Genomic DNA, 54386 nt, shown 5'->3' on the forward strand with positions numbered 1-54386 from the left:
GCTATCCGTCGACACGACCATCACCAAGATGACCAAAGGAGCCAGAGCATGAGCCGCGAACCATGGGACCCGAAGATGACCTATACCGAAGGCGAGCGCGTCCGCTTTTGCGGCGAGGTCTACGAAGCGAAATTCGACCTAGTGCGCGGTACGAAGCCTTACGGCCCTTTGTCAGAGAAATTCTGGCGCCGCGTGCCGACCGTTCGCCCGTCGAAAGCGAATGATGGCTTCACTGGCCGAAAGCTGACCAACGGCTACCTCACGCGGTCGATGTCGCATGGCTAGGCTTCCAAAAGCTCCAGCCGTCATCGATCAGCGCACGGCCAACCTCGCCAAGGTCGATGCCGAGATCGCACGGCTCGGCAAGCAGAGGGCCGACAAGAAGGCCGCGCTCGACGCCGACATGCGTCTTCATGCGCTCGACCAGAACGCGGATCTGCAGAAGCGGCTCGGCACCGAGATCGGCACGATCGGCGGCCTGATCGATCAGCTACGCGACAAGCGGTTCAAGATCGAAATTGGCGAAGCCGAAGCGGTCGTCGCTCCTAAGCCATCGGCGGCAAAACAGCATCGGCAGTGGGATATTGACGAGAAGGTGCTTAAGGCCGGGATTCCTGAATATCCCGATGTGATCAGGGGGAGTGAAGCCGATACGGGCCAGGTATTCTCCGACGCTCTCGATGCGACGCTGGAGTTCTACAAGGCAGCCGCGTTTGAACATTTCCGCAAGCATGGCTGCCACCCTGACGAACCGGTCCAACTTGAGCACGCTGCTCTGCACGCTGCCGAGATCCACGCCATCATTCATTGGTTCTCCGGTCGCTGCAAAGCCCTCGAAACCCGCGTCGCCGATTTGGAAGAGCGGCCAACGGTTGAATATCGCGGCGTGTGGAAGTCGGACGAGAAGTACAAGCGAGGCCATCTCGTTACGCATTCCGGCTCGGTCTGGCACTGTGAATTGGCGGGATCGGGGATCGTGCCAGGCAATGGCGCAACAGGATGGCGGTTGGCCGTCAAGCGCGGCGAAAACGGGAAGGATGCAAGATGAGCACGACCAATGCGGCTAATGACAACGGCGGCCCGTCTATCGAAATGTTCCATCTCACCGGCAAAGGCCCGTTCTGGAATCAGAGCAACGACACGCTGAGAGCAACGGCACGGCAATGCGCGCTGAAGTTCTACGAATCAGAAGGCCGGCTTCTCGATGATCGGGAGATGCTGCTTCTCTGGGTAGCAGTGCAACGCTGGCATGGCGTGCCCGAGCATTCGTTGATGCCCGAGGAGATGCGTCGCCAATGATCAGCGGAAACCTGGCCGAAGCTGTTGAGTGGTTCGCGGCGCACGAGACCGATAGGCGCGGCATTGACGGCACAGCCTACGAGCAGATGAAGCGCGACTTCAATCTGAGCTTCGCCGAAGCCGTGCGGGTCTGCCGTGAGGTTCGCAAGCTGGTCGGACCATACCCAGCCACCGGGGGGGTATCGACATCCAAAAGAGCAATCGAGCCCAGACCGCTCGGATAGCTTTTTGCGCATGAAATTGAGTAATTCATTCACGAGGCAAAACCCTAGTGGCTAAAAACCTTCAACTCGTTGCCAACAACCCGCCCGTGACCGGCGCGCCACCCAGGCCCCTCGGCCCGCACGGGATGGCTTTGTGGCAGTCGGTCAACGGCCAATACCAAATCGAAGACGCTGCTGGGATCGAGTTCCTTGTGACTGCCTGCCAGGCGCTCGATCGAGCCGAGGCATTGAAGGCGCAGATCGATGCTGACGGCGCTGTGATCCGCACCAAGGCCGGTTTGAAGGACCATCCGGGCCTCAAGCATGAAACTGCGGCGCGCTCGCTCTGCATCCGCACACTAGCAAGGCTCGGACTCGACCTTGAGCCGCTTCATGGCGGCCCTGGGCGGCCTGCCGGCGCCGGCTATAGGAGCTGAGGCATGCCGACCAAACGCACGCCACGGAATCGCAACGCAAAGCGCAGGATCACCTCGGCAGCAGTCGAAGCCTTCAGGGCGAACGACTTCAAGGCGCTGCATCGTGCCTTGGGTCTGAAGCCCTGGGAGATGTCGCCGCTGCCGCGCGATATCGAGCCGCTAGGCTGCGATCCTGAACGTCCACCGAATTCCAGGACAACCCTTTTCGACCAATCGTTCGAACAGGCGGTAGAGCTACAGCGCGCTCTTTTGGAGGCGGCACAATAATGGCACGAAGTTTCTCTGGCGGTACGGATCAGTGCTACTGGTCAATGCCAACAACATCGCCGGCCGTTGGCTCTTTCGCCTTTCGCATGAAAACCACACAAACCACCGTCAACGCGGCTGCGGTCGTTTATTGGGATACAAGCAGCCGATGGGGGTTTGGTTTCATTCTGAACAACACGGCCAACAAGCTTCTGGTGCAGGGTTATTCATCAAGCGGTACGCCAGCAATACAATTGAGCTCCACGACGACGGTAAACGACGGCAATTGGCATTCCATCGTATTTAATTACAACCGAGCCAACGGTGGCGCGAATGCTCTGTTTATTGATGGCACCCAAGAGGCGAGCGGCAATTCTAGCGCTCTGTGGAATAAGTTAGGAAATAATCTGCCGATCGTGTTGGGCGACAGTCTCGACAGCTTCTGGGCTTCCTATGTAGGGGAGATCGCGGAAATAGGGCATTGGGCCGACGCGTCGAATTCGCAACTCGGCGCCGACGAAATAGCGGCCCTAGCAAAGGATTTTTCCCCCTTGCTCATTCGTCCTGCATCACTTTTCTTCTACGCTCCCATTGTCAGGGAGACGCGGGAATTGAAGGCCGGACTAACGGCGACAGTGACGGGCGGCTCAGTGTCCGACCATCCGCGCAAGCTTGGTCCTGGCTGTTGATCAGCCCCAGCCGATAAACGCAAAAAAGAGACATAGAAAAATGCTTTGCTCAACCGGCTCATTCTTCGGCAACTCGGCGCCCCCGTCGCCGCCACCCACACCGATGACGTACAGCTATGAAGGGGCGACGGTCGACAACGCGAACGGCTCTTCATATACCTTCACTGGGAAGTCCGTTGGTGCTGTCGGCGCGGGTCGCGTGCTGGCAGTAGGTGTAAACATCAGCGTCAGCAACATCGGAACACCCAGAAGCGTAAGCGGCGTCACCTGCAACGGCGTGGCGATGAGTGCCGGTCCAGCGGCCAACGGCGGTGCGACCGGTCAGAGTTCGGCAGCTTGGTTCTATATCGTCGAACCAACCGGAACCACGGCAAACTTCGTCGTAACCACCTCGGGGAGCGTCACCAACTGCACGATCGCGGTTTATCGGCTGTTCCCCAGCAGCAGCACGCCCGTGGACAGCGTGTCGACCGCCGGCAGCGCGTCGGCCACACTGACCGATCTCGAAGTGAAGACTGCCGGTCTAGCCCTGATCCTGTCGACCTCATCGGGAAACGTCGGCTCGTACTCATGGAGCGGGGTCGACACTCCCGTCAACGACGAGGTCAACTTGACCAACGATCGGCCCTCCCCAACGAACGCCTGGTCGATACCCACAACCGAAAACGACACCACGCGAGACTTCACCATCAACGCGTCAGGGTCGACGATCCGGGCCGTGGGTTTCTCGTTCCAATAACGACCACGAGGCCTTCATCCTGTGCCTGACAGGTCGGCGGCGAGCTGGCTCTAAAGGCCCTTTTCTGCGGAACTGTCATCGGGCATGATCAGGGCATGGCAAGGGGACAGCCATGCTCAAACCGGGACGAAAGCCGCAGAAGATCTATCCGAATGCTGATCGGTACGGAGAGGATGGCCGGCGGCTCTACAGCGCCTACGACGGGGCAGCGGTTGCCCGACGACCTGGCCGCCAACTGTGGGTGAAGCGCTTCCGGCTCGTGGCGATCGTGCTGGCCTTCATCGCCGGAGCGCTGGCTGCCATCATCATCAGCGCGTTGCCGCATTAGTTATGTCGGGCGAGACGGCAAACCTCGAAGTCTGGCATCGCGACGCGAACCATGCGCTTTTTATGGTACTGATAGAGTGCTGTCAGATCATCATAGATACGGCCGATGAATCCGACGCCATGGTCGCAATCGTCGCTCGGAACATCAAGCAGTCGGGCAAGACCAAGATGGCCAACAAGGAAATAGCCGAGTGCGCATATCGGCTCGCCCTTGGTCTTAAGCAGTGGAAGCACCCGCAGGCCGAGGCTTTGGCGCGCCTGGTTGCGCAGATCATGCTCGCCGACAGGTGGGAAGCGAAATTGCGGTAGCTATCTAGCCCGCGATTGCCATTCCGATGGCGAAGCCGATGCCAATAGCGATGCCCAGGAAGAGCTTTCCGGCTAAGTCGAGGGCGATGACGCGGACTTTGCCCCAAACGTCTACGTGGGGCTCTCTGAGGGCGCTGGAAAGGGCGTCAAACGTTTCCATGCCGAAGATTCTAGATCGAAACGGATTCGCTGTGAATCCCCCATCCTCTGGTGCGAAGACACCAGTCTGTGACGCGCCTGCGGACTGTCGCGGTGATCGCGACGTATCGTCGCCAATGTGTATGCCCTTCGCCATGGTTAACGAGTCTGGAGCGGGCACGGGCTTCTACTTGCATATCAAGCGAGTCGGGACCGTTCCAAAACCTTGGCTCGAAACAAAAGCCACCTTCAGCGGTTCCTCTTCATTGGAGGAAACCCATGTGCCCGACCGCCGACAATGGGGATGATCGCAAAGCCCATCTAAAACTGTTGGCAGAGCGACTTACGAGGGAGACTGGCATCGGGGAGGAAGAGGCCAGGCGTCTGATCGATCTGATTGGAACAGATTGGGATTCGCTGTTTCGCGAGGCCCGATTCCTGAAAGGGCGGCATTGAGATGAGTACGCGCGGCATCAACTTCCTCCACAAATGGATTTCCAACAACATCTCGGAGACGGTCGGCGCCGACATCATCTCGGTGGCTGAATTGACCCAAAAGCTTTTTGCTGACGCCAAGGCAATCGGGGTCGACAGCACGGAGATCGAGGAAGAAATTGGAAGCGTCTACGAGGTGATCTTTGACGCGACCGTTCATCGCGAGGCCGGCGTGGCGGATTGAGCCATGGCATGCCTGCGGGGAGCCATCGCCATGCCTCGATTACGCGCCAGCAGGGCCTGATGGCGTTCCTGAGGATAGGTACGCCAGCACAGCCGGGGCGGCGGGCTTTTCATATCGGGATTCAAAAACTCTGCCACAATTCCGCCTTCAAAATGACGCGTGACGGCCGCATTTCGTGAGTACAATTCTCGGCATGTTGAGGCACGGGATAGCCGACCCTATAGAGGTCACCATTTTGGCAAGGACCGTGAACGACTACTGCTCAAAGCATAAGATCAAGCGTACCGATGATCGCGAGCGGATTGCGATCAAAGCGATGTGCCTTTTCGGGCGGGGCATTACCGATCCAGAGGCGCTCTCAATGGCGCTTGAACAGGTAGGCCAAGGGGAACCTGGCCCTGCCGGATAGCCCGGTTCAGGCAACCTCCTGTGTCAATATGGGGAAAACAACCGGGCTATTCGGCCTTCACTAGGCAGGCGGCCATGCCGACCACGTGGTCGCATCTCCTTTTGCCCAGAACGGTACCAGCCACCATTGGCCGGCGCCACGCACTTGCCCTTTGAATCATAAGTTCATTAGCGCTAAAATATGCCCATGCTATGGGATAGCGATCAGGAAATGATTGACTGCGCCCGCCGTGCCATTGCTCGAACGCATATCGATGTCAGAGACATCAAATGGGCGGTCGAGCAAACGCGGCTCGCTATTCTGCGGTCTCGCGAACATTTGAGGCGGTTGGAGTGCAACACGCCGAACGGAAGTGCCCCAGGCCAAACAACCGCAAAGGTCTAGGCTGCCTTTCTACGCTCTGCCTCTTCTAGCAGCCGCGACAAGTGCGATTCATGAAACGACTGTAGGCTTTCGAGCAATTGCAGAAAATCGAGAGCCTGCCCAGAGAGGGCGTGAAGGCGCTGAAGTGCCTCGACTCGCTCTCGCTGCTGGATGATATGCCGTTCGCCGCGTCGGACGTGCCGCCGCACTATTTCAATGTCATCTACAAGCGCCATGACCGGTAACGGTCATTCTGCGAGCTGGTTCCAACTCGCTGGACGGCATAGCTGTGGCGGCCAGCAGTGTCCCCGATACCAACGTGCTGCTGCACCTATTTCGGTTCATGCCAAAGCAGCGGAAGGAAGTGATTGCCGCGTTCGAGTCGTTCGGCAAGCGACTGTGGTTGCCGCATCAAGTGGCTAAGGAGTTCCAGGACGGCTGGAGATCCGCCGACAGTGAAAATCGCCGGCTCTACGCTAAGCTGAAAGAGGATCTCGCAGAGAAACGGAGGGAGATCGAAAATTTGATTAAAGGTTCCAGCCGGTTTGATCCGTGGCCGAAAGGGTCGCCGATGCTGCAGGTAGCGGGCTTCTTTGAAAGCTTGTCGGCGGAGGTAGATTCTGCGACGGCGAAGCTCCCCGACGCGAACGCAGTTTTTGATGCCGTTACCGGCCTATTTGATGGCAAGGTGAGCGAGCAGCCAAAGAAGACCGACCTTGAGGCACGCCGCAAGGAGGCTGACCGTCGAAAGCAGGACAAAGTTCCTCCAGGTTACCGGGACAAGAGACCCGGCGATTACCTGATCTGGGCTGAGTTGAAGGAGAAGGCTAAGACCGCGAAACTCCCGGTTCTCTTTATCACCGCCGACGTGAAGGAGGACTGGTGGCTCAGGCACGGTGGCAAGACAGTTGGGCCACGACCGGAACTTCGAGATGAGTTTTCGGCTGAAACCGGCCAGATGTTTTACGCATATGAAGCTGATCGGTTTCTCTCGCTGGTAGCCGAACGCAACAAGAATCTGGTCTCTGACGACACCGTTCTAGAGATGAAAAGAATACAGAACAGACGCTTGGTGGCAGCGTCATCGCTGAGGATTCGATCCAAGCTTAGAGAGTTACTTGAGGATATCGTCCTAAAGGAAGGCGCGAGCCAGGAAGGACTTCTCGCATACGCTGCTAATATCGCTGTAGTACTAGATCTGATTGAGCCTACTATTGTGGCGCGAGCTGCCGGAAAAGAAACTGGCGACGATCCTGAAGCTCTCAAGAAGCATGCGGACGATCTGAAATCTGACGCGCTAAATGACGTTATCTATTTTGATGACAGCGAGGTTGGGGCTCATAACGTTGCTATGTTTGACAAGCTCATCGACCTCTTGAGAGATACGGAGTATCGGAACGAGCTTGAACACATACTAAACCGCCTTGCGGCGACACGCGAACTCCGCGAGCGGATCGAAGAGACCCGCCAAACGCTGGACAAGCAGCAGCCGGGCGCACCTTGAGGCGGTCCAATCAGCGAGCCTAGTAGTTCTTAGGGCTTCTTCAGCCTCACGCCAGCGCCGCCGCCGTTCTCGGAGATGAACTCGACGCCGGCCGATTCCAATGCCGACCGCACAGCGCCAAGGTTGTTCGCCATCCCGGCGGCTTCACCTTGGCTGGCTTCCATGCGCTTGAGCGTGGGGACGGAAATATTCGCCTTCGCAGCCAAGTCGGCCTGGGTGACGCCTACGAGAGCGCGGGCAGCAGCAATCTGTCGGCCAGTAAGTTTGTCCATTAGTATCACAATTATCCCAAAGTATTGACTATTGGCTTGCGCTGAGCCATTGGTATCACGTTGATACGCTAATCTCAACGGAGAACACAATGCCGAACCCACACGTTCCGGCAGCCGGCGAAGCTATGCCCGCTGCCAAACTCATCACCGGGAGGTTTTCCCGCCGTGCCATGCTCGTCGGCGCAGTAGCCGCTGTCCCGGCCATAGCGGGCGCTGTATCGGCGCCGGCGGAGATGCATGGCCGACTTCCGGCAGAGCATCCCGATGCCAAACTCTTCCGGCTCGATCTGGAAATGGCGGAAGCCCAGGCCAGGAAGGAAGAGGCCTTGAAGGTCGAGAGCGAGACCTACAGCAAATGCCGTGAACTGCACCCGCCGGAAATGGGAGAGTGGCAGGATCTGGAAATGCCCGCAGACGTTCTGACCTATGTCACCGCCCAACCCTTCGCCAACCCGAAGAACGATCCTGAGGAGGTCCGCGCATATTGGCAGGCTCGCAAGGAGAGCAGGAAGGCCCACCAGGCCTTGCAGGAGGCGCGCCTTGAGCAAGTTGAGGCCATCAACCGCCAGGGCGGCTTGACCGCCGCAGAACTGGCCTACGAAGCCCGCTTCGAGGAAGCCTGGGAAATCGGTAAGCGCATCTTCGACACGCCGGCCAACACGCTTGACGGCATGATGATCAAGCTGCGCACGGCCGACAGGCTGGAACTGCCCATCGGCGCCGAGGATAACGAAGCCCTTGCATCCATCGCGGCCGACATCAAGCGGCTCGTCGGGGGCGCGTCATGAACGCCGACGAGATCAAGTTCCTTCGGCTCTTGCGCCAACTCTCGCCCGAGAAGCGGCGCTTGGTCGCTGATCTGCTTCGCGAGCTGGTGCCGGAGGTGAAGTCATGAACGCCGTCATCACAAGCCTGCAGCCCTTTGGCATCCCTGACGGGCTAGATCCTCGCGAATGGCGGATTGCCGTCCAGCGGCGGGTCGACGAGTTGCTGGACCAGTCGATGGCGCTGATCACCGCGCTCGACATCATGGAGGCTGACAGCGAAGACCTGGAGGACGGCGCGGACGCAGAGCCTTGGCTTGGGTGGACCGATCGCGGGCCGCAAACTGTCAGCCCCGTCTTCCTCGATGGTCGCGGCAGCGCCTACGATGACCGTGAGGAGGAGAACGAGCACGGCGGCGACATTAACGACGAGCCCCAGGCCGGCGGCAGCGGTGGGGCCGCCTGGGAAGGAGACGACGAGCATTCGCTCGGCTGGACAGAGGAAGCATCGCAAACGGGCAACCTGGGCTGCTATGGCAGCGAAGGGGACTTGGAGCCCGATCTCGGCTTCGTCGGGCATGGCACCGGCTGGCGCAAGGGCGAGGACGCTCTGGACTGGGGTGAGCATGACGACGAGCGGGAGCCGAACGGCGACGAAACCGATGGACCCTTTGACGGTGATGGCTCTGGCCGTGCCATGGCCGAAAAGATGCTCCGAGAGAAGGCGAGGCGCCTCCCGTCGGGCGACATCGCGCGGGAGATCACAGAGCGGTCAGTGACGGTCCCGCCGCTCGATCCCGATGCCATGGACCTTCGCGCGCACTATTGGGCGGCGAAGGGGTTCTGAAACTTTCGGATGGGCATCGCGAACCTGTGATGACCGCTCGACGGAGGATTGGGCTAGAGTCTTGCCTCAGACCATCTCCAGTTAGGCTCGGCGGCTTCGGCTACCGGGCCTTTTCTTTTGTTCTTGATGGCACTGTTGATAGATAGAGGTGCCGACATATGGGAGGGTGCAATGCCTGAAGAGGACTTCCAATGGTGGGAGAATCCGGAGGAGACCGCAGAGGCAGATGCTGAAGAGGTTCGGCTGATGATACGCGAGACGTTTGCTCGCTTGGAGCGGATGGAAAATACCATCAACGATCAGCTCCATGGCCTAACAATCAAGACCAATCTCATTTTGCTCGCGTGTGTAGCAATCGTAGTTCTAGGCCATTTCCTATGATCCGGATGGCCCGAGGGCCTAGCCCACTCTCCGGCTGGACCGCCAGCGCGCGGTCTCGATGTCATCACGGGAAATCCCCATGTCGCTTAGCATGTCGTCCGGTGAGTCGCTCAGATCGTCCGTTGCCTTCAATAGCGCCTTCTGATCGGCTCGGCGACCGAACCAATCGACAAGGGGACCAGCTACGACAAGAGGAAGATTCATCAGCACAGGAAGGTTCACAAGCATCGGGGTACTCCCTTCACCGCTGCACAAGCTAGGCCGATGCGCCCGGTGCTTCTGTGAAAAAACTCACAGACCCGTTAGTGCCTGCATCAAAGGCCCGACGGCTTTGGCTTCCGGGCCCTCCGGTGTCTAGTGGCAGAAAAGCCACATGGCCTGAATATGCGGGGCTTCAACTAGGGCGCGCTTATTATCCATCTTAGCGAGGCGTACCGTCTCATCTCCGAGGGGCCGCTGGAGCGCTCGCTGCGGCAACGTAGCGGGCGCTTCCCGTTCAACAAATCGGCTTCGGCTTCCGGGCCTTTTTTATTGGCCGGGCGGCGTAGCCTCTTCAGCGGCTTTTATGCCTCGATCGATCCTTGCTGTAAGGACGAAGAGGAAGTTTCCGAGCGCCTCCGCGAACTCGACCGATTGCTTCGCCTCCTCCGGCGAAACGTGCGGCCGCTTTTCGTCCGCATGTCGCGGCCGATTGGAGCCAAGCCGAACAGAATGGGCCCAATTTGCCATGCCTTCGGTTAGGAGGCCTTGTTTGAGCGCCTGATCGATGCGGGCATACAAGCTGCCATCTGTGAGCTTGTGAGCCTTGAGCATGGCGTCGACTGCGCTGCCAGCCATCACCGCTGCCGCATCGGGTGCACGAAGAGTCTCGAAGCCTTGCTGGAGAAATCTTCTCGCGGTTTGCGGGATATCTTCGTGAGCCACTTTGGCATCGGGAAAACTGGCCACGACTTCCATGCGGCCTTCCTTTTCATAGCGCATCCGCAGCGAAATGACGCCAGAGCAAGAATTGCAGCGGAATGCCGCCCAGCGTACTTCGCCGTGCGCGTGCCAATGATCATGCCAGAGGCGATTGATGTTAGGGCTCGCAATGTCGCAATGCGGGCAGCGCCCGAGATCTAAAAGCTTGTCGCCGGGGACTTTGCCGGCTCCAGCTGATGAAACGCTCGCATATGGCAAAAGAGCCTCCTCGAATCGGTATATTGGCCAGAAATTGGACAGATCGGGCAAGCGTATGACTAAGTGCTTGAAAAGACTGGTACGCCCAAGGGGAATCGAACCCCTGTTACCGCCGTGAAAGGGCGGTGTCCTAACCGCTAGACGATGGGCGCGCTCAGACGAAGCGGCTTATAATTGCGTTGTTCGCAACCGGCAACCCATCCGCAGCCACATGCGACAACTTTTTTCAACAGTGGCAAAAAGCGTTCTTTTCGGTGGCAGGTAACGGTTTGCGGCGCCCAGGTTGCTCGCGCATCCTTGGAGATTGGCTGGAACGCCACTCGAGGTCGTCATTCTATGGCGGAGCAAGGAGCGTAGCGACGCGGCGCAGACCATAGAATCCATTCCGTTACCTAGAAGCGTTGCAGCTGTGCAGAATTCTGGTCGGCTGCATTCTTCGGCCAAGGTCACGGAATGGATCCTCGGGTCTTCGCGTCCGCTTCGCTGCCGCTCCGCCCGTGGATGACGAAGTTCGGAGGCTTCGGCTAATCGCCAACGTTTGGTGCGGTGAACTTTGTCGAAACGGAGGCCGACGGCCGCCCTCTACCGGGGCTCAGCCGTCGCCACCGCCGCCGCGCCGGCGGCAGCGCCAGTTCCAGTCGCGCTCGGGGCCGACGTCGACGTGGATCGATTCGGTGTGGCAGTAGGTGCCGACGCCGCCGCGGCCGGGCATGGAGCGAACATAGTTCGCCAGTTCCCACTTCGAGACGCCGGGCACCTGGATGTCGGCGGCGGCGCAATACATGTGCAGGGAGTTCTTGGCGCCGTTGGCGCGGCGGTTGCGAGACGGATCGCGATAGCCGGAGGTGACGACCATCTTGCGGCCGAAATGGCCCTCGATCGTCTTCAGCACGCGCACCAGCGACGGCTTCAGGCAGGCGACGTCGACGCTTTCGTTCTGCTTCAAGAGGCCGTTGGGCGCGAGCCTCGCCATTCCGGCGGCTGACGCCACCTGGTAGGAGCCGCCGCCCTCGTCCTCGTTGAGGTCGACGTCGCTCTCGTCGTCGATGCCGGACTTGCGCTTGATCTCGAACAGCGCCGTCTGGCGCACGCCGGGCAAGGCATCGGCGCCGGTGATGTGGTTGCCGCTGTCGTCGCCAAGGGAAGCGAGTTGCACCGGCTTGTCGCCCGGCGTCGCGGAGGCGAGCGTCACGATCGGCTTTGCCGGCGGCGGCGTGGTCTTGGCCTGGGCGGCGGGCTGGTCGCCGGAGCGCGCGTTGTTGATCAGCGGCGCGGGCGCAGCGGAAGCCGGCGTGGTGCTGAACAGCGAGGCGAACAGGCTCTTCTTCGGCGCGGCGATCTGCTGCTGCGGCTCGCCGGCCGTCACGTAAACGCCGCCATTGTTCATGACCGGCGCGGCCTGGGCTTGCGATGCGACCGCGGCGGCGTCGTCGGCGGCGACCTTGTCGGCGACGGCTTTCGTCTCGTCGGCCGTCTGCGCAGGCTGTGCCAGCGGTTGCGGCGTGCTGCCGGCGATCGAACTGGCGCCTGCCGGCACGGCGACGGCCGGGAAGGCGGCTCCGGGCCGCGTCTCCGGCAGATAGGCGACCTTTTCCGGCAGCGGCTTGTCGTCCTCGCTCATCACGGTCGATGCCGCTTCCGGGGAGGGCGCTGCCGCCTGCACGGTCGAATCGGCCGACGCCACGGGGCTGGCAGTGGAAGCCGCGCTCATCTCGGTTGCAGTCGAATTGTAGCCGGGCGTGACGACCGACATCGTCGGGTCGCCGGTCGAGGTGCAGGAGGCCAGAAGCACGGAGAAAAGCGCTGCCGCAATGCTGCGGCTTTCCCCTCGCGCGAGACGCCAACCTACTGGTTTCAAAATAAAATTCCCCCTCGGCATCCGGTCCGTATATCATCGCCGCGGCGCTCCAGTGCCTTTGCGATGACCTCCTGTTCCCGAACCGGAAACGGGATATGCGTCAATCTGCAAGTCTCGGATTTATTGTGCGTCTGAAGGCGAACCGAGGCTGCGAAAACGATTAACCCCACCATTTCGCCCTGTTTTGGCGGCCCGTCAACTCACCAGACATTACAGTCCGTTACACACGCACCTTGACATAGGTGCCCGGCGCATCCCCCAAGGTTTTCATACGCTTGCCGGGTTTGCGGGCCGGGACATGCACATTGTCCTGGCTTTCAATCCAGTGCTGCCAGTGCGTCCACCACGAACCCGGATGCTCGTGCGCGCCAGCGAACCAGGTGTTGAAATCGCCAACCGGCTTGGCGCCGGTCCAGTACTGGTATTTGTGCGCCGCCGGCGGATTGACGACGCCGGCGATATGGCCTGAGCCGGCCATCACATATTCGACGTCGCCGCCGAAGAACTGCGAGCCGAGGAACACCGAGAGCGCCGGCGCGATGTGGTCCTCTTTCGTCGCCAGGTTGTAGACGGGGATCGTGATGTCGGCCAGCGAGACGGTGCGGCCGGCAAGCTCCATCGTGCCGCGAGAGAGATTGTTCTCGAGATAGCAGTTGCGCAGATAGAAGGAATGGTTGGCGGCCGCCATGCGCGTCGAATCGGCATTCCAGTAGAGCAGGTCGAAGGGCAGGGGATCCTTGCCGCGCATATAGTTGTTGATGACATAAGGCCAGATCAGATCGCCCGAGCGAAGCATGTTGAAGGCTGTCGCCATCTTGGTGCCTTCGAGATAGCCCTTCTCGCTCATCGAGCGCTCGACCGCGGCAACCTGGTCCTCGTCGACGAAAACCTTAAGGTCGCCGGCATAGGTGAAGTCGACCTGGGTGGTGAAGAAGGTCGCCGACTTGATGCGGTGGTCGCCTTCCTGCGCCAGAAGCGCGAGCGCCGCCGCCAGCAGCGTGCCGCCGACGCAATAGCCGATGGCGTTGACTTCGCTCTCGCCGGTCGCCTTCTCGACCATGTCGAGACCATATTGCAGGCCTTCGCGGATGTAGGCTTCCCAGCCCTTGGCGCCGTGGCGCTCGTCCGGGTTGATCCAGGAGATGACGAAGACCGTGTGGCCCTGCTCGATCGCCCAGCGGATGAAGGATTTCTGCGGGTTGAGGTCGAGGATGTAGTATTTGTTGATCCATGGCGGGCAGACGAGCAGCGGGCGCCTCAGCACCGTCTCCGTCGCCGGATCGTATTGGATGATCTCGGCGACGTCGCTGCGGCCGATCACCTTGCCGGGCGTCATGGCGATGTTCTTGCCGATCTCGAACGGCGCGTAGTCGGCCTGGCGCAACTTCAGGTCGCCCCTGCCGGCGGCAATGTCCTCGGCCAGCATCTTCATGCCGCGCACCAGGTTCTCGCCGTTGGAGGCGACGGTCTCGCGGAACAGTTCCGGATTGGTCAGGATGAAGTTCGAGGGTGCGATGGCGTTGGAGACCTGCTTGACGTAGAAGCTCGCCTTGTGGCGGGTGTGCTCATCCAGGCCCTCGGCATGCTCGACGAGGTCGGAGGCCCAGCGCGAGGTGACGAGATAGGCCTGTTTCAGGAAATCGAAGAAGGCGTTGCGGCCCCATTCCGGGTCCTGGAAACGCTTGTCGCCGCGCTCGGGCTTGACGGCGTCCTCAGGCGTTTCGGCATTCGGGCTGACCTTCTGGATGGCGTTGGCCCAGACCGTCATATAGCCGGCGAAAAGCCGCGTCTGCGCTTCCAGAGCGCGCTGCGGGTCGGCCAGCCAGTACTCAGAGAGCTTGGAGAAGGTCTTGACCATGTCGACCACGGGCTCGGCGACATGGTCGCGCACCTCACCCTTTTCGCGCGGCTCGGCCCAGGCGGAAGCCGCCTTGCCGGCCTGCTCGATCATGCGCGCCATGTTCAGCGCGAAACGCTCGGGATCTTTCACCAGATATTGCTCGACGGTCGAAGGTCCGCCATTTTCCGCTTTGTCCGAATCGGGCGCTTTGGACATGGTTCGCGGGGTTCCTCCCGGAGCGTTTTCTTGACATATTACCATGGGACATCTGACCGGGTCCAACACGCTCTAGCCCGGCTGCCAGGAAAACAATATGACGATTAATGTTGGCGGGACTTTTTTTCTCGGCGCCGGTTCGATTTGCCGCATCGCCATAGCGGCCGCGATGCTGGGCGCGCCGCTGCTGGCCGGCGGCTGCACCAGCACCAGCGCGAACAACGCGGCAACGACGGCGTTGACCGAAGGCCCTAAGGACACCGGCTCCTATCCGAACCTCAACATTCCGCCGCACGTTGCCGCCAAGCAACTGTCCAAGGAAGAGACCGCCGCCAAGCTCGGCGAGCTCAAGGCCGAGCAGCAGGCGCAGGTCGCCAAGGGCGGCGGCGCGAAGCCGGCTCCCAATACGGCCGCGCTCAACACGCTCGCCAGGACGCATGGCGACGAAGCGCTGAAGCAGATCGAAGGCAAATGCGATCCCGCCCTCGACCCTAACTGCAATTAGGTCTATATCGCGCGCCGAAAGCGCCCCCTTTGATCGTCTGGAACTGAAATGGAAGAATTTCACAAGGTCCGCCGGCTTCCGCCTTACGTGTTCGAGCAGGTCAACCGGCTGAAGGCGAGCGCCCGCTCGCGCGGCGCCGACATCATCGACCTTGGCATGGGCAATCCGGACCTGCCGACGCCGAAGGCCATTGTCGACAAATTGTGCGAAGTGGTGCGCGATCCGCGCACGCATCGCTATTCCTCCTCGCGCGGCATTCCGGGCCTGCGCCGCGCCCAGGCCGCCTACTATCAGCGCCGCTTCGGCGTGAAGCTGAACCCCGACACGCAAGTGGTGGCGACGCTTGGCTCGAAGGAAGGCTTCGCCAATATGGCGCAGGCGATCACTGCGCCCGGCGACGTCATCCTGTGCCCCAATCCGACCTATCCGATCCACGCCTTCGGCTTCATCATGTCGGGCGGCGTCATCCGCTCGCTGCAGGTCGAACCCGATGACGGCTTCATCCCAGCGGTCGAGCGCGGCATCCGCCACTCGATCCCGAAGCCGCTGGCGCTGATCCTCAACTATCCGTCGAACCCGACGGCGCTGGTCGCCTCGCTCGATTTCTACAAGGACGTGGTCGCCTTCGCCAAGAAGAACGACATCATCATCCTGTCGGACCTTGCCTATTCAGAGATCTATTTCGACGGCAATCCGCCGCCCTCGGTGCTGCAGGTTCCGGGCGCGATCGACGTCTGCGTCGAGTTCACCTCGATGTCGAAGACCTTTTCTATGCCCGGCTGGCGCATGGGTTTCGCGGTCGGCAACGAGCGGCTGATCGCAGCGCTGACCCGGGTCAAGTCCTATCTCGACTATGGCGCCTTCACGCCGATCCAGGTGGCGGCGGCGCATGCGCTGAACGGCGACGGCGCCGACATCGCCGAGGTGCGCGAGGTCTACCATAAGCGGCGCGACGTGATGGTCGATTCCTTCGGTCGCGCCGGCTGGACCATTCCGGCGCCCGCGGCCTCGATGTTCGCCTGGGCGCCGATCCCGGAGCAGTTCCGCCCGCTCGGCTCGCTCGAATTCTCCAAGCTGCTCATCGAGCATGCCGACGTGGCGGTGGCGCCGGGCATCGGCTTCGGTGAGCACGGCGACGATTTCGTGCGCCTGGCGCTGGTCGAGAACGAGCACCGGATCCGGCAGGCGGCGCGCAACATCAAGCGCTTCCTGGCCTCGACCGCCAAGCAGCCCAACAATGTTGTGCCGCTCACCGCGCGCCGCTAGGGCCGGATGATTTCAGGCCCGTTCGGCCTGAGATCTGAATCCGGCTCTCAATCAAAAGAGCTAGAGCATGATGTCGTCCGAAAACCGCTTCACACTTTTCGGCATCATGCTCTAGTTCACCGCACATCACACCGACCATTCTTTGAGGGGCGTCGCCGGACATGGCTGAAGCGTTGCGTGTTGGAATTGCCGGCCTCGGCACGGTGGGCGCCTCCGTGGCGCGCGTGCTCCACGAAAAGGCGGCCGAGCTCACCCGCCAGTGCGGCCGCGACATCGTCGTCACCGCGGTTTCGGCGCGCGATGCGAAGCGCGACCGCGGCGTCGATCTGAGTGGCGCCAAATGGTTCGACGATGCCGTGAAGCTGGCCGAGCAGGCCGATATCGATGTCTTTGTCGAGCTGATCGGCGGTGATGAAGGGCCGGCGCGGGCCTCGGTGAAGGCGGCGCTCGAGGCCGGCCGCCATGTCGTGACCGCCAACAAGGCGCTGTTGGCCAAGCACGGCGTGCAACTCGCCGAGATCGCCGAGAAGAAGGGCGCGCTGCTCAACTACGAGGCGGCGGTGGCCGGCGGCATCCCGGTCATCAAGACGATGCGCGAGGCAATGGCCGGCAACCAGGTCACCCGCGTCTTCGGCATCCTCAACGGCACCTGCAACTACATCCTGACCCGCATGGAGGCCGAAGGCATATCCTTCGACGCCTGCCTCAAGGATGCGCAGCGGCTGGGCTACGCCGAGGCCGACCCGACCTTCGACATCGAAGGCCACGACACGGCGCACAAGCTGTCGATCCTGACCAGCCTTGCCTTCGGCACCAGGATCGCCGCCAGCGACATCTATATGGAAGGCATTTCCAACATCAGCCAGGCCGACATCCGCGCGGCGGCCGATCTCGGCTACCGCATCAAGCTGCTCGGCGTCGCCCAGCGCACCGACAGCGGCATAGAGCAGCGCGTGCATCCGACCATGGTGCCGACGGCATCGGTCATCGCGCAGGTGCACGGCGTCACCAATGCGGTGGCGATCGAGACCGACATCCTGGGCGAGCTTTTGCTCTCCGGCCCCGGCGCCGGTGGCAACGCCACCGCCTCGGCGGTGGTCGGCGATATCGCCGACATCGCCAAGAGCCGGCCGGGCTTCCAGCACGGACCGGTCTTCGGCTGGCCGGCGAAGGAGTTGAAGCCCTATAAGAAGGCGCAGATGCGCAGCCATGCCGGCGGCTATTTCATCCGGCTTACCGTGCATGATCGCATCGGCGTCTTCGCCGCGATCGCCAAGCGCATGGCCGACAACGACATCTCGCTGGAATCGATCGTGCAGCAGGCGGCCGGGCCGGAAACCGAGGCGCAAAAGACGGTTATCCTCGTCACCCACGAGACGACGGAGGCCGCGGTGCGCAAGGCCGTCGAAGGCGTCACCAAGGACGGCCATCTGACCGACAAGCCGCAGGTGATCCGCATCGAGCGGGCGGAATAGCTCAAGTCATAATCTGCCTTCAATCGATTGATATTGCTGCAATTTCAAAAATTGCCGAGGCAAGTCTTGCCGTTGTCATGGAGCTTTGCCAGAAGAAGCGCGCCTCTGGCGGGAGGCGGGAGCAATTCGCGGAAAAGTGCCTGGCGGTTTTCCGTCCGGAATTGCTCGAAGCAACAATTGGAGCGGTTCCAACTGAACCGCTCCCCGTGTCAACGAGGAATGCCCATCCATGAACATGGCCCAGAACATCGCAGCCGGCCTCGACCGTATCCTCACTATGGAAGTGGTGCGCGTCACCGAGCGGGCCGCCGTCGCCGCCGCCAGGCTGCGCGGTCGTGGCGATGAGAAAGCCGCCGACCAGGTCGCCGTCGACGCCATGCGCCAGGAGCTCAACCGGCTCGCCATCAAGGGCACGGTGGTGATCGGCGAGGGCGAGCGCGACGAGGCGCCGATGCTCTATATCGGCGAGGAGGTCGGCACCGGCAAAGGGCCGGCGGTCGATATCGCGCTCGATCCACTCGAAGGCACGACGATCTGCGCCAAGAACCTGCCCAACGCGCTCGCCGTCATCGCGATTGCGGAAAAGGGCAGCCTGCTGTTCGCGCCCGACGTCTATATGGACAAGATCGCGATCGGGCCGGGCTATGCCGAGGGCATCATCGACATCGACGCGCCGCCGGCCGAGAACATCGCCAACCTCGCCAAGGCCAAAGGGGTCGCGGTGTCCGACATCACAGCCTGCATCCTCGACCGGCCGCGCCATGCCAAGCTGATCGACGCCGTGCGCGCCACAGGCGCCGCGATCCGGCTGATCGGTGACGGCGACGTCGCCGGCGTCATCCACACCACCGACCCGGACGAGACCGGCATCGACATCTATCTCGGCACCGGCGGCGCGCCGGAAGGAGTGCTGGCCGCTGCGGCGCTGCGCTGCACCGGCGGCCAGATGCTGGGCCGGCTGATCCTCGATACGCCGGAGAAGGTGGCGCGGGCCGAAAAGATGGGCATTTCGGATCCGAAGCGGGTTTATCGGGTACAGGACATGGCGCGCGGCGACGTGCTGTTTGCGGCAACCGGCGTCACCGACGGCAATCTGCTCGAGGGCGTGAAGTTCGGCCGCACCTTCATCACCACACACACCATCGTGCTGCGCTCGTCCTCGCGCACTGTGCGCGAGATCAAGGCGCGTCACCAGGATCTGGACAAGTTTTGATTTCTTCCCGTCTGGACGCTTTTGCAGCAGTTCGAGGAAGGCTATTCCACACCTTTCCTCGAATTGCCCACGTTCCCGGAATTGCCCCGGCCGCCGCCTGTTGATATCTGCGCAATGATGATGTGCAGACGGCGCGTCGCATGACGGGCGAGAGACGGTTCTTCCTCGATGTCAGGCAATCGGCGACCGGTGTTTCCTGGGAACACCGGCTGACCGAGCGGCAGGACATGGCCGCTTTGGCCATCGCGCAGGGCCATGGCGTGCCGGACATCGTGGCGCGCGTGCTCGCCGGGCGCGGCGTGACGGTCGAGCAGACCGAGCGCTTCCTCGATCCGACCATTCGCGAGCTTTTGCCGAACCCGGCCTCGCTGACCGACATGGAGAAGGCGGCGGCGCGGCTGGCGGACGCGATCGTGGCCGGCGAGAAGGTGGCGATCTTCGGCGACTACGACGTCGACGGCGCGGCCTCGTCTGCGCTGCTGAAGCGCTTCCTCACGCATTTCTCGATACCGTCCGAGATCTATATCCCCGATCGCATCTTCGAAGGCTACGGCCCCAATCCGGAGGCCATGCGCGAGCTCATCTCGCGCGGCGCGAAGCTGATCGTCACCGTCGACTGCGGCACCAACAGTGCCGCGTCGATCGAAGCAGCGAAGCAAGCCGGCGCCGACGTCGTGGTGCTCGACCATCATCAGGTCGGCGGCGCGCTGCCGGCGGCGGACGCTGTGGTCAATCCGAACCGGGAAGACGATCTTTCAGGGCAGGGGCATCTTTGCGCTGCCGGCGTCGTCTTCCTGTGCCTGGTCCAGACGGCGAGGGTGCTGCGCGACAGGCTGCCAAATGCCGCGCCGGTCGATCTTCTGTCGCTGCTCGACCTCGTCGCGCTGGCGACGGTTTGCGACGTCGTGCCGCTCACCGGCGTCAACCGCGCTTTCGTGGTCAAGGGCCTGCAGGTGGCGCGCCAGCAGAAGAATGAAGGGCTGGCGGCGCTGGCGCGGGTCTCGCGCGTCGGTGAGCCGATCAACACCTTTCATCTCGCCTATCTGATCGGTCCGCGCATCAACGCGGGCGGGCGCATCGGCGATGCCGCGCTCGGCAGCCGGCTTCTGGCCACCGACGATCCTGTCGAGGCCGCAGGCATCGCCGAGACGCTCGACCGACTGAACCAGGAACGGCAGCAGATGGAGATGGAGATGCTGGCGCAGGCGCGCGCCGAAGCCGATGCCGAGCTTGCCGGCGGCAGCGGCCCGGCCATCGTCGTCACCGCCAGCAACAGCTGGCATCCGGGCATCGTCGGGCTGCTGGCCTCGCGGCTCAAGGAGCATGCGCGCCGTCCGGCCTTCGCCATTGCCTTCAACGCCAATGGCATCGGCACCGGCTCTGGGCGGTCGGTCTCCGGCTTCGATCTCGGCCGGCTGGTGCGCGAGGCGGCCGAGGCCGAACTGATCGTCAAGGGCGGCGGCCACGGCATGGCGGCGGGCATCACCATCGAGCGCGCCAAGCTTGGCGCGCTGCGAGCCTTCTTCGAGGAGCGCGCGGCGGCGGACGTTTTCCGGCTGCAAAGCGAGGAAAGCCTGGCGATCGACGGCGCCTTGGCCGCCGAGGGCGCGACGCTCGCACTGCTCGACGCGCTGGAAAAGGCCGGCCCGTTCGGCGCCGGACACATCGCGCCGGTTTTCGTGCTGCCGCGCCACAGGCTCACCGATGCGCGGCCGATCGGCACCAACCACATCCGTGCCGACCTGCAGTCGCAAAGCGGCGGCAACCTGCAGGCGATCGCGTTCCGCGCCGTCGACACCGCGCTCGGCGAATTCCTGTTCAAGAACAGGGGCAAGACCGTACATGTCGCCGGCTCGCTGTCGGGCAATTACTGGAACGGCAACCGGACAGTGCAATTCCGCATCACGGATGCGGCGATTGCCTGAGTTGCACCGATGCTTCAGGTCAGGCGAGCACCGTCTGCAGCCGCGTCAATTCGCTGATCTGAGCCATTGTCGCCTGATAGCCGAGGCGGATCGCCTCGTCGGCGCGGTGGAATTCGGTGAGGCCGATATGGCTGAGCTTCGGCTGCAGCGACATATCGGGCGGATCGCCGGCTAGCCTGGCACGCGAAATCCGATCCTGGATGATGTTGAAGGCCTCGACCATGACGCCGGTGATACCGAGGCGGGTCTGGTGGGGCTGGTGCTGGGGGTTGACCTGGCCGGGACGCGGCGCGTCGGTCTCGATGACGAGCTCGCCCGCGCTGTGCTTGATGACCGCCGCCCGGCCGAACAGGTCGTAGTGCAGGTTGACGGCCACGACCAGCGGCTGCTCGTAGGCGCGGCAGACAGACACCGGCACCGGATTGACGAGCGCGCCGTCGACCAGAACGCGGCCGTTGCAGCTCACAGGCTCGAAGACGCCGGGCAACGCGTAGGACGCGCGCATGGCGGTGATCAGCGAACCGTTCGACAGCCAGATTTCGTGGCCGGTACGGATTTCGGAAGCGACGGCGACGAACGGTTTCGACAGATCCTCGAAACGGATACCGTCCACGTGCTCGCGCAACCGAGCGTCGAGCTTCATACCGCCGAACAGGCCGCTGCCACGCAGATTGAGATCGAGAAGCCCGAAGAGGCGGCGCTTGGTCAGGCTCCTGGCGAATTCCTCGAGCTCGTCCAGTTTGCCGGCGAGATAGCAGCCGCCGACCAGCGCGCCGATCGAGGTGCCGGCGATCATCGACACTTCGATGCCGGCTTCGTCCAGCGCGCGCAGCACGCCGATATGGGCCCAGCCACGCGCGCAGCCGCCACCGAGCGCCAGCGAGATGCCTGCCTTCTTCGCCGACTTCGGCTCCGGCACGCCGCCGGACGATGCAGGGCCGTTGGCCTCCTGAACGTCAGGTCTGCTGCGCAATGACGCCCATTCGAGCATCATGATCTCCCTTGTCCCGTATCCCTTCTACACCAAGGATGTTTGAGAATAGTGAATATTAGTGGTTTGTGAATATTGAATGGTTCACACCGGCTTCCGATACGTCTCTTTCGCATCGAACAGCGGCCTGCTGCCGTCGTCGGCAAGCACCGCCTTGCCGTCGCTGATCCCCACCGTCCGATAAAAGCAGGAACGTCTCCCGGTGTGACAAGTTGCGTCGTGGCCCAATACTTTGACGCTCAACCATATCGCGTCCTGGTCACAATCCGTGCGCATCTCGACGACGCGCTGGAAGTTGCCCGAGGTCTCGCCCTTCTTCCACAGCGCATTGCGCGAACGCGACCAGTAGTGCGCGATGCCGGTTTCCAGCGTCAGCGCCAGCGCCTGCGCATTCATATGCGCGACCATCAAAAGCATGCCGTCGCCGGCGTCGGTGACGACAACGGTCAACAGGCCGGCGGCATCGAAGCGCGGAGAAAAGACAGTGCCTTCCTCCAGCGCCTTCTTGTCTGCCGGAGCTTCGGGAAATTGCAGTGCCGACATTGCCGGTCCTTGTTCGACTTCAACACGTGCTGATGTTTCGGGAGGCCAGTCTGCAAAATGGCGACTTCCGCTTCCGGCGCTCACGTATTTCAATACGCTCCGCTCCGGATCTCGGAAACCACCATTTTCGACTGAGCCTACGCCTTTAGCGGGTGAGGGCGGACGATCAGCTGCGCACCATCGTGACGAAGCGCACCTGTTCGTCGGGCGTGTCCCTGAAGACGCCGGTGAAGGTCGAGGTGAGCGTGGTCGAGTCCTGCTTGCGGATGCCGCGCATGGCCATGCACATATGCTCGGCCTCGATCATCACCGCGACGCCGCGCGGGTTGAGCACGTCCTGGATGACGCCGGCGATCTGCGCGGTCATCGCTTCCTGCGTCTGCAGGCGATGGGCGAAGATATCGACGACGCGCGCGATCTTGGACAGGCCGACGACCTTGCCGTCCGGCAGGTAGCCGACATGCGCCTTGCCGATGATCGGCACCATGTGGTGCTCGCAATGGGAGTGGAACTTTATGTCCCTGACGATGACGAGATCGTCATAGCCGGCGACTTCCTCGAACGTGCGGCCAAGCTCCTCTGCCGGGCACATGTCGTAGCCGTTGAACATCTCGCGGAAGGCCTTGGTGACGCGCTTCGGCGTATCGACAAGGCCCTCGCGATCCGGGTTGTCGCCCGTCCAGCGCAAAAGCGTGCGCACGGCGGCCTCGACCTCGGCCTCGCTTGGGCGGTCGGTGACGGGCTTCTCCATATAGGAGGAGGGGGGCATGAGTTTCTTGATGACGGCATCCATAAAAAGGCGTCTCCCGTAGTCCCGCTCAAAGGCGGGACGAGTTGAACGGACCACGACCTTTCGGGTGAAACTCGCCCGGTTTCCAGCCCGTAAGCGGCGTGAACAGATGAGCAATGACAATGGCTTGAGGTTGCCTTGTCGATGCCCGGCTGCCAGCATTATATATGCTCGTGCAGAGCGAAAGGAAGACGCAACAGCGGCAAACCCTGTTCGCTTGGCGGCGACGGATTGGAAAAATATGATCGACGACGTCTACAATGCGAAAATTCTCGGCTTCGCCGGAAACATCGCGCGGATCGGCCGGCTCGACCACCCCGATGCCACCGCCAAGGCGCACTCCAAATTGTGCGGCTCGACGGTCACCGTCGACCTCAAAATGGACGGCGACGTGGTGACCGATTTCGCTCATGACGTGAAGGCCTGCGCGCTCGGCCAGGCATCGTCCTCGATCATGGCGAAGCATGTGGTCGGCGCGAATGCCGACGAGCTGCGCGCGGTGCGCGAGACCATGCTGAAGATGCTGAAGGAAAACGGCGCGCCGCCCGAGGGACGCTTCGCCGATCTGAAATATCTGGAGCCGGTGCGCGACTACAAGGCGCGCCACGCCTCGACCATGCTGACTTTCGACGCGGTGGTCGACGCGATCGGCCAGATCGAGAAGAAGCGCGCCGGACAGGCGGCTTGAGGACAAGCTCCTAAACCGTTCGCACAGTCATGGCAAATTCGCTGCGTATCCAGTCGGCGAAAGCCCTGGCCGGTTCCGAAAGTTCCCGCAAGTTTCTCGCCACCAGCCAATAGGCGCCGGAAGCGACGTCGATGTCGAAAGGCTTGATCAGCGCGCCCGAGGCGAGCTCGTCGCCGATCTGCAGGAGATCGCCAAGCGCCACGCCATGCCCGAGCAGCGCGGCCTGTTTTGAAAGCGAAATGTCGGCCAGCATCGGGCCTCGTGCGGGAACGGCGTCGGCGGGCACGCCGGCCGCCTGGAACCAGCGCGCCCAACCCTGGCGGTTCTCCTCGTGCAACAGCGTGTAATGGCGAAGGTCGATCGGCTTTTCCAAGGGAGGGCCCGATGCCAGCAACCCTGGCGACAGGACCGGTGAATCGACGGTCGAGGCCAGGCGCTCAGCCTCAGTGCGAGGCCATGACGTGGCGTTCGCGCTGAAACGCAAGGCGAGCTCGGGCTGATCGCTGCGGAACTCGATCGGCCGTACATCGACTTCGAGCGATACGTCGATATCGGGCCGCAATTCGCGAAACCGGTTGAGCCGCGGCACCAGCCACACCGCTGCGAGCGAAGGCTCGACGCTGACGCGCACCACCGACTGTGCCGGTGATCCCGCCAGTTCCGACAGCACCCGGTCGATGTCGTCGAAGCTTCTCACCAGCTGGTCGAGCAGCCGGCGGCCGGCATCCGTCAGTTCGACGCGGCGATGGAGGCGGAGGAACAGCGGCTGGCGCAGGAAGGTTTCGAGCGCGCGGATCTGCCGGCTGATGGCCGCCTGCGAGACGTAAAGCTCCTCCGCCGCGCGGCTGAAGCTCAAATGCCGGCCGGCCGTTTCAAAGCTCCTGAGCGCCGTCAGCGGCAGCCGGCCCCGCTTCATCTTTCGCATAACCTCAAGTTATCCGATGCGGAAATTATACTCGTTTGAGGACAAAGGCCAGCGGCAGTCTAATGGGCGCTCAAAGGAGCACTGCCATGATCCAGTTCCTGGCCATTCTGACGGACGTGATACGGATCGCGACCTTTCAGAGGCGTGGCGAAGCCACACGCGGCCACTGCCGCCATCACCATCCCGATGTCTCCACGCACCATTCATCCTGGACTGACAGGCATCGCATCCGCCGGTCCATGCCGTGAGGGCAAAAGAGCATTGCGTTCCGGGTCCGAAGCTCACATCTATCGCACAGCGAAACGCGATGCGGAGCTGATTGGTTGGTTGACCACCACGGGCATATGCATAGCGCCCGCCCTACCAGGCGCGGGCGCAATTGGCCAGGACCCTGGCGCAAAACGCCGGGCCGTCTCCTCGGTACGTCGCTCGTGCGCCTCTACCAGTTGACCCTCTCCGGCTTCGTCGGCAACAGCTGCCGGCATCTGCCGACCTGTTCCGAATATGCGCATGAGGCGATCGCCCGCCATGGGTTGTGGGCCGGCGGCTGGATGGCGCTGTTTCGGGTTTCGCGCTGCGGGCCGTTCGGGACGCACGGCATCGACCGCGTGCCGGAGACGCTTGGCGCACGCTATGTCTGGTTCATGCCGTGGCGCTACTGGCGGATCGGCAGGAAACTCGGTGAGGCCGACAGCTGATCGTGCCGGCGTTTCGCAGGCCGTGTTTACGGTCTGGTAGGGTTAACGCCAGCCTGCACAAACACTGCGAATTTGAGACAAAATCGAGACAAGAGGCCTCGCTAAGCCGCTCCGCGTAATCCCTTTCAGGAGTGAGCTTCGATGCGCCAGATGGACCGCTATCCGTTCTTTATTGCCGTTATTCTGTTCCTTCTGGCGTGGATGCTCGGCCTGCCGATGCGGGCGCAATCGGCGCCCCTTGCGGACATCCACTGCACGCTGGTCCAGGACCAGGAAAGCGGCGCGACGCTTTACCAGGACGGCGTGTGCGACCGGCGCGTCAGCCCGGCCTCCACTTTCAAGGTGCCTCTGGCACTGATCGGCTACGATTCCGCAATCCTGAGCGACCAGCACACGCCGAGCTGGGACTACAAGCCCGAGTTCAACGCGGTGAAGCGCGACCGCAAGACCGTCGACCCGACGATCTGGGAACGCGATTCCATCATCTGGTATTCGCGCGAGATCACGCGCCGACTGGGACCGAAAAGTTTCGCCGGCTATGTATCGAAATTCGGCTACGGCAACGCCGATGTCTCGGGCAGCGCCGGCAAGAATGACGGCCTGACCAATTCCTGGGTGGATTCCTCGCTCGAAATCTCGCCCGTCGAGCAGACGGCCTTCCTGCGCCGGCTGCTGGACGGCAAAATGCCGGTCTCGGCCAAGGCGCACGAGATGACCAAAGCGATCATCCCGACCTTCAGGGCCGGCGGCTGGACGGTGCAAGGCAAGACCGGCAGCACAGCGCGAGACAGGAACAAGCGGTCGCTCGGATGGTTCGTCGGCTGGGCCGAGAAGGATGGCCGCCGCATCGTGTTCGCCCGGCTGGTCGTCGACGCCCGGCGTGGCGAGACGCCGAAGGGGCTCGCCACGCGCGCGGCGTTCCTGAAGGACCTGCCGCAGCTGGTGAAGTGACCCGGCTCAGACGCTTCGGCGGGCGCGCAGAATGTGCCCGCCGGAATTGTTTCGGCCGGCGTCAGGGGCTTTGGCAAAACGAGCGGCGATGGCGCCGCTCTCGAGATCCTCGATCTCGTCGAAGCCAAGCTCGTTGAGTGATTTCGCCAGCGCGCCGGGATCAAAGAAGCTGATCCAGGGCTCGCCGACGGATGCGACGCGTTCGGCATGGAAGGCAAGCGTCGCCTGTCCCGCCACGTCGCGGTTCTCGGCTGGCTCACTGTAGTCGAACACGACCTCCGAGCCGGGGATGCCGGCGATGTAGGAGAGCGTGCGGAAGATCGCCTCCGGCGTAAGATAAGGCACCACGCCAAGCCACATGAAGAAGCTCGCCTCGGTCGCCTTCAGCCCGGCCGACGACAGTTCTTCCGGCAGAAGCTGGCGCTCGAAATTCACGGGGACGAATGTGGTGCCGTGCGGTTCCGCGAGACCGGCATCGGCCACGAGCCGGTGCTTCCAGGCTTGCGTCGCCGGATGATCGACCTCGAAGACCGCGAGATCCGCGTGCGGGTTGCGCAGCGAAAAAGTGTCGAGACCGGCGCCCAGCACCACGACCTGCCGGACACCGCGCCGCACCGCTGCCGCCAGCCAATCCTCGGCGAGGCGGGCGCGCGCGGCAACGAACAGGCGCATGCGGCGGCTGTGCTCGTCTTCCTGCCCAAGATCTGCTGCCGTCGGGGCGCCGTCACCCAGAATTCTTATGGCGTAGGGGTCGCGAAACAGCCCTGCCTGCGGTGAAAACTGATGCAGTGCCCGCAAACGCGCGACGCGAAGGGCGGTTCGGCTGGGTGTGGCATCTTCCATTCGCATCATCCAAATCTGTCCCGTGATTCTTCGCAAGCCTTCGCGACCGGCCTGCGACATCGCTGGCGACATTTCCTGACGGCCGCTCTTTACCTGACGCGGCGCTGCCTCTAAAACCGCGCCCGCTGCCGGATGCGTCCGGCCACCCTCTGCATGCTCCAGCACGCGACATGCTTTTTCACCACCCGCGCTCGTTTGCGGGACTGGATAGGAGAACTCTGATGCTGAATTCCGTTTCCCTGACATTTCCCGATGGTTCGGTCCGCGAGTACGACGCGGCGATGACCGGCGCCGGTCTGGCCGAGTCGATCTCCAAGTCGCTGGCCAAGAAGGCCGTGGCCTATGCGATCGACGGCACCATCCGCGACCTTTCCGATCCGCTCGGCAAGTCCGGCAAGGTCGAGATCATCACCCGCGACGATCCGCGCGCCCTGGAGCTCATCCGCCACGACGCAGCGCATGTGCTGGCCGAGGCCGTGCAGGAATTGTGGCCGGGAACGCAGGTGACCATAGGGCCGGTGATCGAGAACGGGTTCTACTACGACTTCGCGCGCAACGAGCCGTTCACGCCGGACGATTTCCCGGCGATCGAGAAGAAGATGCGCGAGATCATCGCGCGCAACAAGCCGTTCACCAAGGAAGTCTGGTCGCGCGAGACGGCGAAGAAGGTCTTTGCCGACAAGGGCGAGCGCTACAAGGTCGAGCTGATCGACGCCATTCCCGAGGACCAGGACATCAAGATTTACGCGCAGGGGGACTGGTTCGACCTTTGCCGCGGCCCGCACATGGCCTCGACCGGGCAGATCGGCAACGCCTTCAAGCTGATGAAGGTGGCGGGTGCCTACTGGCGCGGCGATTCCAACAACCCGATGCTGACGCGCATCTACGGCACGGCCTTTGCCGACCAGGCGCAGCTAGAGGCCTATCAGACGCTGCTCGAGGAGGCCGAAAAGCGCGACCATCGCAAGCTCGGCCGCGAGATGGACCTGTTCCATTTCCAGGAGGAGGGGCCGGGCGTCGTCTTCTGGCACGCCAAGGGCTGGAAGATGTTTCAGAACCTGGTCAGCTACATGCGGCGCCGCCTCGACGAGCACGGCTACCAGGAAGTCAACGCGCCGCAGGTGCTGGACAAGAGCCTCTGGGAGACGTCGGGACATTGGGGCTGGTACCGCGACGCCATGTTCAAGGTGACGGTTGCCGGTGACGACACCGACGACGACCGCATCTTCGCGCTGAAGCCGATGAACTGCCCAGGCCACGTGCAGATCTTCAAGCATGGGTTGAAGTCCTATCGCGAACTGCCCGTGAAGCTTGCGGAGTTCGGCAATGTGCATCGCTACGAGCCGTCCGGCGCGCTGCATGGGCTGATGCGGGTACGCGGCTTCACGCAGGACGACGCGCACATTTTCTGCACCGAGGAGCAACTCGCCGCGGAATGCCTGCGCATCAACGACCTGATCCTGTCGACCTATGCCGATTTCGGCTTCGACGAAGTTGCCGTGAAGCTCTCGACGCGGCCGGACAAGCGCGTCGGCACCGATGAGGCCTGGGACCATGCCGAGGCCATCATGAGCAACGTGCTGGAGACGATCCGCACGCGTTCCGGCAATCGCATCAAGACCTCGATCAACCCGGGCGAGGGCGCCTTCTACGGGCCGAAGTTCGAATATGTGCTGAAGGACGCCATCGGTCGCGAATGGCAGTGCGGCACCACGCAGGTCGACTTCAACCTGCCGGAGCGTTTCGGCGCCTTCTATATCGGCTCGGATTCGGAGAAGAAGCAGCCGGTCATGGTGCACCGCGCGGTGTGCGGCTCGATGGAACGCTTCCTCGGCATTCTGATCGAGAACTATTCCGGCCATTTCCCGCTGTGGTTCGCGCCGCTGCAGGTGGTGGTGGCGACGATCACCTCCGATGCGGACGAGTACGCGATGAAGGTCGTCGAGCGGCTGAAGGCCGCGGGCCTGCTGGCCGAAGCCGACCTGCGCAACGAGAAGATCAACTACAAGGTGCGCGAGCACTCGCTGGCCAAGGTTCCGGTCATCCTCGTCTGCGGCAAGCGCGAGGCGGAAGAGGAGACCGTCAACGTCCGCCGGCTCGGCTCCCGCGACCAGGAATCGCTCAAGCTGGCGGACGCGGTGAAGTCGCTCGCCGACGAGGCGGTCTCGCCGGACCGCAAGCGTCGCGCGGCCTGATCTTTCGATCCCTCATCAAATGGCGGTGGAGCGATCCACCGCCATTTTCACATGCCTGTCACGCCAAACCTGTAACCAGCCGCCATGCTCAAGTTGAAACTGCGGGAAAGACGTTTTCCCGAGCTCTCCTACGCCAGCGCGCACCAGCCGGCGCTGACGCGCTGGTTCATCCATTCCGTCGAGGGCCTATCCGGCCGCGACCGCTTTGCCGTGCTCTATGATTTCTGGCGGCGCCAGGTCGCGCCGACCGGCGACCGGGTGTTCAGCCGCATGCTGGAGCTGATCGACGTCAAGGTGCGCAGCGCCGGCCATTGGCCGCCGGCCAATATGCCGGACACGCCGCTGGTGATCGTCGCCAACCATCCGTTCGGCATCGGCGACGGCATTGCGGTGCTGTCGCTGGCCGAGCAGCTCGGCCGTCCGTTCCGGGTCATGATCCACAAGGATCTGCTCAGGATCCGCGAGATGGAAGCCTATTCGCTGCCGATCGATTTTTCCGAGACCAAGGAAGCGCTGAAGAACAACATGGCGGTACGCCACGAGGCGGTGCGGCTGTTGAAGGAAGGCGTAACTATCGTCGTCTTCCCGGCCGGCGGCGTCGCCACCGCGCCGAAGGGGTTCGGCCGCGCGATCGACCTGCCGTGGAAGATGTTCCCCGCCAAGCTCATCCAGGAGGCAAAGGCCTCGGTCATCCCGATGCATTTCTCCGGCCAGAACGGCCGGCTGTTCCACCTGGTCAGCGGGCCGATGAACATGGCCGAGCGCGACAACCGCGTGGCGAAGTTCGTCGGCAAGGCGTCGCTGACGCTGCGCACTTCCTTGCTCATCCGCGAGTTCGCGAGGCTGTCCGGCAAGGCGATCGAGGTGCGCATCGGCGAGGTGCTGAGATGGAGCGAACTTGAGCCGCTGCGCGACCGCAAGGCGTTGCTCGACCGCCTTTATCGCGCCGTATTCGACATGGCATCGCCGGCCGCGTCGCGCGGGCGCGTGCCGTTCCTGCCGAAGCGGATGCGCAAGGCCGCTTGAACGGATTTCTAGCCAATTCCGGACGGAAGACCGCCCGGCATTTTTCCGGGAATTGCTTTAGTCCGCGCCTTCTTCCGGATCGATGGCGGACGCTTCATTCGCCACAACCTCGATCTCCTGGTTCTGGCCGGCAACGACCGTGAAATCCTTCTGGTAGATGCGGTCACGGTTCTTGGCGATGATGGTGTATTGGCCCTCGGCCAGCACCATCGAGGCGAAGGCGCCGACGGCTTCCTTGATCGGATCGCCGGATTCGTTGAGCAGCGACCAGGAGGTGTCGGCAATGGCTTCGCCGCCGGGCTCGCGCACCAGCTTCATCGTCATCTCGGCGGCGCGGTGCTCGACGGTCGCCTCCGTCAGCTTGCCGGCCTCGACGCGGATGTCGGAGCGGATCACCGCGTTGACCGCGCCATAAGTGGAGACGACGTGGTAGGTGCCGGCATTCAGCCGCACCACCGTGTTCGGCTCGACATCGGGGGCGATCAGCGCGCGGTCGCCATTGGCCTCGGCCTGGCCTTCATAAATCGAAAAACGAAGTTTCTTCGACGGGATATGCGCGCCGCCCGAGGTCACTGCGTCGAGCTTCAAGCCGCCGGCGTCGAGGACGAGGCTTTCGCGCTTGGCGTCCTTGCCGACGGTGATGCGCTTGGTGGCGCCGGCTCGCCCATAGGAGGCATGGACGAGGTAGCTGCCGGGGTCGAGCTGGAACACTGCCGTGCCGCCATGCGCGGACGCCACCATGGGCAGCTTGCCGTCGCTGGCGGGCTCGGGCTTGAACACCCGCCAGACGATACCGCGGGCGATGTCGGTGCCCTTGTCCGTCAGTTGCGCGGAAAGGGTGATCGCTCCGCCGCTGCCCAGCGCCAGCGACTTCTCGTTCTTCGGCGTCGCATAGCTCGAAATGCCCGGCAGCTTGATGTCGCCGATATCGTTGGCGTTCTGGGCCAGCGCGAAGGAAACCGGCACCGCGAACAGCGCGGCGACCAGCCCAATCACGAAAAGGCGCAGAGTCCCCTCAAACATGCCTTGCGTTGAAGCCCAAGGCGGTGGCAATTTCAAGGCTCAAGAGCGCGCCGCGTTCCGCCAGGGCTCTTTATTCGGCGCATAGCGCGCTATTGCCCGAGCCGCCCCACCTCCCGATGGCGCGCTTCAGCTCAAAATTGAATGCTTAGGAGACTTGCGCCCATGGCGTCGCCGATCATCGACTTCCTGCTGACCCGCAATTCCGTGCCGATACCCGACCTCAAGGAGCCGGCGCCGAGCGACGCGGAGATCGCCACGATGATCGCTGCCGCCTCGCGGGTGCCGGACCATGGCCGGCTCGAGCCTTGGCGGTTCATCCTTTACCGCGGCGAGGCGCGGGTCGAGATCGGCAGGAAGCTCGCGGCTCTTGCCGAGCAGCGCGAGGGGCCGCTGCCCGAGGGGCGCCGCAACCAGGAGCTGGCGCGCTTCTCGCGCGCGCCGCTGGTGATCGGCGTGGTGTCGGTGCCGAGGGAGAACCCGAAGATCCCGCAATGGGAGATGTTCCTGTCGGGCGGCATGGCGGCCCTGAATCTGATGATCGCCGCCAACGCGCTGGGCTATGGCACCAACATGATCAGCAACTGGTATTCCGACGTCGCGGAGGGCAGGGCGATCCTCGGGTTGTCGCCGCAGGAGCGCGTCGTCGGCTTTGTCCACATCGGCTCATATCAGGGACCGGCGCCCGAGCGGCCGCGGCCCGATCCGGCGAAGCTCTATGCCGACTACGCGGGACCCTGGGCGGGATGAAAGAAGTCTAAGGGCGCCGCAAAGCGACGCGGCCTGGCTCGCGATCCTTCGGGGGCGGTGCGCCTGCGATGACGGAAGGGTTGGAGCGGCGCGCCGTCATGACGGCGCGCACGTAGCCGGGCTCGCCGATGCGGATGCTGCCGTCGGGAAGCCCGAGGATGCGGTCAAGCGCGATCTCGTAAAGCCTGACGCGCTTCTCCAGGGCTTCGATCGCGATCTCCATGTCGGCATCGCTGCCGCTGGCGAACGCCTTGGCGATGACGTCGTGCGTGGCCATGCCGAACTGCATGACGATATCGGCGACGCCTTCCGGGTCGAATGTGCGGAACGTGCCATCCTCGACGCCCTGCCGGATGATTTCGGCCAGCACAGGCGAAAACGATGCACTGGCCGCCAGATTGATGCGATGGAACAGCACCAGGTTTTCGGGCCGGAACAGCGTCTCGAACAGCGCCCAGGCTTCCGCCGCGGTCTCGATCTTGGCCCGCCGCGATTTCGCGAGCAGAGCATTGAGCCGCCCGAGCGGATTGAGCGCCGGATCGGCGACAATGTCCTCAACGCCGGCGAGCGCCTGTTTCGCAAAGCGCTCGGCCAGCGCTTCCAGCAGCGCCTCCTTCGAAGGAAAGTAGTGGTAGAAAGCGCCCTTCGAGATGCCGGCGGCGGCAATCATGTCATTGAGGCTCGCTTTGTCGTAGCCCTGCGTCAGGAACAGGGCCTGCGCATGGTTGAGCAGTTCTTCTCGCCTGAGTTCCGGGTGCTTGATCACACGTGGCATGGGGAAACCTTGTGCACGCCGCTACCGTTCCCGTCCAGATGCTCGAGTGTCGATGAGGCTTGAGAACAGACCGATGGTCGGTATAATAGACCAATGGTCGGTTTTGGCCAGTGGCGATGGGCATCTCACGGAAGGTTGGCCATGATTGCGAAATTGGTTTTCCAGACATTCGTGTGGTTCGGCATCATGGGCGTGCTGCTGTTTGTGTCGGCGGGCACGCTGCACTGGACCGGAGCCTGGGTCTACATAGTCGTCATGGTCGGTCTGAGCCTTACCATGGGCGTGGCGCTCGCCCGGCGCGATCCCGGCCTGATGAATGAGCGCCTGCGCCCTCCGATCCAGAAGACCCAGACCGCGGCCGACAAGATATTGCTCAGCATATTGCTGCTCGGCATCTTCGGTTGGCTTGCCCTGATGGGGCTCGATTTCCGTTTCGGCTGGTCGCCCGTTTCCCTCTGGGCGCAAGTGATCGGCGCGCTCATCCTGCTCGTCGGCATCTGGATCTGCTATCTGACGATGCTGGAAAACAGCTTCGCGGCGCCGGTCGTGAAGATCCAGGACGAGCGCGGCCAGAAGGTCATCACCACAGGCCCATACAGCTACGTTCGCCACCCGATGTATGCCGGCGCCATACTCTATTTCGCCGGTACGGCGCTCCTGCTCGGATCCTGGTTGGGGCTGGTACTGGTGCCTGTCTTCATCCTGCTGCTCGCCATCCGCACCTTCATCGAGGAGAAGACGCTGCGGACAGGGTTGCAGGGCTATGACGACTATGCGGCGAATGTCCGCTACCGACTGATCCCGATGGTCTGGTAGCGGTTCAGGCGGAAATCCCCGCCGCTTTGGCACGTGCCAGCAGCCGCTCAGCGAGCCGCAGATGCGGCCGGTCATACATCTTGCCGTCGATGCCGACGACGCCGGGATTTCCCGCTGCCGCGAAAGCGTCGACAATCGCCTGCGATCGCTCGACTGCCTCGGCCGACGGCGTGAAGGCGGCGTTGATGACCGGGACCTGCGCCGGATGGATCGCCATCTTGCCGGTAAAGCCGTCGCGTTCGGCTTCGCGGCATTCGGCCTCGAAAGCGGCCATGTCGCGAAAATCCGGAAAGACGGTGTCGATCGCCGCGACCTCGGCCGCGCCGGCGGCCAGGATGGTCATGGTGCGTGCCAGGCGGAAGACGTCGGTGTAGCGGCCGCCCTCGTCGCGCGCCGAACGCGCGCCGATCGCGGCCGACAGATCCTCCGCGCCCCAGGTCAGGCCGGCGAGGCGTACGCTTGCCCCGGCATAGCTCGCGGCCGCCAGCACGCCGGCCGCGGTTTCGGTGATGATCGGCAGGATCCTTATGCGGCCATCCGGCAGTCCGTTTTCGGCCTCGTGCACCCGAAGCTTGGCCGCGAGCCGCTGGACGTCCTGTCCGCCGTTCGACTTCGGCAGCATGATGCCGTGGGGTTTCACCGGGACAAGGGCTGCGAGATCATCGTCGGTCAGACCGGTCGCGAGGTCGTTGACGCGCACGTAGATGGCGGAATTGGCTTGCCGCCGGCGGCCGGCAATGAAGCTCGCCGCGACCACGCGCGCTGCGGCCTTGTTGGCGGCGGCGACCGAATCCTCGAGGTCGACGATGACCACGTCGGCGCCGGCGCCAAAGCCTTTTTCGAGCTTGCGCTCGGAATCGCCCGGCACGAAGAGCAGCGAGCGCATCAGGCCGCCTTTTTCATCATCATCGCCTGCCTTGTGCATTTGGCGACAAGCACGTCGTCCTGATTGTAGGCGCGATGCTCGAACTCGACGATTCCGCGGTCGGGTTTCGATCTGGACTCGCGCACCGAAACGACCGTGGTCTCGACCCGGATGGTGTCGCCATGGAAGACCGGGTGCGGGAAGACGGTTTCCTTCATGCCGAGATTGGCGACGGTGGTGCCGACGGTGATGTCGTTCACCGAAATGCCGATCATCAGGCCGAGCGTGAACAGCGAATTGACCAGCGGCTTGCCCCATTCGCTCTTGGCGGCGAAGTCGAAATCGATGTGCAGCGGCTGCGGGTTCAGCGTCATCACCGAAAACAGCATGTTGTCGCTTTCGGTGACGGTCTTGCGCAGCGTGTGCCGGAAGACACGGCCGACGACGAACTCTTCCAGATAAAGCCCGGCCATGGTCGATCTCCTCCGTCTATCCTTGCTTGATAGGCGTTGGTTGCGGCTCCATCAAGCCGGTTAAGAAACATGATGAACCGTTCGTAAACCATTTCCAGCCTACCGTTCACAACGGGGCCGGGGGACATTCCGGCAAGGGCATAGCTGGTCGGCATGATTGTTTCGCACTTTCTAAAATGGATTGATACGGCAAGGGTTTCCGAGCGCGCGGCCGCCGCGAGCGCGCTGGCGCGCGCTTACATAAATTCCGATCTGCCGTTTGAGGATCGCTGCGCCGCCGAGGCCGCGCTGACGCTGCTGCTTGACGACGTCTCCGCCAAGGTTCGACATTCTCTCGCCGAAGCGCTGTCGATGAGCCACCACGCGCCGCCGCAGGTGATCGCGGCACTCGCCTCCGACCAGCCGGAAGTGGCGGCGCTGGTGCTGGCGCGTTCGCCTTTACTTACCGATGCGGACCTCATCGACCGCGTCGCCGGTGGCCAGAAAGCTACCCAGAAGCTGATCGCCGACCGTCCTGTCGTTTCGATGCCGCTGGCGGCCGCCATCGCCGAGATTGGCGAGCCGGAAGCCTGCGCCACGCTCATCGCCAACAGCGGCGCCGACATCGCGTCGCTGAGCTTCCGCCGCATGGCCGAACGGCACGGCCACCTGCCGCTGGTGCGCGAGGCGCTGATCGCCGACGCGCGTCTGCCCGCCGACTGCCGGCACATGCTTCTGGTCAAGCTCGGCGAGACGCTGAAAGGTTCGCCGCTGGTGCTGGCGCTGATGGGCGCCACCCGCGCCGACCGGGTGATGCGCGACGCCTGCGTGAAGGCTTCGGTCACGCTGATCGACGGCACGCGCGCCGAAGAGCACGCCGCGCTGATCGAGCACCTGCGGCTGCGCGGCGATCTCACCGCAAGCTTCATCATCCGCACCATCGCGCATGGCAAGGTCGACTTCTTCGGCTCGGCGCTGGTCGCGCTTGCGCAGCAGTCCGAGCAGCTGGTGAGGGCGCTGCTTGCCGGCGGCCACGACGTCGCGCTGCAGGCGCTGTTCCGCAGCGCCGGCCTCGCCGCCGCCACCCACGGCATCATCCTGCGGGCGCTGAAGGTCTGGCGCGAGGTCGCTAACGGCAAGCGCGTCGCCGGCGTGCAGGAAGTCAGCTGGCTGATGCTGAAGGAACTCGGCGGGCAATCGGCCGAAGGCGACTTGGCCGGGCTGGTCAAGTCGATCCATCTCGACGCGCTGCGCGAGAACGCGCGCGGGCATGCGCTTGCCATAGCGGCGGCCTGAAACTCAGGCCCGGCCCTTCGCGAAGAAATCCGGATAATCCTCCATCGCCGCGGCGATGATGCGCAGCGAGGCTGCAATCTGCAGCATTTCGGGCCGGTCGCTGCGATCGGCGATGCCGGCCGCATATTGCCTTGCCACGGCAACGGTCGACGTCTGCGGCTCGCCATGCCTCCTGAACAGCAATTCCCGCGCCAGGCCGCGCATGAAATTGCCGAGCGATTCCACCGTTTCGCGCGGGATCGCGGAATTCAATTGCGCACCGCGCAGCCGCAGGACTTCAAGCCCGACGGTGACGGCTGCGATGCTGCCGCCCAGGATGGGATCGCCCTTCCTGCCGGTCTGCAGCAGCTGCGGCATCAGCTGGTTGATCCGGTCATAGGCCAGGCTTTCGAAGGCAGAGCGCCGCGGAATGCGGTCGTGCAGGCAAAGCCGCGCCAGGTCCTCGCGCATCGCCTGCGAGATGCGCTCCACGGTGACCCAGGGGTTGGCCGGCAGCACGATGATGAAGACGCCGATGGCAATCAGGATGCCGACCAGGATCGACGCCGACCCAGCGAAGAACCGGCCTGGATCGTAGGTCATCAGCTGGTGCGGGCTGAGGAAGGCGAGGAAGTTGATGGCGAAGGCGGTGGCGACGCCGACATGGCGCGGATTGGCCATTCCGAGCGCCGCCGGCACCATGATCGGCACGACAAAGAGCGTGAACCAGCCAAAGCCGGGCAGCACCGGCAGCGCGACCTGGCCGACAAGGAAGGCGAAGGGCAGCGCGAGCAGCGTTCCCGTGAAGAAACCCCAGGCCGACTGGACGGGATCGGGGCGCGCTGAGAACAGGCTGGAAACGACGGCGACGAGGATGACGGTGCCAGCGGCCTCCGACCACTTGGTCGTCAGCCAGAAGGCCGTCACCAGAAGCGTGGCGAGTGCGGCGCGCACGGCATTGCGCCAGGCGGCATGATGGTCGCGATGCACCACCAGCGCCGGCTGCTGTCGTTCGCGGGAGGGTCCTGAGACAGGCGAGCGAAGCGCATCCAGGCCGCGCATCACCTGCTTCAGCGCCTCCGCGAAATCGGCAGCGATGGTAAGGCGGGTGATGGTGCCGACCCGGTCTTCGCCGGGTTCCGCAGACGCTGCCGGCGTCTCTCTTGCCTTGTTCGCGATGACGTCGAGCCGTGCGACCCAAGGGTCGGTGTCATCCAGGGCACCGGGCGTCGCCGCCAGCTCGCCGACGAAAGTCTGCAATTCGCTGCGCACCGGGATGAGAGCCGCGTTCTTCGGCGCTGCATGGGTGTGCAGGGCGCGGGCCGCCGAGAGCGCCCACAGCAGCTGCCCGATCGTGCGCCGGACCGGATGGGCGCGCGTGGCGAAACTCGGCGCTTCCAGCCGAGCATAGGTGCGCATCTCGGCAAGCGTCTGGGCGTCGCTGATCAGCTTGCGCTGCAGGGCTGCAAGGCCGGCCGGATCGCCGCCGGAAAAGGCGCCCGAGGCATAGTCGGCGAGATCCAGGATGCTGCGCTTCAATCTCGAAATGATCGCGTCCGCCGCCAGTTTCGGCAGGACCAGGCGGCTGGTGACGCCGGCGCAGACGATGCCGAGCACGATTTCGGCGCAGCGCGCGATGGCGAGATCGACGACGAGATGCGGCTGCCCGAAAGCCGGCAGGCTGATGATCATCGCGGTGTAGCCGGCAAGCGCCGCGCCATAGGCCTCCGGATTGCGCAGCAGCGAGGAGACGAGCGTGCAGACGCCGATCCATAGCGCCAGCACCGTCACCAGCAGCCAGGGATTGGTGCCGAAGAGCGATGTGATGCTGATCGCCGCCACGCCGCCGGCCAGCGTGCCGAGCAGCCGGTAGAAACCCTTCGCCAGCACCATGCCGGCGACCGGCTGCGCGACGATGAACACCGTCATCATCGCCCATTGCGGATGGTCGAGTTTCAGGGCGTATGCGGCAAGCAGCGCGATCAGTCCGGCCGAAACGGTGCGCAGGGCGAATATCCAGTCCGAGCGCGTCGGCTGCGTCAGGCCGTGCAGCGGTGTCTCGACAAGCTCTTTCAGCCGCGTCCAGGTCACATACAAGTCTCCACACCGGAGCTGTTATGGACCAGTCCGCGTTCAGATATCCAGCACGTCGGCCTCGGCGAATTCGGCGCGTTCCTGGATGAAGCGGAAGCGCGCCTCGGGCTTGGTGCCCATCAGCGCGTCGACGGCATCCTTGGTCGCCTGCTCCGCGTCGATCACGTCGACCCTGAGCAGCGTGCGCTTCCTCGGGTCCATGGTGGTTTCCTTGAGCTGCGAGGCCATCATCTCGCCGAGGCCCTTGAAGCGGCCGATCTCGACCTTGCCGCGCCCGGTGAATTCGGTGCGCAGCAATTCGTCCTTGTGCGCATCGTCGCGTGCATAAGCGACCTTGCCGCCCTGCCTGATCGAGTAGAGCGGCGGCACGGCCATATAGAGATGGCCGCCGCGGATCAGGTTCGGCATCTCCTGATAGAAGAAGGTGATCAAAAGCGATGCGATGTGCGCGCCGTCGACGTCGGCGTCGGTCATGATGATCACGCGGTCGTAGCGCAGGTCCTCGTCTCGGTATTTCGAGCGCGTGCCGCAGCCGAGCGCCTGGATCAGGTCGGAAATCTGCTGGTTGGCGGCGAGCTTGTCGTTGCCGGCGCTGGCGACGTTGAGGATCTTGCCGCGCAGCGGCAGCACCGCCTGGCTGGCACGGTCGCGCGCCTGCTTGGCCGAGCCGCCGGCCGAGTCGCCTTCGACGATGAAGATCTCGGCGCCTGCGGCGGCGTTCTGCGTGCAGTCGGCGAGCTTGCCCGGAAGGCGCAGCTTGCGCACCGCGCTCTTGCGCGAGACTTCCTTTTCCTGGCGGCGCCGCACGCGTTCGTCGGCGCGCGCGATGACCCACTCCAAAAGCTTCGAGGCTTCCTGCGGATTGTCGGCCAGCCAGTGGTCGAACGGATCGCGGATGGCGGTTTCGACGATGCGCATCGCCTCGATGGTCGCCAGCCTGTCCTTGGTCTGGCCGACGAATTCCGGCTCGCGGATGAACACCGACAGCATGCCGGCGGCCGAGATCATGACGTCCTCGGTCGTGATAACCGAGGCGCGCTTGTTGCCGATAAGATCGGCATAGCCGCGCAGCCCGCGCGTCAGCACATTGCGAAATCCCGCCTCGTGCGTGCCGCCTTCGGCGGTGGGAATCGTGTTGCAGTAGGAGTTGAGGAAGCCGTCGCCGCCGAACCAGGTCACGGCCCATTCCAGCGAGCCGTGGCCGCCTTGCCTGTCGCTCTTGCCGGCAAAGACCTCGCGCGTGACCTGGAACTCGTCGCCGAGCGTTGCCTTGAGATAGTCCTTCAGGCCGCCCGGGAAATGGAACTCGGCCTTGGCCGGCGTCTGGTCCTTTTCCTTGATCAGCGACGGATCGCAGCTCCAGCGGATCTGGACGCCCCCGAACAGATAGGCTTTCGAGCGTGTCATGCGGTAGAGCCGCGCCGGCTCGAACGCGGCGCCCTTGCCGAAGATCTGCTCGTCGGGATGGAAGCGGGTCCTGGTGCCGCGGCGGTTGTGGACCTCGCCGAGGTGCTCCAGACCGCTTACCGGAATGCCACGCGAGAATCTTTGCCGATAAAGCTGCCGGCCGCGCGCGACCTCGACCTCGAGGTGGTCGGACAGCGCGTTGACGACCGAAACACCGACACCGTGCAGGCCGCCGGAGGTCTCATAGACCTTGGAGTCGAACTTGCCGCCCGAATGCAGCGTCGTCATGATGACTTCGAGCGCCGGTTTCTTGAATTTCGGATGCGGATCGACCGGGATGCCCCGGCCGTTGTCGGTGACGGTGAGAAAGCCGTCGGCCGAAAGCTCGACGTCGATGAAGGTCGCATGGCCGGCGACCGCCTCGTCCATCGAATTGTCGATGACCTCGGCGAACAGGTGATGCATCGCCTTGTCGTCGGTGCCGCCGATATACATGCCCGGACGGCGCCGGACCGGCTCCAGCCCCTCCAGCACCTCGATGTCGGCGGCGCTGTAGCTCTCGCTGCCGTCACGGGCGGCAGCCGAACGCTTCGCCGCCTGAACCAGCGGATCAGCCGGGCGCGAGGACGCGCGCGCCGGCTGGGGCTGCTGCTTGTCATGGTTGCCGAAAAGATCGCTGGTGTCGTCCATGCTGGCCATTAAGTCCGGTACTGCGAATCACTCCTCGATACTGCCACGCTTTCGGCGGGCGAACGAGGTTCCTGTTCCGTTCAGGGATCAAAGTCTCTCTTATTCCAAAACCATTCGATAACCAAGCCGCCGGAAATAGGGCGGTCCCGGCATTCAAGGATTCCTGATTCTTTAACATTAACGCCTAGCGTGAGCCTCAACGAACAAAAGACCACGGGCTTCAGGGGTTTTCGGCGTGAGAGGCAGGGCCATAACCATGATCGGCATCGCCGCCGTTGTCGGCGCGATCTCGATCTTTGCCGCGGATTTCTGGGTCAAGAGCCAGGCGAAAGCCGAGTCCGAGCAGAAGGTGGCGTCAATCGTGGCGCCGCAGGAGCCCAAGGTCGAGTTCAACACCATCGTGGTGGCTCAAGCGGCGCTGCGTTACGGCATGCAACTCGACCGGTCGCAGCTCACCGAAATCCCGTGGCCGCAGGACTCGCTGCCGCAGGGCGCATTCCCGACCATCGACAAGCTGCTTGCCGAAGGCAGCCGGGTGGTGTTGTCGCCGATCGAAGTCAACGAACCGGTGCTGCTCACCAAGCTGTCCGGGCCGAACGGCCGCGCGACGCTTTCCAACATCCTGTCGCCGGGCATGCGGGCCGTCACCATCCGTACCGACGAGATCGCCGGCGTCGGCGGCTTCATCACGCCGGGCGACCGGGTTGACGTCGTGCTGACGCGCGATGCCGGCGCAATCCAGGAAGTGTCCAAGAACGCTCAAGGGGCAGCCGGCTCGACGGTTACGTCCGAAATCGTTGTCTCCGACGCCAAGGTGCTTTCGGTCGGGCAAGGCGCAGATGAGCGCAAGACGGAGCCACAGGTTGCCAATTCGGTGACCCTCGAGGTGACGAACGAAGGCGCGCAGAAGGTGGCGCTTGCCCGCACCGTCGGCACCTTGTCGCTGTCGTTGCGGTCCGCCGCCGACGCCAGCGCCAGCGGCAACGGGCTCACCACCATCTCTTCCTTCGGCGGTTCGGTTGCCGCGAACGCCGAGGCAAGCGCCGCCTCGCTGGTCAATGCGGTGGCGAAGGAACCGGAAGAGCCGAAGTTCAAGACGGTGATCGTGTCGCGCGGCGAAAAGGTCGAGGAATACAAGGTTCCTTCCAAGCCAGCCGAGGGGGACGTCGTTCCTGCCAAGGAACAAGTACAATAGCCGGTGGGGACCGGCCGGGGACGGGACAATGCCTGTGTTGAATAACTATCGGACGACGAGAGGGCTGCGCCTTTTGCGTGCAATGGCGGCGGGCGCCTTCCTGGCCGCCGCCGGAATGCTTGCCTTTGGAGCGCCGGCCCAGGCAAACAACGACGTCGTCTACGTCTCGGCGACCAGGAATGCCTCGATCAAAGTCGCCAAGGGCAAGCCCAAGACGATCATGACGAGCGCCGCCTTCTACCAGATCGTCATCGGCGATCCGGAGATCGCCAACGTCAACCCGCTGACTGACAAGTCGTTCTACGTGCTGGGCAACAACCTCGGCACCACCGGCATCGCGCTGTTCGACCAGAACAAGCAGCTCGTCGGCACCATCGACGTCGAGGTGACGCTGGATACCGACCAGCTCGCCAACACCATCCGCGCCAGCGTGCCGGATGCCAACATCAAGGTCGGTTCGGCCAATGGCCGCGTGGTGCTGTCGGGCGTGGCTGACGACGCCGTCGCGGCCGACAAGGCGAGCAAGATCGCGTCACGCTTCTCCGGCAACGAGGAGGTGATCAACTCGGTCAACATCTCGTCCTCGCAGCAGGTTCAGCTCAATGTCCGTTTCGTCGAGATCAACCGCCAGGCGGGACAGGACCTCGGCGCCAAATACGGGGCCAACTTTGCCTTGGGCATCGGCGGCCGCGACGTCATCATCGATCCCGGCACCGTGCCGACGGCCGGCACCGGCGAGATCATCGGCCGCTTGCTTTCCAACGGCGTTTCGATCGACATCGCCATCAAGGCGCTGGAGGAGCGCGGCCTCGCCCGGCGGCTGGCCGAGCCGAACCTGATCGCCCGCTCGGGCCAGACGGCGAGCTTCCTTGCCGGCGGCGAGTTCCCGATCCCGGTTTCCGAGGACAACGGCAAGATCAGCGTCACTTACAAGAGATACGGTGTCGGCCTGGATTTCACGCCGACCGTGCTCAAGGATGGGCTGGTCAGCCTCGATATCGCGCCGGAAGTGTCCTCGATCGACCCCTCCGCCTCCATCGAAGTCAGCAGCGGCATTTCCATTCCTGCCTTCATCGTGCGCCGCGCCAAGACGTCGGTCGACCTGAAGAACGGCCAGAGCTTCATGATCGCAGGTCTTTTGCAGTCGCAGAACGACATCACGACCTCGCGCCTGCCGGGACTCGGCAAGCTGCCGGTGCTCGGCCCGCTGTTCTCCTCGAAGTCCTATCAGCGGCGCGAGACCGACCTGGTAATCATCGTCACGCCCTATCTGGTCAAGCCGGTCGACCCGTCGAAGAAGATGGTCGAGCCGACCGACGGAACGCGGCCGGCAAGCACGGCCGACTACTTCCTGAACAACACCGAGGAAGTCAGCGCCTCGGCGCCCAAGCGCCCGCTGGCCCTGGCCGACGGCAGCGCGGCGCGTCCGGTGGCCGCAACGACATCCGGCCATTTCCTCGATCTGCCGAAGGACTGAAGCCATGCGTCTGGTTCCTTGCATCGCCCTGCTGCTCGCCGGCGTCCTCACCGGTTGCACCAGCGACGACTACGTGCGTACCGAAGGCGTGACGCCGGCCGCCGGCAATGCCCAGGCGTCCAACACGGTCATGCAGATGGTCGACCCCTGGCGGTACGGCGTCCAGAACACCAGACTTCTGGTGCCGGCTCAGAGCACGAGCTCCACGGCCACTGCCGTCGGCGCCAAAGCCGGCTCGGCGCCGGACTCAACGACGTCGGCATCAACGACATCAAACTGATGGGCTGACGACATGGCATCAGGCACCAAGAAGATCCTGCTCGTTTCAACCGACCGGGCGTTTTCGCAGGATACGCGAACGGCTTTCGCGGCCTCCGAGGTCATCGAGCTTTTGACGGTCGAGAAAAGCGTCAACGAGCTTCGCGGCGAAGTCCAGGAAACCGATTTCGGCGCCGTCATCGTCGACATGGATGCGGCCAAGCTCGAGGAGATCGAGTCGCTGCAGCGCATCATGCGCCGGCTGGAAGGCCGCGTTCCGGTGGTCGTCGTCACCCAGGAATTCAATGCGGCGGCCGTGCGCATCCTGGTGCAGCTCAAGGTCGCCGACTTCCTGGTCAAGCCGATCACCACCGCCGACCTGGTGCGCTCCGTCATCCGCGCGCTGCAGGGGCCGGGGCGAGAGGAAAACACCGAGTCGCAGATCTACACCTTCATGCCGGCCGCCGGCGGCGTCGGCACCACCACGCTTGCGCTCCAGACTGCCTTCCAGCTGCATCATTCGGTGACGCGCGGCGCCTCGACCTGCGTCGTCGATCTCAATTTCCAGCAAGGCGCCTGCGCCGAATATCTCGACCTCGAGCCGCGCTTCGACATCACCGAAATCGAGAACCAGCCCGAGCGCCTCGACCGGCAACTGCTCGACGTCATGCTCTCCAAGCATGCGAGCGGGCTCTGCGTGCTTGCAGCGCCTACGCGTCCCTCGGAAATGCGCTCGTTCAAGACCGATGTCGTGGTGCGCATGCTCGACCTCGTCTCGGCCTATTTCGACAATGTCGTCATCGACATGCCGCGCACCTGGTTCCCGTGGACCGAGACGGTGCTGCTCGGCTCCAACAAGCTCTATATCGTGGCCGAGATGACGGTGCCTTGCCTGCGTCACACGCAACGTCTCATCCAGGCCATCTACGAGACGGCGGGCAGGGAAGTGAAGCCCAACGTCATCGTCAACCGCTTCGAGCAGAAGATGTTCGACAGCGGCATCAAGCAGGCCGACGTCCAGGACATTCTCGGCGAGCACTTCGTCGGCGGCATCTCCAACAACTACCGGCTGGTGCGCGAGGCCGTCGATCGTGGCGTGCCGCTGCACGACATCGATCCCAACGCCAATGTCGTCAACGACCTGAAGAAGATCATCCTGCCGGAGGAGGCGGTGACGACGACGGCAAAATCGAGGTCGCTGTTCGGCCTCGGCAAGGGCCTCCTGAAGAGGAAAGCGGGATGAGCAGCCGGTTCACCAACCTGCAGAATCGCGACGCCCGTCCGGCTCGGCCGCCCGAACCCGTGTCCGTTGCGCACCATGCCGTGGTCATTCCCACGACCCGCAAGCCGGCGGCGCCGAAGCCGGAAGCGGCGCCCGCAAAGAGCGCCAACAAGGTGCTCGACGCCCGCGTGCGCATCCACCGCATGCTGCTCGAGGAGATCAACCTTGTGGCGCTGGAGCGCCTGCCCAAGGACGAAATGCGCCGCCAGGTGCACGAGTTCGTCTCGGAAAAGACTCGCCATGAGCGGATGGCGATCAACACCGCCGAGCTCGACGCGCTGGTCGACGACATCGTCGACGAGATGGTCGGCCTCGGCCCGCTGGAGCCGCTGCTCAAGGATCCGGAGATCAACGATATCCTGATCAACGGCCATCAGAACTGCTTCGTCGAAAAACGCGGCAAGCTGCAGCAGGTTCACATCCCGTTCAAGGATGAGGCGCATCTGCTCCGAATCATTAACAAAATCGTCGCCGCGGTTGGTCGCCGCGTAGATGAATCGCAGCCGATGGTCGACGCCCGCATGCTCGACGGCTCGCGCTTCAACGCAGCCATCCGGCCGGTCGGCGTCGACGGGCCGCTGGTGTCGATCCGCAAATTCTCCAAGAACAAGCTCGGCCTGCACAAGCTGGTCGAGTTCGGCGCCATCACCCAGAACATGGCCGAGGTGCTGGCGGCGGCCGTGCATGCCCGCAAGACCACGATCATTTCAGGCGGCACCGGCACCGGCAAGACGACGATGCTCAACGCGCTGTCGGCCTTCATTCCGGAAGACGAGCGCCTGATCACCATCGAGGACGCCGCCGAGCTGCAACTGCAGCAGCCGCATGTCGCGCGCATGGAAACCCGCCCGGCCAACATCGAAGGCCATGGCGAATTGAAGCAGCGCGATCTGGTCAAGAACGCGCTGCGCATGCGGCCCGACCGCGTCATCCTTGGCGAGTGCCGCGGCGAAGAGGCTTTCGACATGCTGCAGGCGATGAACACCGGCCATGAAGGCTCGATGGCGACCATCCACGCCAACACGCCGCGCGACGCCATCTCGCGCCTCGAGCAGATGCTCGGCATGACCGGCATGCCGATGACGGTGCAGTCGATCCGCAGCCAGATCGCCAGCGCCCTCGACATCATCGTGCAGCTGACGCGCCTGTCGGACGGCAAGCGCAAGGTGACCAGCGTCGCCGAGGTGACGGGCATGGAAGGCGACGTCATCCAGATGCAGGAGATATTCCGCTTCGTGCGCACCGGCATGGAGGCGGACGGCAAGATCATCGGTCATTTCGAGGCGACGGGCATTCGCCCCCGCTTCCTCGAGGACCTGCGCAACATGGGCATCGAATTTCCGGGCAAGTATTTCGAACCCGGCCGGCCGCAGGAGTAGCCGGTGCTCGAGGGATTCGGCCCGATCTACGCCGTCTACGCCGCGGCAGCGCTCACCGGCATCATGATCGCCGAAGGCTGCTACCTGCTCTATGCCGGGCGCAGTGACAAGCGCACGGCGATCAACCGCCGCATGAAACTGGCGGAGAACAAGATCAGCCAGGAGCAGGTGCTGATCCAGTTGCGCAAGGAGCGCGGCGTCGAAGGCGGCAGGTCCCTCTTCTCCTTCGACCGCTTTCGCGACCTGCGCACGCAGTCCGGCATGATCATGCCGCTGCCGAAGTTTCTGACAATCACCTCGGGCGTGGCTTTCGCGCTGGCGCTTTTCGCCATCTGGTATGGCCTGCCTTTGCTGTTCGGCCTTGGCCTGTTTGTCGTGCTGCTGCCGGTCCTGCCGGTGATGGCGTTGCGTTTTCTGCGCAAGCGCCGGCACAAGCGCTTCGGCGTGCAGTTGCCGGAGGCGCTGGAGCTGATCACGCGCGGCCTCAAAGCCGGCCACCCGGTGCCGGTGGCGATCTCGATGGTGGCGCGCGAGATGGCCGATCCGATCGGCACCGAGTTCGGCGTCGTGGCCGACGAGGTGACCTATGGCTCCGACCTTGTTTCGGCGCTCAACAACCTGTTCGACCGAGTCGGCCACGAGGACCTGCCGCTGTTCGTCACCGCCGTGTCGATCCAGAGCAGCTCCGGCGGCAATCTGCGCGAGATCCTGGACGGGCTGTCGTCGACGATCCGCGAGCGCGGCAAGCTGCGGCGCAAAGTGCGAGCGATTTCGACCGAGGGCCGCATGTCGGCCTATATCCTGACCGCCGTGCCGGTGCTTCTCTTCACCGCCATCATGGTGCTGATGCCGCAGTTCTACCAGGATGTGTGGGGTATACCGAAGACCTGGTACATGCTGGGCGGCTCCGTCCTATGGCTGCTGCTCGGCAACGCCATCATGTTCAAGATGTCGAATTTCAGGTTCTGAGATGGAAGACGTCATCCGCTTCCTCGCCTCGCTCGCGCCGACCTCGCTGATGCCGGTGGCGGCGCTGCTGCTGGTGATGGGCGGCGGCGCGATGGCCTGGCCCCTGGTCGTCGCCAAGGGCGATCGCAACGAGGTCAAGCGCCGGCTTAAGGTCGAGGTGGCGGAGCCGGTCGAACCGGCCGAGCCGGCGCCGAAAAAGAACACAAACGCCGTGCGCGAAAAGGCGGTGAGGCGGGCGCAGGAATTCTACGCCAAGAGCGATCCGGAAAATGTCGCGCGGCTGCGCATGAAGCTCATCCAGGCCGGCTACATGGAGCCGCGCGCCGTCGGCATGTTCTTCCTGATCCGATTTACCACGCTGGTCGGAATGGCGCTTGGCGCGTTCCTGGTCAACCATTGGGGCGCCAGCGCCGAGTCGACCATGACCAGCCGCTGGACCTTCGTCATCCTGTCGGGTGCGGCCGGCTATTTCCTGCCTGGTCTGGTGCTGACGCAGAAGGTGCGGGAAAAGATGCGCGAATACCGCAACGGCTTTCCCGACTTCATGGATCTGATGATCGTCTGTTCCGACGCCGGCATGAGCATGGAGGCCGGCATCGAGCGCGTCTCGAAGGAACTCGCCAAGACTTATCCGTCGCTCAGCCAGAACCTGCAGCTGGTGTCGCTGGAGCTCAGGGCCGGCCGCAGCCTCGACGATGCGTTGAAGGCGCTCGCGGACCGATTGAGCCTTGATGAGGTCCGCTCCTTCGCGACGCTCTTGCAGCAGTCCAAGGAGCTCGGCACCAGCCTGTCGGGCGCGCTGCGCGTCTTTTCCGACGAGATGCGCCACAAGCGCATGTCGCTTGCCGAGGAGAAGGCGCATGCCTTGCCGGCCAAGATGTCGGTGCCGGTGACGGTGTGCATCCTGCCGGTGGTGCTGATGGTCGCCATTATTCCGATCGTGGTGAGGCTGACCTCGCACTAGGGATTCAGGTGAGGTCCGGCTTGCACATGGCGGCTTTCTGCGCTTCCGGCTTCGCCGGCCGAGGCATTTGTGAGAATGGCGTGGCAGTTAAGGCTACGGCCGGCGTGGGCCGGCGCTCACGTAATTTAAGTACGCTCCGCTCCGGCCTTCGCCGGCCGAAGCCCTCATAGGTGTTTCCGCTCTATGAAGGCTACGGCCGGCGTAGGCCGGTTCTCGAAATCCACCATTTTCGACTCGGCCTGACCTGAATCTGGGCAGATCTCAGGGGCGGTACTGGTTAACGCATCCTTTGCACGCAACCGAAATTTAGGCGCATTTCGGCACCGAAGCTTAATCGCTCTGCTTTATGGTCCTTGCTGAAGAACGACCCGGCAAATCGGGCGATGGGGCAGGGGCATGCGTCACAGACTTCACACGGCAGCGGCGGCGTTGGCAGCCGTCTTGATGATCACCGGCTGCACAACCAACAACAACAGCGTCGACACGACCAAGACCACCGCGATCCAGCCGACGACCAAGGACGTCAGCGCCGGCGACCTGGTGGAGGGCAAGGCGCAGTTCCGCGAGGCGAATTTCGGCCTTGCCGAGCAGCATTTCCGCAAGGCGGTGGAACTCAAGGCCGACAATGCCGAAGCCTGGCTGGGGCTTGCCGCTTCCTATGACGAACTCGGCCGTTTCGACTTCGCCGACCGCGCCTATGCCCAATTGCTGAGGGTCGCCGGGCGCAAGCCGCAGATCATCAACAATATGGGCTATTCGCAGCTTCTGCGCGGCAACAAGAGGAAGGCAAGGGCGCTGCTGCTCGAAGCCAGGGCCGGCCTGGCCGACCAGACCGTGGTCAATGCCAATCTCGCGCTGCTCGACAAGAGCTAGAACCTATCCGGCTTGGATTGAATCGCTCCGCCCGAATTCACCGGTCACCGGTCGAACGCCGTTTCTGCGAAACGGGACAAGTTCCATCAATCAAAGCGACAGGCGGATATCCGGCTGGCGGGCGCCCGCTTGTTAGCCGGCTTACCAAATGTACGTCACCGGTCGAATGCCGTTTTTTGCGCGGGTCTCCTCGCGCTCATGAATAGAACTGTTTCAATATAAACCAAAAATTTCTAGTCTTCGCGCCTGCCGGATGCAGTAGTGGATGCTTTGTAAACCTTGTCGGAAGGTTGGGTCGAAAGGTTAGCTGAAAACGGTATCGGCGTGCCGCCGTTAACCTAGAATGCCGCGTAACGGACGACTCCCAAGAGGCTGCGGCTCAACAATGTTGGATTTTAGTTCGCTCTTGCTCGCGGCGGCGCTGTCGGGCACGTGCCTCAGCGTCACCATGCTCGCGATCTGGTTCACCGCGCCGCGAGCGCGTTTCGTGCTCACGGTCGCCTGCGGCATACTCGTGCTCGTTGTCCATGTCGTCCTGTTCTGGCGCTATACCAAGGATGCCACCCCGTGGCTTTGCCAGATCGTGCTTGCGCTGCTCAGCCTGGGGTTCCTCGTCATCTGTCTGTCGGCGATGCAATATCTCGGCATCCGCAATTATCGCCGTGCCATCGGCCCGGCGCTGGCAGCCATGGCCGCCTGCGCCGTCGTCACCTATTTCGGCTTTGACGGCGTCGGCTTCCTCATCACCTATTCGACGGTGACGGGGCTGCTTGCCGCGATCGGCGCGATGTTCTGGATGAAGGGCGACCACGACCGCCGGATCCTGCTGGTCGTCTCGTTCCTCAGCGGTGTCTGCGGCTTGTCCTTCGCGCTGTGCGGCTTGGTGCTGCTGGCGCAAGGGCAATGGGTTCTCGGCGCCGCGCCCGACAATTGGGCCGAACGGCTGAACACCGTCGTGGCAGTGGCCTGCATGACCGGCCTCGGCGCGCTGACGCTTTCGCTGCATCATCTGCAGGCGCAGATCGAGCTCAAGGCCGAGACCATGACCGATCCGCTGACCGGCCTGATGAACCGCAGGGCGCTCAACGAGCTTTACGGCGATCGCAGCTTCGGTCCGTTCATGGCGATCGCGATGTTCGATCTCGATCATTTCAAGACGACCAACGACGTCTTCGGCCATCCTGTCGGCGATCAGGTCCTTTGCCGCTTCGCGGCTGTGATCAAGAAATATGGCAGGGCCGGTGTCGACGCCTTCCGGCTGGGCGGCGAGGAGTTCGCGCTCGTCATGTCGCGCATGACGCCCGAAAAGGCGCATGACATGGCAAGCAGGATCGGCGTCGCCTTCGGCACCGAAATCGTTCCGACCCATCGCGGCCCGCTGCGCAGCAGCGTCAGCGGCGGCATGGGATTTGGCGCCGCCGATGGCCGGCCCCTGGACGAGGTGCTGGCGGAAGCCGATGCCGCGCTCTACGCCGCCAAGCGGGCCGGGCGAAACCGCGTGATGGCCGAACGCAAGGCGGGCCAGCCCGACGCCGGGCCGGCCCTGCGCTCGGCCTGAACTTGTTGTCCGCTATTCAGCGGCGCCGAGATATTCCGACAGCGGCGGGCAGGAGCAGACCAGGTTGCGGTCGCCTGCGACATTGTCGATGCGCGACACCGGCGGCCAGTATTTCGCCGACAGATCGACGTCACCGGCTGGATAGGCTGCCTCGAGCCGCGAGTAGGGATGCGTCCACGCACCGGCCAGCGCCTCGGCCGCCGTGTGCGGAGCGTTGACCAGCGGGTTGTCGTTGAGCGGCCACTCGCCCTTCGCCACCTTTGCCGCCTCGCCGGCGATCGCAATCATCGCCTCGCAGAAACGATCGAGCTCGCCCTTGGGCTCCGACTCGGTCGGCTCGACCATCAGCGTGCCGGCAACCGGGAACGACATGGTCGGCGCATGGAAGCCGTAGTCGATGAGGCGCTTGGCGATGTCGTCGACGCTGATGCCGGCGCTTTCCTTCAGCACGCGCGTGTCAAGGATGCATTCATGCGCGATGCGATCGCTCCGGCCCTTGTAGAGGAGCGGGAAATGCGGCGCGAGCCGCGTCGCCACATAGTTGGCCGAAACGATCGCCGTCTCGGTCGCCTGCTTCAGCCCGGACCCGCCCATCATGCGGATATACATCCAGGTGATCGGCAGGATGGAGGCGCTGCCGAACGGCGCGGCCGCCACGGCATGCACCGAGCCTTCGGTGACATGACCCGGCAGATAGGGTTTCAGATGCGCCCTGACGCCGATCGGGCCGACGCCTGGGCCGCCGCCGCCATGCGGGATGCAGAAGGTCTTATGCAGATTCATGTGGCAGACGTCGGCGCCGATGTCGCCGGGGCGGGCGAGACCGACTAGAGCGTTGAGGTTGGCGCCGTCGAAATAGACCTGGCCGCCATGCTCGTGGATGAGGGCGCAGAGATGGCGCGCACCTTCCTCGTAGACGCCATGCGTCGAGGGATAGGTGAACATCAGCGCCGCGAGATTCTTGGAATGTTCGTTGGCCTTGGCCCTCAGGTCGTCCATGTCGATACTGCCGTCGTCGGCGCAGCGCACGACAACGACGCTCATGCCTGCCATCGCCGCGCTGGCCGGATTGGTGCCATGCGCGGACGAGGGGATAAGGCAGACGGTGCGATGACCTTCGCCACGCGCGCGGTGATAGGCGCGGATGGCGAGCAGGCCGGCATATTCACCCTGGCTGCCGGCATTGGGCTGCAGGCTGACGGCGTCGAAACCGGTGATCTCCGACAGCCAGGCTTCCAGGTCGCCGGCCATGGCGCGATAGCCGGCCGAATGGCTGGCCGGCGCGAAGGGGTGCAGATTGGCGACATTCGCCCAGCTCACTGGCATCATCTCGGCGGCGGCGTTGAGCTTCATCGTGCAGGAGCCGAGCGGGATCATGGCGCGGTCGAGCGCGAGGTCCTTGTCGGCCAGTCGCCGCAGGAAGCGCATCATCTCGGTCTCGGAATGGTTTTCGTGGAAGACCGGCTGGGTAAGAAACTCCTTGCCGCGCGGCTTGCCCGGCATGGAGCCGGCTTCCACAGCGCCGGGCTTGGCGCCGAACAGGGCCGCGATCGCATCGAGGTCGGCCTCCGTCGACGTCTCATCGAATGCGATGCTGATCCTGTCGGCATCGATGACGCGCAGCAGCCGGCCGGTCTTTTCGGCGGCGGCTGCTATTGCCGCGGCCTCCCCCTTCACGTCCGCCGTTACCGTGTCGAAGCGGTGTGCGCCGAGGGCGGCAACGCCCGCTGCCTTCAGCCCCGCCGCAAGGCGGTTGGCAAGGGTGTGGACGCGCTCGGCGATCGCCTGCAGGCCGGTGGGCCCGTGCCAGATCGCATAGGCCGTCGCCATGTTGGCGAGCAGCGCCTGCGCGGTGCAGATGTTGGAAGTGGCCTTGTCGCGGCGGATGTGCTGCTCGCGCGTCTGCAGGGCGAGACGATAGCCGGGGCGGCCCATGGTGTCGGTCGACTGGCCGACGAGGCGGCCGGGCATCAGGCGGGTCAGCTTGTCGGAGACGGCGCAATAGGCGGCATGCGGGCCGCCGAAGCCCATCGGCACCCCGAAGCGCTGCATGGGACCGACGGCGATGTCGGCGCCGAGCTTTGCCGGCGCATCGGTCAGCGTGAGCGCAAGCGGATCAGCGATGAAGACGACCAGCGCGCCGGCGGCGCGGGCCTTCTCGATCGCGGCCTTGTGATCGCCATAGACACCGAACGTGTCCGGCCAGGAGACAAGCAGGGCGGCGGTGTTGTCGTCGATCGTCTCGCCGTCGATCTCGATGCCGAGCGGCTCGGCGCGGGTGCGTACGACATCGAGCGTCTGCGGATGCGGCGTGCCGGCAAGCGCCACCTTGGTGCGCTTGTCACGGTGATGGCGCAGCGCGACGCCGACCGCTTCGGCAACGGCGGTCGCTTCGTCGAGCAGCGATGCCGACGCCACCGGCAGGCCGGTCAGCTCGGCGACCAGGGTCTGGAAATTGAACAGCATTTCCAGCCTGCCCTGGCTGATCTCGGCCTGGTAGGGCGTGTAGGCCGTGTACCAGGCCGGGTTCTCGAACAGGTTGCGCTGGATGACCGGCGGCACAAAGACGCCGTGGTAGCCGGCGCCGATGAAGCTTTTCAGCACCTTGTTCTTCGCCATCATCGCCGACAATTCGGCCAGCGCTTCGGCTTCGCTGGCCGCGGCCGGCAAGGCGAGCGGCTGGTCCAGGCGGATCGACCTTGGCACGGCCTGGCTGATCAGCGTCTCGACGGATGGCACGCCGATGGTGGCGAGCATGGCCCTGACATCGTTGACGCTGGGGCCGATGTGGCGGGCCGAGAAAGGAACGGGTGCTGCGGTCATTTCTAAAATCCTGGTATCAGCCGATATGGGCTTTGTAGGCGGCCTCATCCATGAGGCTGTCGAGCTGGCTTGCGTTGGAAAGCTTCATCTTCCAAAGCCAGCCGTCGCCGGACGCCGCCGAATTGACCAATGAAGGGTCGGACGACAGCGAGGTGTTGGCTTCGATGATCTCGCCGTCGACCGGAGCATAGACGTCCGAGGCCGCCTTGACCGATTCCACGACCACGGCAGTGTCGCCCTTGGCGAGCTTGCGGCCGATTTCCGGCAGTTCGACAAAGACCAGATCGCCGAGCTGCTCCTGCGCGTAGTCGGTGATGCCGACAGTGGCGACGCCGCCTTCGACGCGCAGCCATTCATGGTCTTCAGTGAAATAGGTGTTTGCCATCGGGAATTCATCCTTTGCGGTAGCGATGTGGCGTGAAGGGAAGCGATGTGACGTCAACCGGGATTTTGGTCCCGCGGACGTCGGCGAACAGTCTGGTGTCGGGCTTGGCCAGCGCGGTGTTGACATAGCCCATGGCGACCGGGTGGCCCGTCGAGGGGCCGAAGCCGCCAGAGGTGACGTGGCCGGCCGGATTGCCGTCGGCGTCGACCAGCGCAGCACCCGCGCGCACCGGCTGGCGACCATCGGGCTTGAGGCCGACGCGTTTCTGCGACGGGCCGCGCTCGAGGATCGAGCGCAATGCGTCGGCGCCGATGAAATGACCCGAAGCGCGGACCTCCTTGGGGAT

General features: G+C 63.5%; 60 protein-coding genes and 1 tRNA gene (2 of these 61 only partly in view). 39 read left to right on the forward strand and 22 right to left on the reverse strand.

Features of this window, described 5'->3' with window-relative positions:
- Both EJ067_RS30495 and EJ067_RS30500 read left to right on the forward strand, forming a co-directional pair.
- On the forward strand, window positions 1-52 hold the final stretch of the coding sequence (locus EJ067_RS30495; RefSeq protein ID WP_126088821.1) for a hypothetical protein. 494 nt of this gene lie to the left of the window's left edge; the window shows 52 of its 546 coding nt (coding positions 495-546); the start codon falls outside the window, past its left edge; it ends in the stop codon at window positions 50-52.
- Window positions 49-285, forward strand: coding sequence for a hypothetical protein (locus EJ067_RS30500; protein WP_126088822.1), 237 nt, complete (start codon window positions 49-51; stop codon window positions 283-285). The genes EJ067_RS30495 and EJ067_RS30500 overlap by 4 nt, the downstream gene beginning before the upstream one ends.
- Here the strand turns inward: EJ067_RS30500 and EJ067_RS34780 are convergent.
- Window positions 260-415, reverse strand: a complete 156-nt coding sequence (locus EJ067_RS34780) for a hypothetical protein (RefSeq protein WP_189510188.1) — start codon at window positions 413-415, stop codon at window positions 260-262. The two genes, EJ067_RS30500 and EJ067_RS34780, sit on opposite strands and share 26 nt — an antisense overlap.
- On the opposite strand from EJ067_RS34780, the gene EJ067_RS30505 reads away from it, so the two are divergent.
- From EJ067_RS30505 to EJ067_RS30545, 9 genes are all read left to right on the forward strand, one after another.
- Complete coding sequence (locus tag EJ067_RS30505; RefSeq protein WP_126088823.1) at window positions 404-1048, forward strand: hypothetical protein; 645 nt, start codon at window positions 404-406, stop codon at window positions 1046-1048. The two genes, EJ067_RS34780 and EJ067_RS30505, sit on opposite strands and share 12 nt — an antisense overlap.
- A complete protein-coding gene (locus tag EJ067_RS30510; RefSeq protein WP_126088824.1) occupies window positions 1045-1299 on the forward strand; it encodes a hypothetical protein in 255 nt (84 codons plus the stop codon). Before EJ067_RS30505 ends, EJ067_RS30510 begins: the two co-directional genes overlap by 4 nt.
- Window positions 1296-1523, forward strand: a complete 228-nt coding sequence (locus EJ067_RS30515) for a hypothetical protein (RefSeq protein ID WP_126088825.1) — start codon at window positions 1296-1298, stop codon at window positions 1521-1523. Before EJ067_RS30510 ends, EJ067_RS30515 begins: the two co-directional genes overlap by 4 nt.
- 125 nt (window positions 1524-1648) lie before the next feature.
- Window positions 1649-1939: a hypothetical protein gene (locus tag EJ067_RS30520; protein WP_126088826.1), complete on the forward strand. Its 291-nt coding sequence runs from the start codon at window positions 1649-1651 to the stop codon at window positions 1937-1939.
- Between the two features lie 3 nt (window positions 1940-1942).
- Window positions 1943-2206, forward strand: coding sequence for a hypothetical protein (locus EJ067_RS30525; protein ID WP_126088827.1), 264 nt, complete (start codon window positions 1943-1945; stop codon window positions 2204-2206).
- Entirely contained in the window at window positions 2206-2874 is a 669-nt protein-coding gene (locus EJ067_RS30530) for a LamG-like jellyroll fold domain-containing protein (RefSeq protein ID WP_126088828.1), read from the forward strand. Before EJ067_RS30525 ends, EJ067_RS30530 begins: the two co-directional genes overlap by 1 nt.
- A 40-nt stretch (window positions 2875-2914) precedes the next feature.
- Window positions 2915-3613: a hypothetical protein gene (locus EJ067_RS30535; RefSeq protein WP_126088829.1), complete on the forward strand. Its 699-nt coding sequence runs from the start codon at window positions 2915-2917 to the stop codon at window positions 3611-3613.
- Window positions 3614-3725: 112 nt separating this feature from the next.
- A complete protein-coding gene (locus tag EJ067_RS30540) occupies window positions 3726-3941 on the forward strand; it encodes a hypothetical protein (RefSeq protein ID WP_126088830.1) in 216 nt (71 codons plus the stop codon).
- Window positions 3942-3943: 2 nt separating this feature from the next.
- Window positions 3944-4249 (forward strand): hypothetical protein, encoded by a 306-nt coding sequence (locus EJ067_RS30545; protein ID WP_126088831.1) that lies wholly within the window; start codon window positions 3944-3946, stop codon window positions 4247-4249.
- Between the two features lie 4 nt (window positions 4250-4253).
- Here EJ067_RS30545 and EJ067_RS34785 read toward each other — a convergent pair whose 3' ends face one another.
- Entirely contained in the window at window positions 4254-4409 is a 156-nt protein-coding gene (locus EJ067_RS34785; protein ID WP_189510190.1) for a hypothetical protein, read from the reverse strand.
- Window positions 4410-4844: 435 nt separating this feature from the next.
- Between EJ067_RS34785 and EJ067_RS30550 the strand changes: the two genes are divergently transcribed.
- From EJ067_RS30550 to EJ067_RS30555, 3 genes are all read left to right on the forward strand, one after another.
- Complete coding sequence (locus EJ067_RS30550; protein ID WP_126088832.1) at window positions 4845-5066, forward strand: DUF768 domain-containing protein; 222 nt, start codon at window positions 4845-4847, stop codon at window positions 5064-5066.
- Between the two features lie 870 nt (window positions 5067-5936).
- The gene (locus EJ067_RS34790; RefSeq protein WP_189510192.1) at window positions 5937-6083 is read left to right on the forward strand and encodes a hypothetical protein; all 147 of its coding nucleotides are present in this window, start codon (window positions 5937-5939) and stop codon (window positions 6081-6083) included.
- Between the two features lie 44 nt (window positions 6084-6127).
- Window positions 6128-7342 (forward strand): PIN-like domain-containing protein, encoded by a 1215-nt coding sequence (locus EJ067_RS30555; protein ID WP_126088833.1) that lies wholly within the window; start codon window positions 6128-6130, stop codon window positions 7340-7342.
- Window positions 7343-7371: 29 nt separating this feature from the next.
- Here the strand turns inward: EJ067_RS30555 and EJ067_RS30560 are convergent, their stop codons facing one another.
- Window positions 7372-7623, reverse strand: coding sequence for a helix-turn-helix transcriptional regulator (locus EJ067_RS30560; protein ID WP_189510837.1), 252 nt, complete (start codon window positions 7621-7623; stop codon window positions 7372-7374).
- An 80-nt stretch (window positions 7624-7703) separates the two neighbouring features.
- On the opposite strand from EJ067_RS30560, the gene EJ067_RS30565 reads away from it, so the two are divergent.
- The 3 genes from EJ067_RS30565 to EJ067_RS30575 all read left to right on the forward strand — a co-directional run bounded on the left by EJ067_RS30565 (window position 7704) and on the right by EJ067_RS30575 (window position 9606).
- Window positions 7704-8402, forward strand: coding sequence for a hypothetical protein (locus EJ067_RS30565; RefSeq protein ID WP_126088835.1), 699 nt, complete (start codon window positions 7704-7706; stop codon window positions 8400-8402).
- Between the two features lie 103 nt (window positions 8403-8505).
- A complete protein-coding gene (locus EJ067_RS30570; protein ID WP_126088836.1) occupies window positions 8506-9225 on the forward strand; it encodes a hypothetical protein in 720 nt (239 codons plus the stop codon).
- 171 nt (window positions 9226-9396) lie between these two features.
- Window positions 9397-9606 (forward strand): hypothetical protein, encoded by a 210-nt coding sequence (locus EJ067_RS30575; protein WP_126088837.1) that lies wholly within the window; start codon window positions 9397-9399, stop codon window positions 9604-9606.
- Between the two features lie 18 nt (window positions 9607-9624).
- On the opposite strand, the gene EJ067_RS30580 is transcribed toward EJ067_RS30575, so the two are convergent.
- From EJ067_RS30580 to phaC, 5 genes are all read right to left on the reverse strand, one after another.
- Window positions 9625-9834, reverse strand: a complete 210-nt coding sequence (locus tag EJ067_RS30580; RefSeq protein ID WP_126088838.1) for a hypothetical protein — start codon at window positions 9832-9834, stop codon at window positions 9625-9627.
- Between the two features lie 300 nt (window positions 9835-10134).
- Window positions 10135-10785, reverse strand: coding sequence for a DUF4145 domain-containing protein (locus EJ067_RS30585; protein WP_126088839.1), 651 nt, complete (start codon window positions 10783-10785; stop codon window positions 10135-10137).
- A gap of 77 nt (window positions 10786-10862) precedes the next feature.
- Window positions 10863-10937: transfer RNA gene (locus tag EJ067_RS30590), tRNA-Glu, on the reverse strand.
- 440 nt (window positions 10938-11377) lie between these two features.
- Window positions 11378-12538 (reverse strand): YcbK family protein, encoded by a 1161-nt coding sequence (locus tag EJ067_RS30595; protein WP_245468357.1) that lies wholly within the window; start codon window positions 12536-12538, stop codon window positions 11378-11380.
- A gap of 325 nt (window positions 12539-12863) precedes the next feature.
- A complete protein-coding gene (gene phaC / locus EJ067_RS30600; RefSeq protein ID WP_126088841.1) occupies window positions 12864-14699 on the reverse strand; it encodes a class I poly(R)-hydroxyalkanoic acid synthase in 1836 nt (611 codons plus the stop codon).
- Between the two features lie 97 nt (window positions 14700-14796).
- Between phaC and EJ067_RS30605 the strand changes: the two genes are divergently transcribed.
- The 5 genes from EJ067_RS30605 (at window position 14797) to recJ (ending at window position 21083) form a co-directional block, all read left to right on the forward strand.
- Window positions 14797-15204: a hypothetical protein gene (locus EJ067_RS30605; protein WP_189510194.1), complete on the forward strand. Its 408-nt coding sequence runs from the start codon at window positions 14797-14799 to the stop codon at window positions 15202-15204.
- 48 nt (window positions 15205-15252) lie between these two features.
- Entirely contained in the window at window positions 15253-16470 is a 1218-nt protein-coding gene (locus EJ067_RS30610; RefSeq protein WP_126088842.1) for an LL-diaminopimelate aminotransferase, read from the forward strand.
- Window positions 16471-16631: 161 nt separating this feature from the next.
- Window positions 16632-17945: a homoserine dehydrogenase gene (locus EJ067_RS30615; protein WP_126088843.1), complete on the forward strand. Its 1314-nt coding sequence runs from the start codon at window positions 16632-16634 to the stop codon at window positions 17943-17945.
- A gap of 229 nt (window positions 17946-18174) precedes the next feature.
- Window positions 18175-19158: a class II fructose-bisphosphatase gene (gene glpX, locus EJ067_RS30620; RefSeq protein WP_126088844.1), complete on the forward strand. Its 984-nt coding sequence runs from the start codon at window positions 18175-18177 to the stop codon at window positions 19156-19158.
- Window positions 19159-19298: 140 nt separating this feature from the next.
- The gene (gene recJ, locus EJ067_RS30625) at window positions 19299-21083 is read left to right on the forward strand and encodes a single-stranded-DNA-specific exonuclease RecJ (RefSeq protein ID WP_126088845.1); all 1785 of its coding nucleotides are present in this window, start codon (window positions 19299-19301) and stop codon (window positions 21081-21083) included.
- Window positions 21084-21102: 19 nt separating this feature from the next.
- Here recJ and EJ067_RS30630 read toward each other — a convergent pair whose 3' ends face one another.
- From EJ067_RS30630 to folE, 3 genes are all read right to left on the reverse strand, one after another.
- Window positions 21103-22074 (reverse strand): patatin family protein, encoded by a 972-nt coding sequence (locus tag EJ067_RS30630; RefSeq protein WP_126089805.1) that lies wholly within the window; start codon window positions 22072-22074, stop codon window positions 21103-21105.
- 84 nt (window positions 22075-22158) lie between these two features.
- Window positions 22159-22617: a phosphoribosyl-AMP cyclohydrolase gene (hisI, locus tag EJ067_RS30635; RefSeq protein ID WP_126089806.1), complete on the reverse strand. Its 459-nt coding sequence runs from the start codon at window positions 22615-22617 to the stop codon at window positions 22159-22161.
- Between the two features lie 166 nt (window positions 22618-22783).
- Window positions 22784-23410, reverse strand: coding sequence for a GTP cyclohydrolase I FolE (gene folE / locus EJ067_RS30640; RefSeq protein WP_126088846.1), 627 nt, complete (start codon window positions 23408-23410; stop codon window positions 22784-22786).
- A 238-nt stretch (window positions 23411-23648) separates the two neighbouring features.
- Here folE and EJ067_RS30645 point away from each other — a divergent pair, with 238 nt between their 5' ends.
- Complete coding sequence (locus tag EJ067_RS30645; protein ID WP_126088847.1) at window positions 23649-24095, forward strand: iron-sulfur cluster assembly scaffold protein; 447 nt, start codon at window positions 23649-23651, stop codon at window positions 24093-24095.
- A 10-nt stretch (window positions 24096-24105) separates the two neighbouring features.
- Here EJ067_RS30645 and EJ067_RS30650 read toward each other — a convergent pair whose 3' ends face one another.
- On the reverse strand, window positions 24106-25011 hold the full coding sequence (locus tag EJ067_RS30650; RefSeq protein ID WP_126089807.1) for a LysR substrate-binding domain-containing protein: 906 nt from the start codon (window positions 25009-25011) through the stop codon (window positions 24106-24108).
- Window positions 25012-25343: 332 nt separating this feature from the next.
- On the opposite strand from EJ067_RS30650, the gene yidD reads away from it, so the two are divergent.
- Window positions 25344-25718, forward strand: a complete 375-nt coding sequence (gene yidD, locus EJ067_RS30655; RefSeq protein WP_189510196.1) for a membrane protein insertion efficiency factor YidD — start codon at window positions 25344-25346, stop codon at window positions 25716-25718.
- Between the two features lie 141 nt (window positions 25719-25859).
- A complete protein-coding gene (gene blaOXA / locus EJ067_RS30660) occupies window positions 25860-26669 on the forward strand; it encodes a class D beta-lactamase (protein ID WP_126088848.1) in 810 nt (269 codons plus the stop codon).
- 6 nt (window positions 26670-26675) lie between these two features.
- Here blaOXA and EJ067_RS30665 read toward each other — a convergent pair whose 3' ends face one another.
- Complete coding sequence (locus EJ067_RS30665; RefSeq protein WP_126088849.1) at window positions 26676-27512, reverse strand: SAM-dependent methyltransferase; 837 nt, start codon at window positions 27510-27512, stop codon at window positions 26676-26678.
- Window positions 27513-27733: 221 nt separating this feature from the next.
- On the opposite strand from EJ067_RS30665, the gene thrS reads away from it, so the two are divergent.
- Window positions 27734-29707, forward strand: a complete 1974-nt coding sequence (thrS, locus tag EJ067_RS30670; RefSeq protein WP_126088850.1) for a threonine--tRNA ligase — start codon at window positions 27734-27736, stop codon at window positions 29705-29707.
- Between the two features lie 84 nt (window positions 29708-29791).
- Window positions 29792-30733 carry a 1-acyl-sn-glycerol-3-phosphate acyltransferase gene (locus tag EJ067_RS30675; RefSeq protein ID WP_126088851.1) on the forward strand — a complete coding sequence of 314 codons (942 nt, stop codon included), beginning with the start codon at window positions 29792-29794 and terminating at the stop codon, window positions 30731-30733.
- A gap of 57 nt (window positions 30734-30790) precedes the next feature.
- Here EJ067_RS30675 and EJ067_RS30680 read toward each other — a convergent pair whose 3' ends face one another.
- Window positions 30791-31756: a hypothetical protein gene (locus tag EJ067_RS30680; RefSeq protein WP_126088852.1), complete on the reverse strand. Its 966-nt coding sequence runs from the start codon at window positions 31754-31756 to the stop codon at window positions 30791-30793.
- Window positions 31757-31918: 162 nt separating this feature from the next.
- Here EJ067_RS30680 and EJ067_RS30685 point away from each other — a divergent pair, with 162 nt between their 5' ends.
- The gene (locus tag EJ067_RS30685) at window positions 31919-32503 is read left to right on the forward strand and encodes a nitroreductase (RefSeq protein ID WP_126088853.1); all 585 of its coding nucleotides are present in this window, start codon (window positions 31919-31921) and stop codon (window positions 32501-32503) included.
- Window positions 32504-32510: 7 nt separating this feature from the next.
- On the opposite strand, the gene EJ067_RS30690 is transcribed toward EJ067_RS30685, so the two are convergent.
- Complete coding sequence (locus tag EJ067_RS30690; RefSeq protein ID WP_126088854.1) at window positions 32511-33278, reverse strand: TetR/AcrR family transcriptional regulator; 768 nt, start codon at window positions 33276-33278, stop codon at window positions 32511-32513.
- A gap of 141 nt (window positions 33279-33419) precedes the next feature.
- Between EJ067_RS30690 and EJ067_RS30695 the strand changes: the two genes are divergently transcribed.
- Window positions 33420-34094, forward strand: coding sequence for an isoprenylcysteine carboxylmethyltransferase family protein (locus tag EJ067_RS30695; protein WP_126088855.1), 675 nt, complete (start codon window positions 33420-33422; stop codon window positions 34092-34094).
- Between the two features lie 4 nt (window positions 34095-34098).
- On the opposite strand, the gene EJ067_RS30700 is transcribed toward EJ067_RS30695, so the two are convergent.
- Both EJ067_RS30700 and EJ067_RS30705 read right to left on the reverse strand, forming a co-directional pair.
- Window positions 34099-34980: a CoA ester lyase gene (locus EJ067_RS30700; protein WP_126088856.1), complete on the reverse strand. Its 882-nt coding sequence runs from the start codon at window positions 34978-34980 to the stop codon at window positions 34099-34101.
- Complete coding sequence (locus EJ067_RS30705) at window positions 34980-35432, reverse strand: MaoC family dehydratase (RefSeq protein ID WP_126088857.1); 453 nt, start codon at window positions 35430-35432, stop codon at window positions 34980-34982. Before EJ067_RS30705 ends, EJ067_RS30700 begins: the two co-directional genes overlap by 1 nt.
- 153 nt (window positions 35433-35585) lie before the next feature.
- On the opposite strand from EJ067_RS30705, the gene EJ067_RS30710 reads away from it, so the two are divergent.
- A complete protein-coding gene (locus EJ067_RS30710) occupies window positions 35586-36707 on the forward strand; it encodes a DUF2336 domain-containing protein (protein ID WP_126088858.1) in 1122 nt (373 codons plus the stop codon).
- 3 nt (window positions 36708-36710) lie between these two features.
- On the opposite strand, the gene EJ067_RS30715 is transcribed toward EJ067_RS30710, so the two are convergent.
- Together EJ067_RS30715 and parE are read right to left on the reverse strand one after the other, a co-directional pair.
- Entirely contained in the window at window positions 36711-38777 is a 2067-nt protein-coding gene (locus tag EJ067_RS30715; protein ID WP_126088859.1) for an FUSC family protein, read from the reverse strand.
- A 42-nt stretch (window positions 38778-38819) separates the two neighbouring features.
- Window positions 38820-40877 carry a DNA topoisomerase IV subunit B gene (parE, locus tag EJ067_RS30720; RefSeq protein WP_126088860.1) on the reverse strand — a complete coding sequence of 686 codons (2058 nt, stop codon included), beginning with the start codon at window positions 40875-40877 and terminating at the stop codon, window positions 38820-38822.
- Window positions 40878-41133: 256 nt separating this feature from the next.
- Between parE and cpaB the strand changes: the two genes are divergently transcribed.
- From cpaB to EJ067_RS30765, 9 genes are all read left to right on the forward strand, one after another.
- Complete coding sequence (cpaB, locus tag EJ067_RS30725; protein WP_126088861.1) at window positions 41134-42072, forward strand: Flp pilus assembly protein CpaB; 939 nt, start codon at window positions 41134-41136, stop codon at window positions 42070-42072.
- 82 nt (window positions 42073-42154) lie between these two features.
- The gene (locus tag EJ067_RS30730; RefSeq protein ID WP_245468359.1) at window positions 42155-43549 is read left to right on the forward strand and encodes a type II and III secretion system protein family protein; all 1395 of its coding nucleotides are present in this window, start codon (window positions 42155-42157) and stop codon (window positions 43547-43549) included.
- A gap of 4 nt (window positions 43550-43553) precedes the next feature.
- Window positions 43554-43829, forward strand: a complete 276-nt coding sequence (locus tag EJ067_RS30735) for a hypothetical protein (protein ID WP_126088863.1) — start codon at window positions 43554-43556, stop codon at window positions 43827-43829.
- A 12-nt stretch (window positions 43830-43841) separates the two neighbouring features.
- Window positions 43842-45050: a response regulator/pilus assembly protein gene (locus tag EJ067_RS30740; protein WP_126088864.1), complete on the forward strand. Its 1209-nt coding sequence runs from the start codon at window positions 43842-43844 to the stop codon at window positions 45048-45050.
- Window positions 45047-46468, forward strand: coding sequence for a CpaF family protein (locus EJ067_RS30745; RefSeq protein ID WP_126088865.1), 1422 nt, complete (start codon window positions 45047-45049; stop codon window positions 46466-46468). The genes EJ067_RS30740 and EJ067_RS30745 overlap by 4 nt, the downstream gene beginning before the upstream one ends.
- A gap of 3 nt (window positions 46469-46471) precedes the next feature.
- Window positions 46472-47437, forward strand: coding sequence for a type II secretion system F family protein (locus EJ067_RS30750; protein WP_189510198.1), 966 nt, complete (start codon window positions 46472-46474; stop codon window positions 47435-47437).
- Between the two features lies 1 nt (window position 47438).
- Complete coding sequence (locus tag EJ067_RS30755; protein WP_126088866.1) at window positions 47439-48401, forward strand: type II secretion system F family protein; 963 nt, start codon at window positions 47439-47441, stop codon at window positions 48399-48401.
- Window positions 48402-48797: 396 nt separating this feature from the next.
- Complete coding sequence (locus EJ067_RS30760; protein WP_126088867.1) at window positions 48798-49274, forward strand: tetratricopeptide repeat protein; 477 nt, start codon at window positions 48798-48800, stop codon at window positions 49272-49274.
- A 385-nt stretch (window positions 49275-49659) separates the two neighbouring features.
- Entirely contained in the window at window positions 49660-50832 is a 1173-nt protein-coding gene (locus EJ067_RS30765; RefSeq protein WP_126088868.1) for a GGDEF domain-containing protein, read from the forward strand.
- Window positions 50833-50844: 12 nt separating this feature from the next.
- Here the strand turns inward: EJ067_RS30765 and gcvP are convergent, their stop codons facing one another.
- The 3 genes in view from gcvP to gcvT are tightly spaced (at most 16 nt apart) and all read right to left on the reverse strand, a layout consistent with a single transcriptional unit that may run on beyond the window.
- On the reverse strand, window positions 50845-53655 hold the full coding sequence (gene gcvP, locus EJ067_RS30770; protein WP_126088869.1) for an aminomethyl-transferring glycine dehydrogenase: 2811 nt from the start codon (window positions 53653-53655) through the stop codon (window positions 50845-50847).
- Between the two features lie 16 nt (window positions 53656-53671).
- A complete protein-coding gene (gene gcvH / locus EJ067_RS30775) occupies window positions 53672-54040 on the reverse strand; it encodes a glycine cleavage system protein GcvH (protein WP_126088870.1) in 369 nt (122 codons plus the stop codon).
- Between the two features lie 7 nt (window positions 54041-54047).
- Window positions 54048-54386: the final stretch of a glycine cleavage system aminomethyltransferase GcvT gene (gene gcvT, locus EJ067_RS30780; protein ID WP_126088871.1), read on the reverse strand. It continues 762 nt past the right edge of the window; only the last 339 of its 1101 coding nucleotides appear in the window; its start codon lies beyond the right edge, outside the window; its stop codon occupies window positions 54048-54050.

Origin of the sequence: Mesorhizobium sp. M1D.F.Ca.ET.043.01.1.1, assembly GCF_003952385.1 — a bacterium.
Classification (GTDB): domain Bacteria; phylum Pseudomonadota; class Alphaproteobacteria; order Rhizobiales; family Rhizobiaceae; genus Mesorhizobium.

Bases quoted from the DNA above. Each gene is read 5' to 3' on its own strand.
- EJ067_RS30735 (WP_126088863.1), top strand. From the start codon at position 43,554: ATGCGTCTGGTTCCTTGCATCGCCCTGCTGCTCGCCGGCGTCCTCACC.
- EJ067_RS30685 (WP_126088853.1), top strand. From the start codon at position 31,919: ATGGCGTCGCCGATCATCGACTTCCTGCTGACCCGCAATTCCGTGCCG.
- EJ067_RS30510 (WP_126088824.1), top strand. From the start codon at position 1,045: ATGAGCACGACCAATGCGGCTAATGACAACGGCGGCCCGTCTATCGAA.
- EJ067_RS30520 (WP_126088826.1), top strand. From the start codon at position 1,649: ATGGCTTTGTGGCAGTCGGTCAACGGCCAATACCAAATCGAAGACGCT.
- EJ067_RS30610 (WP_126088842.1), top strand. From the start codon at position 15,253: ATGGAAGAATTTCACAAGGTCCGCCGGCTTCCGCCTTACGTGTTCGAG.
- EJ067_RS30665 (WP_126088849.1), bottom strand. From the start codon at position 27,512: ATGGAAGATGCCACACCCAGCCGAACCGCCCTTCGCGTCGCGCGTTTG.
- EJ067_RS30745 (WP_126088865.1), top strand. From the start codon at position 45,047: ATGAGCAGCCGGTTCACCAACCTGCAGAATCGCGACGCCCGTCCGGCT.
- EJ067_RS30605 (WP_189510194.1), top strand. From the start codon at position 14,797: ATGACGATTAATGTTGGCGGGACTTTTTTTCTCGGCGCCGGTTCGATT.
- EJ067_RS30710 (WP_126088858.1), top strand. From the start codon at position 35,586: ATGATTGTTTCGCACTTTCTAAAATGGATTGATACGGCAAGGGTTTCC.
- EJ067_RS30545 (WP_126088831.1), top strand. From the start codon at position 3,944: ATGTCGGGCGAGACGGCAAACCTCGAAGTCTGGCATCGCGACGCGAAC.
- EJ067_RS30650 (WP_126089807.1), bottom strand. From the start codon at position 25,011: ATGAAGCGGGGCCGGCTGCCGCTGACGGCGCTCAGGAGCTTTGAAACG.
- thrS (WP_126088850.1), top strand. From the start codon at position 27,734: ATGCTGAATTCCGTTTCCCTGACATTTCCCGATGGTTCGGTCCGCGAG.
- EJ067_RS30550 (WP_126088832.1), top strand. From the start codon at position 4,845: ATGAGTACGCGCGGCATCAACTTCCTCCACAAATGGATTTCCAACAAC.
- EJ067_RS30760 (WP_126088867.1), top strand. From the start codon at position 48,798: ATGCGTCACAGACTTCACACGGCAGCGGCGGCGTTGGCAGCCGTCTTG.
- EJ067_RS30755 (WP_126088866.1), top strand. From the start codon at position 47,439: ATGGAAGACGTCATCCGCTTCCTCGCCTCGCTCGCGCCGACCTCGCTG.
- phaC (WP_126088841.1), bottom strand. From the start codon at position 14,699: ATGTCCAAAGCGCCCGATTCGGACAAAGCGGAAAATGGCGGACCTTCG.
- EJ067_RS30705 (WP_126088857.1), bottom strand. From the start codon at position 35,432: ATGGCCGGGCTTTATCTGGAAGAGTTCGTCGTCGGCCGTGTCTTCCGG.
- EJ067_RS30580 (WP_126088838.1), bottom strand. From the start codon at position 9,834: ATGCTTGTGAACCTTCCTGTGCTGATGAATCTTCCTCTTGTCGTAGCT.
- glpX (WP_126088844.1), top strand. From the start codon at position 18,175: ATGAACATGGCCCAGAACATCGCAGCCGGCCTCGACCGTATCCTCACT.
- EJ067_RS30535 (WP_126088829.1), top strand. From the start codon at position 2,915: ATGCTTTGCTCAACCGGCTCATTCTTCGGCAACTCGGCGCCCCCGTCG.
- EJ067_RS30765 (WP_126088868.1), top strand. From the start codon at position 49,660: ATGTTGGATTTTAGTTCGCTCTTGCTCGCGGCGGCGCTGTCGGGCACG.
- hisI (WP_126089806.1), bottom strand. From the start codon at position 22,617: ATGTCGGCACTGCAATTTCCCGAAGCTCCGGCAGACAAGAAGGCGCTG.
- EJ067_RS30525 (WP_126088827.1), top strand. From the start codon at position 1,943: ATGCCGACCAAACGCACGCCACGGAATCGCAACGCAAAGCGCAGGATC.
- EJ067_RS30700 (WP_126088856.1), bottom strand. From the start codon at position 34,980: ATGCGCTCGCTGCTCTTCGTGCCGGGCGATTCCGAGCGCAAGCTCGAA.
- EJ067_RS34780 (WP_189510188.1), bottom strand. From the start codon at position 415: ATGAAGACGCATGTCGGCGTCGAGCGCGGCCTTCTTGTCGGCCCTCTG.
- EJ067_RS30645 (WP_126088847.1), top strand. From the start codon at position 23,649: ATGATCGACGACGTCTACAATGCGAAAATTCTCGGCTTCGCCGGAAAC.
- blaOXA (WP_126088848.1), top strand. From the start codon at position 25,860: ATGCGCCAGATGGACCGCTATCCGTTCTTTATTGCCGTTATTCTGTTC.
- EJ067_RS30565 (WP_126088835.1), top strand. From the start codon at position 7,704: ATGCCGAACCCACACGTTCCGGCAGCCGGCGAAGCTATGCCCGCTGCC.
- EJ067_RS34785 (WP_189510190.1), bottom strand. From the start codon at position 4,409: ATGGAAACGTTTGACGCCCTTTCCAGCGCCCTCAGAGAGCCCCACGTA.
- gcvH (WP_126088870.1), bottom strand. From the start codon at position 54,040: ATGGCAAACACCTATTTCACTGAAGACCATGAATGGCTGCGCGTCGAA.
- parE (WP_126088860.1), bottom strand. From the start codon at position 40,877: ATGGACGACACCAGCGATCTTTTCGGCAACCATGACAAGCAGCAGCCC.
- EJ067_RS30575 (WP_126088837.1), top strand. From the start codon at position 9,397: ATGCCTGAAGAGGACTTCCAATGGTGGGAGAATCCGGAGGAGACCGCA.
- EJ067_RS30515 (WP_126088825.1), top strand. From the start codon at position 1,296: ATGATCAGCGGAAACCTGGCCGAAGCTGTTGAGTGGTTCGCGGCGCAC.
- gcvP (WP_126088869.1), bottom strand. From the start codon at position 53,655: ATGACCGCAGCACCCGTTCCTTTCTCGGCCCGCCACATCGGCCCCAGC.
- EJ067_RS30690 (WP_126088854.1), bottom strand. From the start codon at position 33,278: ATGCCACGTGTGATCAAGCACCCGGAACTCAGGCGAGAAGAACTGCTC.
- EJ067_RS30570 (WP_126088836.1), top strand. From the start codon at position 8,506: ATGAACGCCGTCATCACAAGCCTGCAGCCCTTTGGCATCCCTGACGGG.
- EJ067_RS30730 (WP_245468359.1), top strand. From the start codon at position 42,155: ATGGCGGCGGGCGCCTTCCTGGCCGCCGCCGGAATGCTTGCCTTTGGA.
- EJ067_RS30680 (WP_126088852.1), bottom strand. From the start codon at position 31,756: ATGTTTGAGGGGACTCTGCGCCTTTTCGTGATTGGGCTGGTCGCCGCG.
- recJ (WP_126088845.1), top strand. From the start codon at position 19,299: ATGACGGGCGAGAGACGGTTCTTCCTCGATGTCAGGCAATCGGCGACC.
- EJ067_RS30695 (WP_126088855.1), top strand. From the start codon at position 33,420: ATGATTGCGAAATTGGTTTTCCAGACATTCGTGTGGTTCGGCATCATG.
- EJ067_RS30505 (WP_126088823.1), top strand. From the start codon at position 404: ATGCGTCTTCATGCGCTCGACCAGAACGCGGATCTGCAGAAGCGGCTC.
- EJ067_RS30740 (WP_126088864.1), top strand. From the start codon at position 43,842: ATGGCATCAGGCACCAAGAAGATCCTGCTCGTTTCAACCGACCGGGCG.
- EJ067_RS30615 (WP_126088843.1), top strand. From the start codon at position 16,632: ATGGCTGAAGCGTTGCGTGTTGGAATTGCCGGCCTCGGCACGGTGGGC.
- EJ067_RS30595 (WP_245468357.1), bottom strand. From the start codon at position 12,538: ATGTCGGTCGTCACGCCCGGCTACAATTCGACTGCAACCGAGATGAGC.
- EJ067_RS30630 (WP_126089805.1), bottom strand. From the start codon at position 22,074: ATGCTCGAATGGGCGTCATTGCGCAGCAGACCTGACGTTCAGGAGGCC.
- EJ067_RS30675 (WP_126088851.1), top strand. From the start codon at position 29,792: ATGCTCAAGTTGAAACTGCGGGAAAGACGTTTTCCCGAGCTCTCCTAC.
- folE (WP_126088846.1), bottom strand. From the start codon at position 23,410: ATGGATGCCGTCATCAAGAAACTCATGCCCCCCTCCTCCTATATGGAG.
- EJ067_RS30500 (WP_126088822.1), top strand. From the start codon at position 49: ATGAGCCGCGAACCATGGGACCCGAAGATGACCTATACCGAAGGCGAG.
- EJ067_RS30530 (WP_126088828.1), top strand. From the start codon at position 2,206: ATGGCACGAAGTTTCTCTGGCGGTACGGATCAGTGCTACTGGTCAATG.
- cpaB (WP_126088861.1), top strand. From the start codon at position 41,134: ATGATCGGCATCGCCGCCGTTGTCGGCGCGATCTCGATCTTTGCCGCG.
- EJ067_RS30540 (WP_126088830.1), top strand. From the start codon at position 3,726: ATGCTCAAACCGGGACGAAAGCCGCAGAAGATCTATCCGAATGCTGAT.